General features: G+C 66.6%; 48 protein-coding genes (1 of these 48 only partly in view). 18 read left to right on the top strand and 30 right to left on the bottom strand.

Annotated elements, in window-relative coordinates:
* Positions 1-22: 22 nt before the first annotated feature.
* From guaB to AC5QAH_RS11380, 5 genes are all read right to left on the bottom strand, one after another.
* The gene (guaB, locus tag AC5QAH_RS11400) at positions 23-1480 is read right to left on the bottom strand and encodes an IMP dehydrogenase (RefSeq protein ID WP_026347169.1); all 1458 of its coding nucleotides are present in this window, start codon (positions 1478-1480) and stop codon (positions 23-25) included.
* 326 nt (positions 1481-1806) lie between these two features.
* Positions 1807-2682: a bifunctional methylenetetrahydrofolate dehydrogenase/methenyltetrahydrofolate cyclohydrolase FolD gene (gene folD, locus AC5QAH_RS11395; protein ID WP_010484605.1), complete on the bottom strand. Its 876-nt coding sequence runs from the start codon at positions 2680-2682 to the stop codon at positions 1807-1809.
* Positions 2683-2850: 168 nt separating this feature from the next.
* On the bottom strand, positions 2851-4683 hold the full coding sequence (locus AC5QAH_RS11390) for a monovalent cation:proton antiporter-2 (CPA2) family protein (RefSeq protein ID WP_197598036.1): 1833 nt from the start codon (positions 4681-4683) through the stop codon (positions 2851-2853).
* A 323-nt stretch (positions 4684-5006) separates the two neighbouring features.
* Positions 5007-6143, bottom strand: a complete 1137-nt coding sequence (moeB, locus tag AC5QAH_RS11385; RefSeq protein ID WP_241875107.1) for a molybdopterin-synthase adenylyltransferase MoeB — start codon at positions 6141-6143, stop codon at positions 5007-5009.
* 154 nt (positions 6144-6297) lie between these two features.
* Positions 6298-7209, bottom strand: coding sequence for a LysR family transcriptional regulator (locus AC5QAH_RS11380; RefSeq protein WP_312660241.1), 912 nt, complete (start codon positions 7207-7209; stop codon positions 6298-6300).
* Positions 7210-7328: 119 nt separating this feature from the next.
* Here AC5QAH_RS11380 and AC5QAH_RS11375 point away from each other — a divergent pair, with 119 nt between their 5' ends.
* The gene (locus tag AC5QAH_RS11375; RefSeq protein WP_313411870.1) at positions 7329-8363 is read left to right on the top strand and encodes an alcohol dehydrogenase catalytic domain-containing protein; all 1035 of its coding nucleotides are present in this window, start codon (positions 7329-7331) and stop codon (positions 8361-8363) included.
* Positions 8364-8424: 61 nt separating this feature from the next.
* On the opposite strand, the gene der is transcribed toward AC5QAH_RS11375, so the two are convergent.
* From der to ndk, 7 genes are all read right to left on the bottom strand, one after another.
* On the bottom strand, positions 8425-9822 hold the full coding sequence (der, locus tag AC5QAH_RS11370) for a ribosome biogenesis GTPase Der (protein WP_313411871.1): 1398 nt from the start codon (positions 9820-9822) through the stop codon (positions 8425-8427).
* A 17-nt stretch (positions 9823-9839) separates the two neighbouring features.
* Positions 9840-11048, bottom strand: coding sequence for an outer membrane protein assembly factor BamB (gene bamB, locus AC5QAH_RS11365; RefSeq protein WP_010484593.1), 1209 nt, complete (start codon positions 11046-11048; stop codon positions 9840-9842).
* Positions 11048-11686, bottom strand: coding sequence for a YfgM family protein (locus tag AC5QAH_RS11360; RefSeq protein WP_010484590.1), 639 nt, complete (start codon positions 11684-11686; stop codon positions 11048-11050). Before AC5QAH_RS11360 ends, bamB begins: the two co-directional genes overlap by 1 nt.
* 65 nt (positions 11687-11751) lie before the next feature.
* Positions 11752-12624: a RodZ domain-containing protein gene (locus AC5QAH_RS11355; protein ID WP_019338408.1), complete on the bottom strand. Its 873-nt coding sequence runs from the start codon at positions 12622-12624 to the stop codon at positions 11752-11754.
* Between the two features lie 18 nt (positions 12625-12642).
* Complete coding sequence (pilW, locus tag AC5QAH_RS11350; protein WP_019338407.1) at positions 12643-13428, bottom strand: type IV pilus biogenesis/stability protein PilW; 786 nt, start codon at positions 13426-13428, stop codon at positions 12643-12645.
* Positions 13415-14620: a dual-specificity RNA methyltransferase RlmN gene (gene rlmN / locus AC5QAH_RS11345; protein ID WP_005409296.1), complete on the bottom strand. Its 1206-nt coding sequence runs from the start codon at positions 14618-14620 to the stop codon at positions 13415-13417. Before rlmN ends, pilW begins: the two co-directional genes overlap by 14 nt.
* A 10-nt stretch (positions 14621-14630) precedes the next feature.
* The gene (gene ndk, locus AC5QAH_RS11340; protein WP_008265389.1) at positions 14631-15056 is read right to left on the bottom strand and encodes a nucleoside-diphosphate kinase; all 426 of its coding nucleotides are present in this window, start codon (positions 15054-15056) and stop codon (positions 14631-14633) included.
* Positions 15057-15404: 348 nt separating this feature from the next.
* On the opposite strand from ndk, the gene AC5QAH_RS11335 reads away from it, so the two are divergent.
* From AC5QAH_RS11335 to AC5QAH_RS11325, 3 genes are all read left to right on the top strand, one after another.
* On the top strand, positions 15405-16058 hold the full coding sequence (locus tag AC5QAH_RS11335; RefSeq protein ID WP_019338406.1) for a TetR/AcrR family transcriptional regulator: 654 nt from the start codon (positions 15405-15407) through the stop codon (positions 16056-16058).
* Positions 16059-16097: 39 nt separating this feature from the next.
* Positions 16098-18470 carry a 3-hydroxyacyl-CoA dehydrogenase/enoyl-CoA hydratase family protein gene (locus AC5QAH_RS11330; RefSeq protein WP_033834902.1) on the top strand — a complete coding sequence of 791 codons (2373 nt, stop codon included), beginning with the start codon at positions 16098-16100 and terminating at the stop codon, positions 18468-18470.
* 109 nt (positions 18471-18579) lie between these two features.
* Positions 18580-19788, top strand: a complete 1209-nt coding sequence (locus AC5QAH_RS11325; RefSeq protein ID WP_005409292.1) for an acetyl-CoA C-acyltransferase — start codon at positions 18580-18582, stop codon at positions 19786-19788.
* Positions 19789-20426: 638 nt separating this feature from the next.
* On the opposite strand, the gene galU is transcribed toward AC5QAH_RS11325, so the two are convergent.
* From galU to cmk, 8 genes are all read right to left on the bottom strand, one after another.
* Positions 20427-21305, bottom strand: coding sequence for a UTP--glucose-1-phosphate uridylyltransferase GalU (galU, locus tag AC5QAH_RS11320; RefSeq protein ID WP_197619242.1), 879 nt, complete (start codon positions 21303-21305; stop codon positions 20427-20429).
* Positions 21302-23212, bottom strand: coding sequence for a polysaccharide biosynthesis protein (locus tag AC5QAH_RS11315; RefSeq protein ID WP_495232344.1), 1911 nt, complete (start codon positions 23210-23212; stop codon positions 21302-21304). Before AC5QAH_RS11315 ends, galU begins: the two co-directional genes overlap by 4 nt.
* Positions 23213-23215: 3 nt before the next feature.
* Positions 23216-24205 (bottom strand): MraY family glycosyltransferase, encoded by a 990-nt coding sequence (locus AC5QAH_RS11310; RefSeq protein WP_099560712.1) that lies wholly within the window; start codon positions 24203-24205, stop codon positions 23216-23218.
* Positions 24206-24208: 3 nt separating this feature from the next.
* Positions 24209-25387, bottom strand: a complete 1179-nt coding sequence (gene lapB, locus AC5QAH_RS11305) for a lipopolysaccharide assembly protein LapB (protein WP_005416232.1) — start codon at positions 25385-25387, stop codon at positions 24209-24211.
* A gap of 6 nt (positions 25388-25393) precedes the next feature.
* Positions 25394-25678 (bottom strand): LapA family protein, encoded by a 285-nt coding sequence (locus tag AC5QAH_RS11300; protein WP_010484569.1) that lies wholly within the window; start codon positions 25676-25678, stop codon positions 25394-25396.
* A 77-nt stretch (positions 25679-25755) separates the two neighbouring features.
* Entirely contained in the window at positions 25756-26061 is a 306-nt protein-coding gene (locus tag AC5QAH_RS11295) for an integration host factor subunit beta (RefSeq protein WP_005409286.1), read from the bottom strand.
* An 87-nt stretch (positions 26062-26148) separates the two neighbouring features.
* Complete coding sequence (rpsA, locus tag AC5QAH_RS11290; RefSeq protein WP_005416230.1) at positions 26149-27834, bottom strand: 30S ribosomal protein S1; 1686 nt, start codon at positions 27832-27834, stop codon at positions 26149-26151.
* A 198-nt stretch (positions 27835-28032) separates the two neighbouring features.
* Entirely contained in the window at positions 28033-28710 is a 678-nt protein-coding gene (gene cmk, locus AC5QAH_RS11285) for a (d)CMP kinase (protein ID WP_010484566.1), read from the bottom strand.
* A gap of 197 nt (positions 28711-28907) precedes the next feature.
* Between cmk and ykgO the strand changes: the two genes are divergently transcribed.
* From ykgO to AC5QAH_RS11255, 6 genes are all read left to right on the top strand, one after another.
* Positions 28908-29033 carry a type B 50S ribosomal protein L36 gene (gene ykgO, locus AC5QAH_RS11280; RefSeq protein ID WP_005409283.1) on the top strand — a complete coding sequence of 42 codons (126 nt, stop codon included), beginning with the start codon at positions 28908-28910 and terminating at the stop codon, positions 29031-29033.
* Between the two features lie 175 nt (positions 29034-29208).
* Positions 29209-29508, top strand: a complete 300-nt coding sequence (locus AC5QAH_RS11275) for a hypothetical protein (RefSeq protein ID WP_227837998.1) — start codon at positions 29209-29211, stop codon at positions 29506-29508.
* Between the two features lie 39 nt (positions 29509-29547).
* Complete coding sequence (locus tag AC5QAH_RS11270; RefSeq protein ID WP_043397004.1) at positions 29548-30585, top strand: agmatine deiminase family protein; 1038 nt, start codon at positions 29548-29550, stop codon at positions 30583-30585.
* A gap of 165 nt (positions 30586-30750) precedes the next feature.
* Positions 30751-31638, top strand: coding sequence for a carbon-nitrogen hydrolase (locus tag AC5QAH_RS11265; protein WP_008267821.1), 888 nt, complete (start codon positions 30751-30753; stop codon positions 31636-31638).
* 13 nt (positions 31639-31651) lie between these two features.
* Positions 31652-32182: a GNAT family N-acetyltransferase gene (locus AC5QAH_RS11260; protein WP_005409279.1), complete on the top strand. Its 531-nt coding sequence runs from the start codon at positions 31652-31654 to the stop codon at positions 32180-32182.
* Positions 32183-32186: 4 nt separating this feature from the next.
* Positions 32187-33407 (top strand): TraB/GumN family protein, encoded by a 1221-nt coding sequence (locus tag AC5QAH_RS11255; protein WP_005409278.1) that lies wholly within the window; start codon positions 32187-32189, stop codon positions 33405-33407.
* A gap of 216 nt (positions 33408-33623) precedes the next feature.
* On the opposite strand, the gene AC5QAH_RS11250 is transcribed toward AC5QAH_RS11255, so the two are convergent.
* The 3 genes from AC5QAH_RS11250 to AC5QAH_RS11240 are packed head-to-tail and all read right to left on the bottom strand — an operon-like array spanning position 33624 to position 41370.
* Positions 33624-36704, bottom strand: a complete 3081-nt coding sequence (locus AC5QAH_RS11250) for an efflux RND transporter permease subunit (protein ID WP_191863718.1) — start codon at positions 36702-36704, stop codon at positions 33624-33626.
* Positions 36701-40222 carry an efflux RND transporter permease subunit gene (locus AC5QAH_RS11245; protein ID WP_010484554.1) on the bottom strand — a complete coding sequence of 1174 codons (3522 nt, stop codon included), beginning with the start codon at positions 40220-40222 and terminating at the stop codon, positions 36701-36703. Before AC5QAH_RS11245 ends, AC5QAH_RS11250 begins: the two co-directional genes overlap by 4 nt.
* Positions 40219-41370: an efflux RND transporter periplasmic adaptor subunit gene (locus AC5QAH_RS11240; protein ID WP_010484552.1), complete on the bottom strand. Its 1152-nt coding sequence runs from the start codon at positions 41368-41370 to the stop codon at positions 40219-40221. The genes AC5QAH_RS11245 and AC5QAH_RS11240 overlap by 4 nt, the downstream gene beginning before the upstream one ends.
* Before the next feature lie 206 nt (positions 41371-41576).
* Here AC5QAH_RS11240 and AC5QAH_RS11235 point away from each other — a divergent pair, with 206 nt between their 5' ends.
* Together AC5QAH_RS11235 and AC5QAH_RS11230 are read left to right on the top strand one after the other, a co-directional pair.
* A complete protein-coding gene (locus tag AC5QAH_RS11235) occupies positions 41577-41966 on the top strand; it encodes a c-type cytochrome (RefSeq protein WP_005413034.1) in 390 nt (129 codons plus the stop codon).
* 9 nt (positions 41967-41975) lie between these two features.
* A complete protein-coding gene (locus AC5QAH_RS11230; protein ID WP_019661289.1) occupies positions 41976-42437 on the top strand; it encodes a c-type cytochrome in 462 nt (153 codons plus the stop codon).
* A 152-nt stretch (positions 42438-42589) separates the two neighbouring features.
* Here the strand turns inward: AC5QAH_RS11230 and AC5QAH_RS11225 are convergent, their stop codons facing one another.
* Together AC5QAH_RS11225 and AC5QAH_RS11220 are read right to left on the bottom strand one after the other, a co-directional pair.
* Positions 42590-44473 carry an ATP-binding cassette domain-containing protein gene (locus tag AC5QAH_RS11225; protein ID WP_010484548.1) on the bottom strand — a complete coding sequence of 628 codons (1884 nt, stop codon included), beginning with the start codon at positions 44471-44473 and terminating at the stop codon, positions 42590-42592.
* 346 nt (positions 44474-44819) lie between these two features.
* Entirely contained in the window at positions 44820-45695 is an 876-nt protein-coding gene (locus AC5QAH_RS11220) for a LysR family transcriptional regulator (protein WP_049454745.1), read from the bottom strand.
* A 102-nt stretch (positions 45696-45797) separates the two neighbouring features.
* On the opposite strand from AC5QAH_RS11220, the gene AC5QAH_RS11215 reads away from it, so the two are divergent.
* A complete protein-coding gene (locus tag AC5QAH_RS11215) occupies positions 45798-46877 on the top strand; it encodes a YeiH family protein (protein WP_010484545.1) in 1080 nt (359 codons plus the stop codon).
* Positions 46878-46962: 85 nt separating this feature from the next.
* Positions 46963-48339 carry an ATP-dependent RNA helicase DbpA gene (dbpA, locus tag AC5QAH_RS11210; RefSeq protein WP_010484543.1) on the top strand — a complete coding sequence of 459 codons (1377 nt, stop codon included), beginning with the start codon at positions 46963-46965 and terminating at the stop codon, positions 48337-48339.
* A 78-nt stretch (positions 48340-48417) separates the two neighbouring features.
* On the opposite strand, the gene AC5QAH_RS11205 is transcribed toward dbpA, so the two are convergent.
* From AC5QAH_RS11205 to AC5QAH_RS11190, 4 genes are all read right to left on the bottom strand, one after another.
* The gene (locus tag AC5QAH_RS11205) at positions 48418-48954 is read right to left on the bottom strand and encodes an adenine phosphoribosyltransferase (protein WP_005413028.1); all 537 of its coding nucleotides are present in this window, start codon (positions 48952-48954) and stop codon (positions 48418-48420) included.
* Between the two features lie 698 nt (positions 48955-49652).
* Positions 49653-51218 carry a protein adenylyltransferase SelO gene (locus AC5QAH_RS11200; protein ID WP_495232343.1) on the bottom strand — a complete coding sequence of 522 codons (1566 nt, stop codon included), beginning with the start codon at positions 51216-51218 and terminating at the stop codon, positions 49653-49655.
* Positions 51219-51250: 32 nt separating this feature from the next.
* Positions 51251-51940 carry a glutathione S-transferase gene (locus tag AC5QAH_RS11195; RefSeq protein ID WP_049483112.1) on the bottom strand — a complete coding sequence of 230 codons (690 nt, stop codon included), beginning with the start codon at positions 51938-51940 and terminating at the stop codon, positions 51251-51253.
* Between the two features lie 185 nt (positions 51941-52125).
* Positions 52126-52335 carry a cold-shock protein gene (locus AC5QAH_RS11190; protein WP_004153307.1) on the bottom strand — a complete coding sequence of 70 codons (210 nt, stop codon included), beginning with the start codon at positions 52333-52335 and terminating at the stop codon, positions 52126-52128.
* Positions 52336-52637: 302 nt separating this feature from the next.
* Between AC5QAH_RS11190 and AC5QAH_RS11185 the strand changes: the two genes are divergently transcribed.
* Positions 52638-53126: a YaiI/YqxD family protein gene (locus AC5QAH_RS11185; protein WP_010484520.1), complete on the top strand. Its 489-nt coding sequence runs from the start codon at positions 52638-52640 to the stop codon at positions 53124-53126.
* A 6-nt stretch (positions 53127-53132) separates the two neighbouring features.
* Here the strand turns inward: AC5QAH_RS11185 and AC5QAH_RS11180 are convergent, their stop codons facing one another.
* Positions 53133-54011 carry a pseudouridine synthase gene (locus AC5QAH_RS11180; RefSeq protein WP_262103001.1) on the bottom strand — a complete coding sequence of 293 codons (879 nt, stop codon included), beginning with the start codon at positions 54009-54011 and terminating at the stop codon, positions 53133-53135.
* 123 nt (positions 54012-54134) lie between these two features.
* Between AC5QAH_RS11180 and AC5QAH_RS11175 the strand changes: the two genes are divergently transcribed.
* The 3 genes from AC5QAH_RS11175 to AC5QAH_RS11165 all read left to right on the top strand — a co-directional run.
* On the top strand, positions 54135-54683 hold the full coding sequence (locus AC5QAH_RS11175) for a YaeQ family protein (RefSeq protein ID WP_043403207.1): 549 nt from the start codon (positions 54135-54137) through the stop codon (positions 54681-54683).
* Positions 54680-55864: a BaiN/RdsA family NAD(P)/FAD-dependent oxidoreductase gene (locus AC5QAH_RS11170; protein ID WP_049411433.1), complete on the top strand. Its 1185-nt coding sequence runs from the start codon at positions 54680-54682 to the stop codon at positions 55862-55864. Before AC5QAH_RS11175 ends, AC5QAH_RS11170 begins: the two co-directional genes overlap by 4 nt.
* A gap of 91 nt (positions 55865-55955) precedes the next feature.
* Positions 55956-57155, top strand: the 5' portion of a protein-coding gene (locus AC5QAH_RS11165; RefSeq protein ID WP_495232342.1) for an EAL domain-containing response regulator. The gene runs 870 nt beyond the window's last position; 1200 of the gene's 2070 nt are visible here — the first part of the coding sequence; the start codon lies at positions 55956-55958; the stop codon falls past the right edge of the window.

The following is a 57155-nucleotide window of genomic DNA, read 5'->3' as shown; positions in this document are numbered from 1 at the left end:
GCAAGAGCAGTTCGCAAGCGCATCAGGCGCGGTAGTTCGGCGGCTCTTTGGTGATGGTCACGTCGTGGACGTGGCTCTCACGCTGGCCGGCGCCGCTGATCTTCACGAACTTGGGCTTGCTGCGCATGTCTTCGATGGTGGCGCAACCCACGTAGCCCATGGTGGCGCGCAGGCCGCCCATCAGCTGGTGGATGATGCCGCCCACCGGGCCGCGGTACGGCACGCGGCCTTCGATGCCTTCCGGCACCAGCTTGTCGGCGGTGGCGGCGTCCTGGAAGTAGCGGTCCTTCGACCCCTTCTCCATGGCAGCCAGCGAACCCATGCCGCGGTAGCTCTTGTACGAACGGCCCTGGTACAGCTCGGTCTCGCCCGGCGATTCCTCGGTACCGGCCAGCAGGCCGCCGACCATGATGGTCGAGGCACCGGCGGCCAGCGCCTTGCCGATGTCGCCCGAGTAGCGGATGCCACCGTCGGCGATCAGCGGGATGCGGTCCTGCAGCGCTTCGGCCACCAGGTCAATGGCGGTGACCTGCGGCACGCCGACACCGGCGACGACGCGGGTGGTGCAGATCGAGCCCGGGCCGATGCCGACCTTGACCGCGTCCGCGCCGCTGTCCAGCAGCGCCAGTGCGGCTTCGCCGGTGCAGATGTTGCCACCGATGACCTGCACGTGCGGGAAGTTCTTCTTGACCCAGCTGACGCGGTCCAGCACGCCCTGCGAGTGGCCGTGCGCGGTATCGACCACGATCACGTCCACGCCGGCGGCGACCAGCGCTTCCACGCGGCGATCGGTATCGCCACCCACGCCGACGGCAGCGCCGACCAGCAGGCGGGTCGACAGATCCTTGGCAGCGTTGGGGAAGTCGGTGTTCTTCTGGATGTCCTTGACGGTGATCAGGCCACGCAGTTCGAACGAATCATTGACCACCAGCACCTTTTCGATGCGGTTGCGGTGCAGCAGCTGCAGCACTTCATCAGACGCGGCGCCTTCCTTGACCGTGATCAGGCGATCCTTCTTGGTCATGATGTGGCGGACCGGATCATCCAGCTCGGTCTCGAAGCGCATATCGCGGTGGGTCACGATGCCAGCCAGCTGGCCGTCGCTACCCACCACCGGCACGCCGGAGATGTTGTGCGCCTGGGTCAGGGCCAGCACGTCGCGGATGGTGGTTTCCGGGCCGACGGTGATCGGGTCGCGGATGACGCCGGCCTCGAACTTCTTGACCTTGGCCACTTCCGCGGCCTGCTGTTCCAGGCTGAGATTCTTGTGGATGATGCCCATGCCGCCGAGCTGGGCCATGGCGATGGCCAGGCGGGCTTCGGTGACGGTATCCATGGCTGCAGACAGGATCGGAAGCTTGAGCTTCAGGTCTCGGGTCAACCGCGTTTCGAGGTTGACGTCCTTGGGCAGGATGGTCGAGTGGGCGGGGACGAGCGAGACGTCGTCGTAAGTGAGTGCTTCAGCCTGGATGCGCAGCATCGGCATACCCGAGATGTGGGGAAGCGCGACATTTTACCCTGTTTTCGCGCCGCGTGGCAGGGGGTAGATGCGACGCAGTGTCGCGCGGGCGGTGATTGGTTCAGGGGGGGGGGGTGGGTGCCAACCTTGGTTGGCACAACCCGTCCGGCACCGGTACCCCAGATGGGCCGATGGCCCCGATGGATGTGTGCCAACCAAGGTTGGCACCTACCAGGAGCGGGTCGCCGGGAATCGCGGGGCATCAATGCAACCCCGGTAGCGCCGGGCCATGCCCGGCGAGCGCAGCGGCGCCGCAAACATCCGCCGGGCATGGCCCGGCGCTACCCTCAGGAGGCTTCCGCCGCTTCCAGGGTGTTCTGCATCAACGTAGCCACGGTCATCGGGCCCACACCGCCCGGCACCGGGGTAATCCAGCTGGCCCGCTGCGCAGCGGCCTCAAACCCAACATCGCCCACCAGCCGGCCGTCGTCCAGCCGGTTGATACCCACATCGATCACCACCGCGCCGGGCTTCACCCATTCGCCCGGCACGATGCCCGGGCGGCCCACCGCCACCACCAGGATGTCGGCGTTGCGCACGGCCTGTTCCAGCACGTCTTTGGGGGTGAACTTGTGGCAGCTGGTCACGGTGCAGCCGGCAATCAGCAGCTCCAGGCCCATCGGCCGGCCGACATGGTTGCTGACGCCTACGATGGTGGCGTTGCGGCCACGCACCGGCTGGTCGGTGTGGCCCAGCAGCGTGGTGATGCCACGCGGGGTGCACGGGCGCAGGCCGAATTCGCGCAGGGCCAGGTGGCCGACGTTTTCCGGGTGGAAGCCGTCCACGTCCTTGCGCGGGTCGATGCGCTGGATCAGCCGGCGTGCATCCGGGATACCCGGCAGCGGCAGCTGGATCAGGATGCCGTTGATCTTCGGATCGGCGTTGAGCTGGTCGATCAGGTCGAGCAGCTCGGCCTCGGTGGTACCGGCCGGCAGATCGTAGTCATGCGCCTCGATGCCGACCTTTTCGGCGGCACGGCGCTTGTTGCGCACGTATACGGTCGAGGCCGGGTCGCCGCCCACCAGCACCACGGCCAGGCCCGGACGGCTGCCGCCGGCGGCCACGCGGGCGTCGACGCGCACCTTCAGGCTGTCGAGCAGGTCCTCGGCGATACGGCGGCCATCAAGGATGCGGGCAGGATGCTGGGGGGCGGAATCGGTCATCGGAGGCAGGCGTGGGGCGGCGGGGACGCTATTGTCCCCGATTCAGGCCCCCTCGCCCACCGCCAATCCGGGCGGCCGCTGCGCTCGCCGGGCATGGCCCAGCGCTACCCCACCCGTGCGCACCACGGTAGCGCCGGGCCACGCCCGGCGAGCGCGGTGCGCGGCACCTCATTCTTCCTCTTCCGGCACATCCTGCGGGTTCAGTGTCTTGCTCTCCCGCTTCGGCGCGGTGAACGGCGTCGGCGTCGGTACGCCCTGCGGGCTGTTGCCGTAGATCATCCGCGCGCCGGCATTCAGACCACCACCGGCAATTTCCAGCTCAAAACGCTCGGCATCGCGGCGACGGATCTGCTCGGCAATCTCCACCGCATCGTCTTCGTCCGCACCCAGCTCCACCAGCGCGGCCTGGCCGAACAGCACCGCCGACTCGAACGTCTCGCGGATCTGGAAATCGACACCGGCATGGATCAGCCGCAGCGAATGCTCGCGGTCGAACGAGCGCACCATCAGCTTGGCCTGCGGGAACTCGTGCGCCACCAGTTCCACGATGCGGTCGGCGGCCTCGGCCTTGTCCACGCACACCGCAATCGCACGTGCGGTGGCCGCGCCCGAAGCGTGCAGCACATCCAACCGCGTGCCGTCGCCGTAATAGATCTTGAAGCCGAACCGCGCGGCGCTCTGGATCATCTCCACATCGTTGTCGATGATGGTCACGTCCACGTCGCGCGCCAGCAGCGACTGGCTGGCAACCTGGCCGAAGCGGCCGAAGCCGATCAGCAGCACGCTGCCGGACAGGCCCTCGGCCTCGTCCACGCCGTCCATGTTTACCGTCGGCTTCGGCGCGATGCGCTTGTAGAGCAGCACCACCAGCGGCGTCAGCGCCATCGACAGCACCACCACGGCAGTGAAGTTGGCATTGATCTCCAGGTTGATCACGCCGGCCGATGCCGCGGCGGAGAACAGCACGAAAGCGAACTCGCCGCCCTGCGCCATCAGCACGCCACGGTCCAGCGCCTGCGCGTGGTCGCTGCCCATGATGCGCGCGACCACGTAGATGCACAGCGCCTTGGCCGCCATCAGCGCCAGCACCAGGCCGAGGATCAGCTGCCAGTTGCCCGCCACCACGCCCAGGTCCAGCGCCATGCCCACGCTGAGGAAGAACAGGCCGAGCAGGATGCCGCGGAACGGTTCGATGTCCGCTTCAATCTGGTGGCGGAAGGTCGATTCGCTCAGCAGCACGCCGGCCAGGAACGCGCCCATCGCCATCGACAGGCCGGACAGCTGCATCAGCAGCGCCGCGCCCAGCACCACCAACAGCGCGGCGGCGGTCATCACCTCGCGCGCCTTCGATTCGGCCAGCACGCGGAACAACGGGTTGAGCAGGAAGCGGCCGACCAGCACCAGGCCGACGATGGCACCCACGCCGATCGCCACCGACAGCCAGCGCGAACCCTCGCCATCGGCACTGCCCGCACTGGGGCCCATCCAGGCCACCAGCGCCAGCAACGGCACGATCAGCAGGTCTTCGAACAGCAGGATGGAGACGATCTTCTGCCCCGACGGCAGCGCGATGTCACCGCGCTCGGCCAGCAGCTGCATCACCACCGCGGTGGAGGTGAGCACGAAGCCGGTGGCGCCGATGAAGGCCACCTGCCACGGCAGGCCGAACAGCTTGGCGATGCTGGTCAGCACCAGCGCACAGGTGACGATCTGCAGCGTGCCCAGCCCGAAGATTTCCTTGCGCAGGCTCCACAGGTGCGAGGGCCGCATTTCCAGGCCGATCACGAACAGGAACATCACCACGCCGAGTTCGGCGGTATGCAGGATGGCCTGCGGGTCGGAGAACCAGCCCAGCCCGAACGGTCCGATCGCCAGGCCAGCGGCGAAGTAGCCCAGCACCGAGCCCAGACCGGCCCGGCGGAACAGGGGCACCATCACCACCGCCGCGCCCAACAGGGCGACGACCTTGACCAGCTCGCTGGTCGCTGCTTCTACCGCCATGCGGTGTTTTCCCCAAGATCCAGAATCGGGTTCAACAATAGAGCAATGCCGATGACGGCAATAGCACGCATGTTGCGCCGGATTGTCTTGGATGTGGAACGATGCAGGGAGTGATCCCTAGCATCATCCCGAAACCATGCACATGCTTGGGTGGGCGCCATTACCTGTAGAGCCGAGCCCACGCTCGGCTGCTCTTCGTGCCGAGGCCAGAAGCAGCCGAGCATGGGCTCGGCTGTACAGTAGATCCACGCCATGCGTGGATGGACGCCCAGCCGTCATGCCCCGGTAGATCCACGCCACGCGTGGATGCCGCCCGGTCGGATTCACCCGCCCCGGCAGAACGCGGCGTAATCGATATACCCCGGGAACGGCACGCCCGGCGCACACACCGGGCAATGCGGGTCCGGCCGGATGCCGGTCTCGCGGAAGCGCATGCCCAGCGCATCGAAGCGCAGCAGCCGCCCCACCAGCGGTTCGCCGATGCCCAGCAGCAGCTTCAGCACCTCGGTGGCCTGCAGCACCCCGGCCAGGCCGGGCAGCACACCCAGCACGCCAGCCTCCGAACAGTTCGGCGCGAACTCCGGCGGCGGCGGTTCCGGGAACAGGCAGCGATAGCACGGTGCCACGCCACGCTGGCGACCGGCATCAAACACGCTAACCTGGCCATCAAAGCGCTCAATGGCGGCATACACCAACGGCTTGGCATGCTTGATGCAGGCGTCGTTGAGCAGGTAGCGCAGCGGGAAGTTGTCCGAGCCGTCCAGCACCACGTCCACGCCGTCCAGCAGCGCATCCACGTTCTCGGAGGTGACCCGCTCGGGCACGGCCTCGACCTCGATCGACGGGTTCAGTGCCAGCAGGCGCTCGCGCGCGGAATCGACCTTGAGCTGGCCGACGCTGGCTTCGGTATGCACGATCTGCCGATGCAGGTTGCTGCGCTCCACGCGGTCGTGGTCGGCGAAGCGCAGGCGCCCTACCCCCGCGGCGGCCAGGTAGAAGCCGGCCGGGGCACCCAGCCCGCCCGCGCCCAGCACCAGCACGCGCGACTGCTGCAACCGGCGCTGGCCGGCCTCGCCTACCTGTGGCAACAGCAGGTGCCGCGAATAACGGTCGTAGAAGTCGCGGTCGGCAGCACTGGCCAGCGGCTGCACCAGCGGCAGCGACTGCTCGCGCCAGGCCACGGTGCCGCCCGTCACGGAAGCGACGTTTGTGTAGCCGGCCTCCAGCAGGAACTGCGCGGCATCGGCCGAGCGCTTGCCGCTCTGGCAGATCAGCAGGATCTCCTGGTCGTGCCGCGGCAGATGCGCGGCCGGGTCGGCATGCAGTTCGCGCTTGGCCACGCCGCGCGCGCCCTCGGCCATCCCACCGGCCCGTTCGTGCGCCTCACGCACATCGATCAGCACCGCGCCGTGGGCCAGGCGCTCGCGTGCCCGCGCGGGGGAAAGCTCTTGGATGCTCATGGCCGCATTATCACGCACGTTGCACCGGCTCGCCTTGACCAGGATCTGTAGAGCCGAGCCTATGCTCGGCTGGCGCGCGGCGATGTGCGAAAAGCAGCCGAGCATAGGCTCGGCTCTACAGGTCCACCACAAGCGTAGCCCGGCGCTACCCGGGCTACCCGCGCCCGCCGTGCTGTTCCTGAAGAAGACCGATCAGCGCTTTCAGCCCGGGCGGCACATGGCGGTGGCCCGGGTAGTACAGCGAAAGGCCGGGAAATTCAGGACACCAGTCCTCAAGCAACCGCAGCAGGCGGCCATCGGCCAACGGTTCCAGTGCCAGATGCTCGGGAACGAAGGCGATGCCGATCCCTTCAATGGCCGCGTCGACCATCAACGGCTGGTCCGTCAGCGTGATCGGCCCGGAGACGTTCACCCGCTCGGTAGTGCCCTGGTGCTCGAACTCCCACCGGTAGATCGCCCCACTTTCAAAGCGGAAACGGATGCAGTCGTGCTGATGCAGATCCAGCGGCCGCAGTGGACGGCCACGCGCCTGCAGATACGCCGGCGAGGCCACCGCCGCGAAGCGCATCGGGGCGGTCACCGCTATCGCGACCATGTCCTGGGGCACGGCTTCGGTCAGGCGGATACCCGCATCGAACCCCTCCGAAACGATATCGCCCAACCGGCCGTCACTGACGATGTCCAGGTGGACCTGCGGGTACTGGCGCAGGAACCGCGCAAGCACCGGCTTCAGCACGAGCCGTATGGCGCCCTCACTGGCGTTGATGCGGACCGTGCCACGCGGCGTGCCGGCTTCAGTGTCCACGGACTGCAGGGCCTCCTCGATCGAGGCCATGGCCGGCCGCAGTTTTTCCGCCAGGCGCTCCCCGGCATCGGTCAGCGAGACGCTGCGCGTGGTGCGATTGAACAGGCGCGCACCCAGCCGCTGCTCGAGCGCCTTGATCGCATGGCTGATCGCCGACGGCGTGATGTTCAGCTCTGCCGCCGCGCTGCGGAAGCTCCGATGCGCCGCCACCGCCAGGAACGCGGTGAAGGCGGTCAGATCCCCTCCGCTCGTTTGTTGAATTCGGCTCACCATATCGTGAAATATTGAAGCGATTGTCTTGATAGTCAACCGATTCTACGCTCCGAGTAGTCCGCGGGCACCCGCCCTCGGCGCTCACCCACCGGGACAGGATCAAGACGATGAAGACGATGAAAGCGGTTGTGATGACCGGGCCGAATGCGCCGTGGCAGGTCCAGGACGTGCCAATGCCCGTGATCGAACCGGGCCAGGTACTGGTCAAGGTCCACGCATCGGGCATGTGCTACACGGACGTGTGGGCAACCCAGGGCTATGGCGGCGACATCTACCCGCAGACACCGGGGCATGAAGTAGTCGGAGAAGTGGTGGAGGTGGGCGCCGGCGCGCACTCGCGCCGGGTGGGCGATCGCGTGGGCACAACGTGGGTCCAGTCGTCCTGTGGGCGTTGCCCCTACTGCCGCGAGAACCGCCCCTTGTCCGGACAGACGGCAATGAACTGCGATGCACCCCGCACCACCGGCTTCGCCGCGCAGGGCGGCCATGCCCAGTACATCGCGATCTCCGCCGAAGGCACGGTGCTGCTGCCTGACGGACTCTCCTACGTGGATGCGGCGCCGATGATGTGTGCCGGCTACACGACCTGGAGCGGGCTGCGCGATGCGGCGCCCCAGCCACGGGAGAAGATCGCGGTACTGGGCATCGGCGGACTGGGCCATGTCGCCCTGCAGCTGTCCAAGGCCTGCGGCTTCGAGACCATCGCCATCACCCATTCCGCAGACAAGCATGCGCTCGCCCAGCAGCTGGGCGCCGACAAGGTCGTGGCCAATGGCAAGGAGCTGAAGGCCATCGGCGGCGCCGACGTGCTGCTGGTGACCACCAATGAATTCAGCTCGGCCGAAGAAGCGATGACCGGCCTGCGTGTCGACGGGCGCGTTGTGCTGTGCGGCCTGGACTTCAGTCAGCCGTTCTCGATCTCGTCCGAAGGCGTGCCGTTCCACATGATGCGCCAGCGCGTGATCGGCGCCACCCATGGTGGCCAGCACTACCTCAGCGAAGTGCTGCAGCTTGCCGCCGCCGGCAAGGTGAAGCCGATGGTCGAGACCTTTGATCTGGATCAGGCGACCGAGGCGTACGACCGCCTGTCGTCAGGACGGATGAGGTTCCGTGGCGTGCTGTTGCCGTGGGGCCACGCCTGAGCAAGGCGGCCGCCCCTGCATCACAACGAAAAAGGCGGCCCTCAGGCCGCCTTTTTCTGCATCACTTGCCCTTGACGTGCTTCATCAAGCGCCGCTTGGCCTTGACCTGCCGCTCGGTGAGGACGTTCTTCTTGCCCTCGTACGGGTTGGTACCCTCGCGGAAGATGAAGCTCACCGGCGTGCCGATCAGCTTGAAACGCTTGCGGAAGAAGTTCTCCAGGTAGCGCTTGTAGGATTCCTGCAGCTCCTTCAGGCGGGTGCCGTGCACGATGAAGGTCGGCGGATTGGAGCCGGCCGGGTGCACGTAGCGCAGCTTGGAGACGTGGCCGCGGATGGTCGGCGGCGGGTTGGTCTCGTAAGCCACTTCCAGCGCCTTGTTCACTTCGCTGGTGGTGAAGGTCTTGTTCGCCGATTCGTACGCGCGGTGCACCGCACGGAACAGCTCACGCAGGCCCGAGCCATGCTTGGCCGAGATGCGCACGGACTCGGCCCACGGCACGAAGCCCAGCTTCAGCGACAGCATGGTTTCGGCCTGCTCGCGCTGATACTCGGTCAGGCCATCCCACTTGTTGATGGCGATCACCAGCGCGCGGCCGGCGTCGAGCACGGCACCGAGCACGGTGGCGTCCTGGTCGGTCACACCTTCGGTGGCGTCGAGCATCAGCACGGCCACCTGGCACTGCTCGATCGACTGCATGGTCTTGACCACCGAGAACTTCTCGACGACCTCGTCCACGCGCGAACGACGGCGCAGGCCGGCGGTATCGATCAGGCGGTATTCGCGGCCGTCACGCTCCAGGTCCACCGCGATCGAGTCACGGGTGGTGCCCGGCACGTCGGAGGCGATCATGCGCTCCTCGCCAAGAATGCGGTTGACCAGCGTCGACTTGCCCACGTTCGGGCGGCCGACGAAGGCGATGCGGATGCGGTTCGGATCGTTGTCCAGCTCTTCGCCGCTGCCTTCTTCCGGCAGGCGCTGGACCACTTCGTCCAGCAGGTCGTCCAGGCCCTGGCGGTGCGCAGCCGACACGGTCAGCATCTCGCCGAAACCGTAACGGGCGAACTCCGAACGCACGGTGTCCTCGTCGGTGCCGTCGATCTTGTTGATCAGAAGCAGCGTCGGGCGCGACAGCTTGCGCAGCCAGGCCAGGATCTCGTCGTCCATCGCCGAGGTACCCTCACGGGCATCGACCACGAACAGGATCAGGTCCGCTTCCGCAGCAGCAGCGCGAGCCTGGCGGGTGGTAGCCCCGGCCAGACCTTCTTCCTCTTCCGCGATACCGCCGGTATCCACGACGAGGAAATGGTTGTCCTCGTCGAGGCGGCAGACGCCGTAGTTGCGGTCGCGGGTGACGCCGGGCTGGTCATGGACCAGCGCGTCACGGGTGCGCGTAAGCGCATTGAAAATAGTCGACTTGCCGACATTCGGCCGTCCAACCAGGGCGACCAAAGGCAGCATCGCGATTACTCCAATTTTTAATTTGCCAACCGGAAGGCGGTCAGCTTGCCATCAACGTTCTGCACCAGCAGCACCCCGTCTACGACGACCGGCTGGGCCAGCAGGGCGTCGCCGCCACTTTTCGCCCGTGCCGCCATCGCACCATCGGAGGTCTGCAACCAGTGCACGTATCCCTTGTAGTCGCCGACCACGACGTAGTCGCCGTGCAGTGCCGGACCGGTCAGCGAGCGACGGGCCAGTGCGGTCTGCGACCACATCGCTGCGCCGCTGGCCTTGTCCAGGCCGAACACGCCGCCCTTGTTGTCGGTGACGAACACATTGCCAGACGAGACCGCCACACCACCGGCACCGCCATGGTCGCGCGCCCACAGCGGGCGACCGGTCGGGCCTTCGATGGCCATCGTCTGGTTCTTGAAGCTGCTCACGAACAGGGTGTTGCCATCCAGCACCGGCGCGCCGTCGACATCGGCCATGCGCTCCAGCTCGGTACGGCCTTCACCGTTGCCCACGTTCTGTTCCCACAGGGTGCGGCCATCCTGCTGGGCCAGGGCGGCAACCGCGCCCTCGTCCTTGCCGATGAACAGCACGCCCGGGCCGGTCACCACCGGCGCGTTGCCACGCACGGTCAGTGCCGGCAGCTCGCTCGGGTTGAACCACTTCTGGGTGCCGTTGCCGGCATCGAACGCGGTGATGCGGCCGTCATTGCTGCGCACGTAGACTGCGCCCTGAGCGATGGCCGGCGCGGCGATGACTTCACCCGGAACACGGGCGCGCCACTTCTCGCTGCCGTCGTTGATGTCCAGGGCGATGACCTGGCCATCCAGCGTGCCGATCACGACCAGGTTCTCACCGACACCCGGGCCACCGGACAGGCGCAGCTTGGCCTTCTTCTTTTCCTTCTTCGGCTCCCAGGTCCAGACCTTCTTGCCGGTCTGCAGGTCGATGGCGTGCACGCCACCGGTGAGCGCCGCAGCGAACACGTGGCCGTTGGCCACCGCCGGGCCCTGGCGCACGCCGATGCGGCGCTCGCCCTTGCCGAGGTTGACCGACCAGGCCTTGTTGACCTTCAGGGTCGGCTCGAACTTGACCAGCTCAGCCGGTTCCTGTGCCTTCTTCGCGGCCGCGTCCTTGCCGGCGAACCAGCCCTTCACGGTGCTGCAGCCGCTCAGGGCCATGCCCATCAGGAGCACGGTGGCGACGCGGGTGATCATGACCTTCTGACTCATCAAACCGACTCCGCAGGGGCGGCAACGGTGCCGCCGGCGTCCATAACCTTGGTTTCCAGCAGGCGCCGCTGCGGCGCTGCCACGTCCAGCGACTTCAGCGCTTTCTCGTACTGGCTCCGGGCGTCATCGCGCTTGCCCTGCGCCATCAGCGCGTCGCCATGGATTTCCAGGCTGCTGCTGTCAGTGGCGCTGCCCAGCAGCTTGATCGCCTCGTCACTCTTGCCGGTGGCCACCAGCAGGCGGGCCACACGCTGGTCGACCACGCGCTGCAGGTCACCTTCGACCTTCACGCCGCGCAGGGTGGCCAGGGCTTCTTCGTTCTTGCCGGCGTCGACCTGGGCCTTGGCCAGCTGCAGCGCCGCGAGGTCGCCGTAGATGCTGGACGGGCCGGCTTCGAGCGCCTTGACCGCCTTGGAGGCGTCGTCGAGCTTGTTCTGCTGCAGGCCAACGAGCGCCTTCTGGTACTCGACATTGGCCGAGGCCAGCTTGCCGCCCTGATCCTTCTGGTACCACTGCCAGCCGGCAATGGCACCGATGGCGATGACTACGCCACCGAGGATGCTGGCGCCATTCTTCCGCAGCCAGCTGCGGACGCGTTCACTTTGTTCGTGCTCGTCGAGCAGATCGTCGATCGCCATGCGTACTCTCGCCCCGCCCATCGGGAGGGACCATTGGGATTAATCGAAGGTGGTGAAACCGCGCCTCAGTGCGAAACCGGGACTACGGAGCCTTCAGAGGATACCTGAAAGCGTGCCACGTTGGCTCGCTGGTAGGGGGTCAGATCGACGATAGCGCCGTTCTGCTGAACCTGGACCGCCGAGGCGTTGCCCAGGGTCACCCGGGTCACCTGGCCCGGTGTGAAGCTGCGGCTTTCGCCGGACTTGATCAGCGCCTTCTCGACGGTAGCGCCGTCCGGGCCGCCGATATCGACCCAGCTGTCGCCGCTGAACTGCATGTCCAGCGTGTTGGCGGCAGCCGCTGGCGCCGGGGCTGAACGCGGCACCGGGGCCAGCGAGGCCACGTACGGGGTGGCGGCCGGCTTGCTGGCCGGGGCGCTCGCCACTTCAGCCGGCGCCGAGGGCTCGACACCCGCAGCGGACGGGGTTACCGGCACGGCGGCCGGGATGGCGTCCAGCGAGGCGGTATTCGGCGACGGGGTGGCACTGCCATCGAAATGGCCACGGGTGGCGAACCACACCGGCACCGCCAGCACCGCGGTGATGCCGACATACAGCACGCGACGGCCGAGATTCTCGGCAATGCGGCGCGCACGCGGGGTATGGGTATGGCTGACCAGGGTGGGCGGAACCACCGGGCCGACCTGGGCCTGCTCCAGCAGCTCTCCCACGTCCACATCCAGAAGCCGCGCGTAGCTGCGCAGCTGGCCGCGCACGAACACCGGCGCGCCAAGCTTCTGCCATTGTTCTTCTTCCAGCGACCTGACCACCTGGACCGGCATGCGCAGGCGCGAGCCGACATCTTCGAGGGTCAGTCCGGCCGCCTCGCGGGCCTGGCGCAGGCGGCTGCCGCAGCCGGCCGCAGTCTCGAGAGCGCTCACAGTCTGGTCATCAATCACAATGCATCAACCCTGGAGTTAGGAGCCCGCTTCCTGCGGAAATTCCTGTCGAATCCGCTGAATATAGCGATCAGATGCCGCCCGATCACCCAGCCGCGCTTCGATTTGAGACGCAAGTTGTAACACGGAACGCGTTGCGGGTGCAGCCGCAATCCTACGTTCGGCGAAGGCCCGGGCCTCCATGTAGCGGCCCTGGCGGAAGCTGAGCTGGGCCATCGCCTCCAGCGCGACCGGATTTCCCGGCAGCGTCGACAGCGCCGCGCGCAGGTCGCGCTCGGCACGTTCAAGCTGGCCAGCATCCAGGGCACAGCCCCCGGCATTGGCTTGGGCCTCGGCCGGTGTAGCGTAGCCCGGCGCCTGCAGCGCACGATCGAACCAGGCCAGCGACTCGGCCGGCCGGCCCTGCTGGCACAGCCACGCGCCGTAATTGTTGAGGACGTCCCCGCGCTGCGGCGCCCGTTCGGCAGCCCTGCGGAAGCTTTCGCCGGCCTGCTGGGTACGGCCACGGCGCTCGTCGATGCCGGCCATCAGCACCAGCGCATCAGGCGATTCGGGTGCCAGCTTCAGCGCCTCGCGCGCCTTGCGTTCGGCCGCATCGAGATTGCCGACCTGCATGTCGCGGGCGGCCAGTGCCAGCAGGTCCTGCAGGCGCACCTGACGCCGCACGTTGTCCGGATCGCGGACCGAGTAGACCGGCGCTTCGCTGGGGCCCAGCCTGGCCTTGGGTTGGGATTTGCAGCCACCGACCGCAACGGCCAACACGCCTGCGAGCAGAACCAGCCAGAGGCGGTCAGGCCGCGGCATCGCTCCCCTTCCCCGCTTGCAGCGTCTTGTTGAACTCCGCCTGGCGGCGGGTGCGGTCCATCACCTGGCCCTTGAGCTGGCCACAGGCGGCATCAATGTCGTCGCCACGGGTGCGGCGGACCATGGTCAGCACGTTGCTGTCGAGCAGGATCTTCTGGAAGGCGCGGATGTGCGCCTCTTCCGAACGCTCGTAGCGGGTACCCGGGAACGGGTTGAACGGAATCAGGTTGACCTTGCCCGAATCCTTGGCCTGCACCGCGTTGTCGAACTGGCGCATCAGGCGGGCCAGCTCGCGGGCATGTTCGGGCTTGTCGTTGATGCCCTTCATCAGGGTGTATTCGAAGGTGACCGATTCGCGGCGCTTGTTGGCGCGCAGGTAGCGTGCGCACGAGGCCATCAGCTCGGCGATCGGGTACTTCTTGTTGAGCGGCACCAGGGTTTCGCGCAGCGCATCGTTCGGCGCATGCAGCGACACCGCCAGCGACACGTCGCTTTCGGCAGACAGGCGGTCGATCTGCGGCACCAGGCCGGAGGTCGACAGGGTCACGCGCTTGTTGGCCAGGCCGTAGCCCAGGTCGTCGCGCATCACGCTCATGGCGCGCACGACGTTGTCGAAATTCATCAGCGGCTCGCCCATGCCCATCATCACCACGTTGGTGAGGCGGCGCATCTGGTGCGGCACGTTGCCCAGGTGGCGTGCGGCAACCCACACCTGGCCGATGATCTCGGCGGTGGTCAGGTTGCGGTTGAAGCCCTGGGTGGCGGTGGAGCAGAACGTGCAGTTCAGGCCGCAACCGACCTGCGAAGACACGCACAGCGTGCCGCGGGTCTTGTCCGGGATGTACACGGTCTCGATGGCGTTCTTGCCATCCACGCCCATCGCCAGCAGCCACTTGTGGGTGCCGTCGGCGGAGGGCTTGTCGAACACGATGTTCGGAACCAGCACCTCGGCATGGGCCTGCAGCTTGGCGCGCAGGACCTTGCCGAGGTCGGTCATTTCATCGAAGTCGGTGACGTAGCGATGGTGGATCCACTTCATCACCTGGTGGGCACGGAACTTCTTTTCGCCAAGAACCTCGACGAAAAACTTCTCCAGGCCCGCGCGATCGAGGTCGAGCAGGTTCTGCTTGCCAGCCGTGGGTGCCGACTTCGGCAGCGGCTGGATGGCGGGGGACTGTACGACCTCGTTCACGGCATTACTCTCAGCGCGAGACGACTTCGGTGGCGGCGAAGAAGTAGGCGATTTCAATCGCGGCATTCTCGACCGAGTCCGAGCCGTGGGCGGCGTTGGCATCGATGGATTCGGCGAAGTCGGCGCGGATGGTGCCCGCAGCGGCTTCCTTCGGGTTGGTGGCGCCCAGCAGGTCGCGGTGGGCCAGGACGGCGTTCTCGCCTTCCAGGGCCTGGATCATCACCGGGCCGGAGATCATGAACTCGACCAGCGCGTTGAAGAACGGACGCTCGCGGTGCACGGCGTAGAAGCCTTCGGCTTCACGGCGCGACAGCTGCTTGTACTTGGCGGCCACGACCTTCAGGCCGGCCTTCTCGAAGCGGGCGTAGATTTCGCCGATGACGTTCTTGGCAACGGCGTCCGGCTTGATGATCGAAAGGGTGCGCTCCAGCGCCATGGGATGTCTCCAATGGAATCGGGCCGCTGATGGCCCGAAGGGTAACATGAAAAAAACCCGCGTCGGGACGCGGGCTTAGCCTGATAAACGTAGGCGAATTGTAAAAGATAACGTGGCCGGGTGGTAGAGGGCCGTGTGGCCCTGTAGTAGAGCCGAGCCCATGCTCGGCTGGCCTTTGGGCCGAAGAGCAGCCGAGCGCGGACTCGGCTCTACGGGTTCAGCCCCCCCCCCATTCACCCACCTGAGTGAAATCTGACCAAGCCGGCCGATTTTGCTGCACTGCAAAATGCCATACGGTACCGTCTGGTTCTAGTATCAAACAATCGTTTGATTAAGGTCCGCCCATCGATGGCCAAGCCCGCCCACTTCTCGACCAAGGACCGGATCCTCGGCGCGGCCGAGGAGCTGTTCGCCCAGCACGGCTTCGCCGGCACCTCGCTGCGGCAGGTGACCAGCCAGGCCGACGTCAACATCGCCGCGGTCAACTACCACTTCGGTTCCAAGGAAAACCTGGTCAACGAGGTGTTCCGCCGCCGCATGGACGAGATGACCGGTGCCCGCCTGTCGCAGCTGGAGCGGGCCCGCAGCGAACACCCCGGTGAACTGCGCCCGGTGCTGGCCGCCTTCGTCGAACCGGCGCTGGCGCTGGCCCAGGACCGCCAGAACGGCGGCGCCTTCGTGCGCGTGATCGCCCGCGCCTATGCCGAGAAGAACGACAACCTGCGCAAGTTCCTGTCTGACCACTACGGCCACGTGCTGCGTGCGTTCGGCAAGGCCATCGGCGAGTGCGTGCCCGGCCTGAGCAAGGAAGAGCTGTACTGGCGCCTGGACTTCCTGGCCGGCTCGCTCACCTATGCCATGGCCGACTTCGGGCTGATCAAGCGTCCCGCCGGTGTCACCGAAGCGGCGCATCGTGCCCATGCCGCCCACGAACTGATCCATTTCGCCGAAGCCGGGTTCCGCGCCGCCGCACGCGCCAGCGCCCTGCCCGCTTCCCTTTGATTCCACCCAGTAACTGCTGACCAACAAAGGCCCTACACCATGTCCAATTCCCTGCTAGTCCGCCGCGCCGCCGTGCTGGGTGCCGGCGTCATGGGTGCCCAGATCGCCGCCCACCTCACCAATGCCGGCGTCGACACCGTGCTGTTCGACCTGCCTGCCAAGGAAGGTCCGGCCGACGGCATCGTGCTGAAGGCGATCGCCAACCTGGGCAAGCTGAGCCCGGCGCCGCTGGCCAGCAAGTCGCTGGCCGAAGCCATCACCCCGGCCAACTATGAGTCGGGCCTGGAGCAGCTGAAGGACTGCGACCTGATCATTGAGGCCATTGCCGAGCGCATGGACTGGAAGCAGGACCTGTACAAGAAGATCGCCCCGTTCGTGGCCGACCACGCGGTGCTGGCCTCCAACACCTCGGGCCTGGGCATCAACAAGCTGGCCGACGTGCTGCCCGAGCAGCTGCGTCACCGCTTCTGCGGCGTGCACTTCTTCAACCCGCCGCGCTACATGCACCTGGCCGAGCTGATCCCGGCCACCACCACCGACGCCGCCGTGCTGGAAGGCCTGGAAGCATTCCTGGTCACCACTCTGGGCAAGGGCGTGGTGTACGCCAAGGACACCCCGAACTTCATCGGCAACCGCATCGGCGTGTTCTCGATCCTGTCCACCATCCACCACACCCAGCAGTTCGGCCTGGGCTTCGATGAAGTGGACGGCCTGACCGGCCCGCTGGTCGGTCGCCCGAAGTCGGCCACCTACCGCACCTCCGACGTGGTCGGCCTGGACACCATGGCCCACGTCATCAAGACCATGGGCGACACCCTGCCGAATGACCCGTGGCATGAGTTCTTCAAGTCGCCGAAGTGGCTGGACGCGCTGATTTCCAAGGGCGCGCTGGGCCAGAAGACCGGCGCCGGCATCTTCCGCAAGGTCGGCAAGGACATCGTGGTGCTGGACCTGGAGAAGCAGGACTACCGCCCGGCCGATCGCGCTGCCGCGCCGGAAGTGGTCGAGATCCTGAAGATCAAGAACCCGGCCGAGAAGTTCGCCAAGCTGCGCGAAAGCCAGCACCCGCAGGCGCAGTTCCTGTGGGCGACCTTCCGCGACCTGTTCCACTACAGCGCCTACCACCTGGCCGACATCGCCGAGACCGCGCGCGACGTGGACCTGGCCATCCGCTGGGGCTACGGCTGGTCGCTGGGCCCGTTCGAAACCTGGCAGGCCGCCGGCTGGAAGCAGGTCGCACAGTGGATCGCCGATGACATCGTGGCCGGCAAGAGCATGAGCAACGCCCCGCTGCCGGACTGGGTGTTCGATGGCCGCGACGGCGTGCATGCCGCCGAAGGCAGCTACAGCCCGTCGCGCAATGCCAAGCTGCCGCGCTCGTCGCTGCCGGTGTACCAGCGCCAGCGCTTCCCCGATCCGCTGCTGGGCGAGAAGTTCGCGCCGGGCGAGACCGTGTTCGAGAACGACGGCCTGCGCATGTGGCACGACGGTGATGGCATTGCCGTGGTCAGCTTCAAGACCAAGATGAACACCGTGTCCGACCAGGTGCTGGACGGCCTGCAGGAATGCGTCAGCCGCGCCGAGAAGGACTTCCAGGGCCTGGTGATCTGGCAGCAGAAGGAACCCTTCTCCGCCGGTGCCGACCTGGCCGGTGCACTGGGCCTGCTGCAGGCCGGCAAGGTCGACCAGTTCGAAGAAATGGTTGCCAACTTCCAGCGCACCAGCCAGCGCATCAAGTACTCGCTGGTGCCGGTGGTTGCCGCCGTGCGTGGCCTGGCGCTGGGTGGTGGCTGCGAGTTCCAGATGCACAGCGCCAAGACCGTGGCCTTCCTGGAAAGCTACATCGGCCTGGTCGAGGCCGGCGTCGGCCTGCTGCCGGCCGGTGGTGGCCTGAAGGAACTGGCCGTGCGCGCCTCGCAGGCCGCAGGCCCGGGCGGTGACGTGTTCGCCGAACTGAAGAAGACCTTCGAGACCGTGGCGATGGCCAAGGTGTCCAACTCCGCGGTCAACGCCAAGGAACTGGGCCTGCTGCGCAGCACCGACAAGGTGGTGTTCAACAGCTACGAAGCGCTGCACATCGCCAAGGCCGAAGCTCGCGCCCTGGCCGAAGCGGGCTACCGTCCGCCGCTGCCGGCACGCCGCATCCAGGTGGCCGGTGACGTGGGTATCGCCACCTTCAAGATGATGCTGGTCAACATGCTGGAAGGCCGCTTCATCAGCCCGTACGACTACGAGATCGCCGAGCGCATCGCCACCGTGCTGTGCGGCGGCAAGGTCGACCGCGGCACCCTGGTGGACGAAGAGTGGCTGCTGACCCTGGAGCGCAAGCACTTCGTCGAACTGGCCCAGCAGGAAAAGACCCAGGCCCGCATCGCGCACATGCTGAAGACCGGCAAGCCGCTGCGTAACTGATCGCCATCCCTGCTTTTGGTGGGTGCCCACCTTGGTGGGCATTCCTCCGCCTCTGGTAGGTGCCCACCGTGGTGGGCACACCGGCAAAAAACTTCGAGAGATCACTGCAATGACCAAGCAAATCCAGGACGCCTACATCGTCGCCGCCACCCGTACTCCGGTCGGCAAGGCGCCCAAGGGCATGTTCCGCAACACCCGCCCCGACGACATGCTTGCGCACGTGCTGCGCAGCGTCGTCGCGCAGGCCCCGGGCGTGGACGTCAACCGCATCGATGACGCGATCATCGGCTGCGCGATGCCGGAAGCCGAGCAGGGCATGAACGTCGCCCGCATCGGCGTGCTGCTGGCCGGCCTGCCGAACACCATCGCCGCACAGACCGTGAACCGCTTCTGCTCCTCCGGCCTGCAAGCCGTGGCGCAGGCTGCCGACGCGATCCGCCTGGGCAACGCCGACCTGATGCTGGCCGGTGGCACCGAGTCGATGTCGATGGTGCCGATGATGGGCAACAAGATCGCCATGGCACCGAGCGTGTTCGACAACGACCACGTGGCCATCGCCTACGGCATGGGCATCACCGCCGAGAAGGTGGCCGAAGAGTGGAAGGTCTCGCGCGAAGACCAGGACGCCTTCGCCCTCGCCTCGCACCAGAAGGCCATGGCGGCGATCCAGAACGGCGAGTTCAAGGACGAGATCAGCCCGTACGAGATCGTCTCGCACCTGCCGGACCTGGCCGATGGCCAGCGCATCATCACCCGCAACAAGATCGCCGACACCGACGAAGGCCCGCGCCCGGACTCCTCCGCCGAAGGCCTGGCCAAGCTGCGCCCGGTGTTCCGCAACGGCCAGTTCGGCGGCACCGTCACCGCCGGCAACTCCTCGCAGATGAGCGATGGCGCCGGTGCCGTGCTGCTGGCCTCGGAGCAGGCGATCAAGGATTACGGCCTGACCCCGCTGGCCCGTTTCGTCAGTTTCTCGGTGGCCGGCGTGCGCCCGGAAGTGATGGGCATCGGCCCGATCGCCGCGATCCCGAAGGCACTGAAGCAGGCGGGCCTGACCCAGGACCAGCTGGACTGGATTGAACTGAACGAAGCGTTCGCCGCGCAGTCGCTGGCGGTGATCCGCGATTGCGGCCTGGACCCGAGCAAGGTCAACCCGCTGGGCGGCGCGATCGCCCTGGGCCACCCGCTGGGTGCAACCGGCGCGATCCGTACCGCAACCCTGCTGCACGGCCTGCGTCGTCGCCAGCAGAAGTACGGCATGGTGACGATGTGCATCGGCACCGGCATGGGCGCGGCGGGTATTTTCGAGGCGCTGTAAGGTTCAAAGCGTTGCCGGCTGATTGTTGGTTGGCTGTGGGGCGCGGGTGAGTGAGGCTGCCCGGGACACGCCGTAAACCCGTCCCTGGGGGCTTGGCAGCGGCTTGCTAGCGTGCGCAATCCTGCGCACGCAGCAAGGCCGGGGTTGGGCGTCCTGCCCAACCCGCCAGGCGCATGCGCCTGGCCCATGCCGCTGACAGTCCCGGTCAGCCTCACCCACCCGCGCCACCCAACATTCCGCGCGGCGGAGGGATGAGCAAAGGCAGGGTCAAAGGCCGGGGTCAGAGCCCTTTGCTGCGCAAAGGGATCTGACCCCAACAATCAAAAAAGGCAGCCATAGGCTGCCTTTTTTGATTGTGCTTCTGCCTTTGATTCCGCCCTTCCCGTCCGCGCCGCACGGAAACTGTCGAGAGGGGGCGGATGGCCCTCTCCAAAACCGTTGGCGCCATGGGCCCGAGGCATACCTCGGGCGGGTTGGGCAGGACGCCCAACCCCGGTCTTGCCGTGTGCGCAGGACAGCGCACACGAGCAAGGCGCCATCGAGCCCCCATGGACGGGTTCACGGCGTGTCCTGCAACGGCCCACCCGTCCCGCCCATCACGTATCAATCAAGGCGCTGCACGGAGCGCTTGATAAACCTTATTCCGCCAACATCGCCGTCAGTTTCTCCCGCGCCGGCCCGGCCAGCTTCGGGTTATCCAACGCGAAACGGATCGTCGCCTCCACCAGCCCCAGATGCGTGCCGCAGTCGAAGCGGGTGCCCTCGAAACGATAGGCATCAACCTCTTCGCTCTTCAGCAGCTGCGCGATCGCGTCGGTCAGCTGGATCTCGCCACCGGCACCGCTGCCGGTCTGCTCCAGCAGCTCGAAGATCTTCGGGCTCAGTACATAACGGCCGACCACCGCCAGGTCGCTCGGCGCGTCCTCCGGCTTCGGCTTCTCCACGATCTGCGAAATGCGACCCTTGCGGCCGTCGAACGCGTCAGTGGCCACGATGCCGTAGCTGGCCGTCTTGTCGTGCGGCACGTCTTCAACGGCGATCACGCTTGCACCACTGGCCTCGTTGAGATCGGCCATCTGCTTCAGTGCGCCGTCGCCGCGGTTCCAGATCAGGTCATCCGGCAGCAGCACCGCGAACGGCTCGTCGCCGATCACGGCCTTGGCGCACAGCACCGCATGGCCCAGGCCCAGGGCCTCGGCCTGGGTCACGAAGATCGCACGCACGCCGTTGGGCAGCACGTGGCGGATCATCTCCAGCTGTTCCTGTTTGCCGGCGCGCTCGAGCTTCTGCTCCAGCTCGTAGGCCTTGTCGAAGTAGTCGGCGACCGCGTGCTTGTAGCGGTTGGTAATGAACACCAGCGTGTCACAGCCCGCTTCGATCGCCTCATCGACCGCGTACTGGATCAGCGGACGATCAATGATCGGCAACATTTCCTTCGGAACCGTCTTGGTTGCCGGCAAAAAGCGCGTCCCGAGCCCTGCCACTGGAAAAACTGCCTTGCGAATTCGCTTGCTCATTGGTGCCTGTTGGCCTCACGTGCCGGAAAAGGTACGACTTTAGCGGATGAAATGTAAGCATCCTGTTCGATAGGAGAAAACTCCGGCATCGTCGCGAACAGGATCTCCTGGATGCTGGTGGTGTCGTAACCAGCCACGGCATCGCGCAGACGTGGAACATTGCCCAACACCAGATCACGCGAGAACGTGCGTACACCGGCCTCGAGAATCTTCGGGTGCGCGGTGGAACGGTAGTCCTCGTCCGAATAGAACAGCGTCTCGTGCAGCTTCTCGCCCGGACGCAGCCCGGTGTAGATGATCGGAATGTCCTTGTACGGCTGCTTGCCGGCCAGGCGGATCATCTGCTCGGCCAGCACGCGGATCGGCACCGGCTCGCCCATGTCGAGCGTATAGATCGCACCGTGCGACGCCGAAGCGGCCGCCTGCAGGATCAGCTGGCAGGCCTCCGGGATGGTCATGAAGTAGCGACTGACCTCCGGATCGGTGACGGTCACCGGCCCGCCACGCAGGATCTGTTCGCGGAACAACGGCACCACGCTGCCTGCAGAGGCCAGCACGTTGCCGAAGCGCACCGTGACGAAACGGGTATGCGTGGACTTCTGGTCCAGGCTCTGGCAGATCATCTCCGCATAGCGCTTGCTGGCGCCCAGCGCATTGACCGGGTCGACCGCCTTGTCGGTGGAGATGAACACGAAATGCTCCACGCCTGCCTCCAGGCAGGCGCGGGCCACGTTCTCGGTGGCCAGGATGTTGTTGCGCACCGCTTCGCGCAGCTGCCGCTCCAGCACCGGCACATGCTTGTAGGCGGCGGCATGGAAGGCGGTGTCGACGGGGTGCAGCGACAGGGCGTGGCGGATCACCGCCGGGTCACCGCAGTCGCCCAGCACCGCTTCGACCTCGACATCCGGGAAGCTGCGCCGCAGCTCGCCCTCGATGGTCAGCAGCAGTTCGCTGATCTCGAGCAGGATGATGCGGCCGGCGCCGTGACGCGCGCACTGGCGGCACAGCTCGGAGCCGATCGAACCACCGGCGCCGGTGACCATCACCGTACGCCCGCCCAACCAGCCACGGATCAGGTTCCAGTCCGGCATGATCGGCTTGCGGCCGAGCAGGTCCTCGATCGCCACTTCCTTCAACTGCCCCGGCAGCGACTGGCCCTGCAGGATATCGCTGAGCTTGGGCACGGTGCGGAACGGCACGCCGGTACTTTCGCAGATGGCGACGATGCGCTGCATGCCCGCAGCGTCCAGCGACGGAATGGCGATCACCAGCAGCTTGGCCGCGGTCTCGCGGACCACTGTCGGCGCATCGTCCAGGGTGCCGAGGATCGGCAGGCCCTGCAGCTTGGCACCGCGCAGGTGCGGCGCGTCGTCCAGCAGGCCGACCGGCTCGAAATTGCCCGAACGGCGCAGGTCGCGGACCAGGGTCTCGGCGGCCTGGCCGGCACCCAGGATCAGCACGCGACGCGCGGACGAGTCCGACTGCAGCGCCTGATAGTCCTTCCAGGCCCGGTACAGCAGGCGCGGCGCGCCCAGCAGCGCCGACAGCGCGAACGGATAGATCACCAGCACCGACATCGGCACGCCGTCGAAGCGCTTCCACATCAGCACCAGCACGATGGCGACCATGCCGATGAAGCTGGCCTTGAAGATGTTCAGCAGGTCGCTGACGCTGGCGAACCGCCACAGGCCGCGATAGAGGCCGACGCGCCAGAACACCATGCCCTGCAGCAGCAGCACCAGCGTGGTGTCGACGTTCCAGAGTGGGAGCTCGGGGGCGTTGGCCAGGATCGAGTACCGCCCCGCGTGGAGCAGCTGCCAGCACGCCCAGACCATGAACAGGTCATGGCAGACGATGGCCGAACGCGGCATCAGGCCGAGGATTCTGTCCCGCCAGGGTGAAGCCATAAGTCAGGTATTTCCTTTTGGGTGGCGCAATCCATTGCGCAGGAGGAGCCAGAGGACGCTCAGCGCGGTGAACCACGCGATCGCCACGGCAGCCTCCCACCTCGGCTGCAAATTGGAGCAGACATTAAGCACTGTAATACTGAACAGGCCCAAAGCAAAGTACATCCCTGTTACCTGGGCGTGACTGGCTCCTGCCTGCACCGCGCGCTGGTAAACGTGCTGGGTATGGGGTTCCATCCAGCGTTGTCCGGAAATGATGCGCGCCAGCAGTGTGAAGCCCGCGTCCACAAGGAAGGGCGATGCCGACACCAGCAGCAGCATCCAGTGGATGTCGGTCTTTACGCTGGCCAGTGCCAGCACTGCCGCCACCGCGTAGCCCAGCGCGCCACTTCCGACATCGCCCATGAAGATCCGGGCCCGCGGGAAGTTGAACGGCAGGAAGCCAAGGCAGGCCAGGCCCAACGCGACCGCCGCCAGCGAGTACGGCCAAGGCAGCAGCGGCGCCAGTCCCAGCGCGACCACGATGGCCTGGCTGGCGGCGATGCCGTTGATCCCATCCATGAAATTCCAGATGTTGATCAGCGAAGCGGTGAACAGCAGGACCAGTACGGCCAGCAGCCAGCTGCCGCCATGGACCTTGACCAGCGCGGCCAGCAGCGCGGCGGCGATGAAGTGCACCATCAGGCGGCGCATGGCCGGAAGCGGCCGGTGGTCGTCCCACCAGCCGATACCCGCCACCAGCGCCAGACCAAGGCTGGCGACCAGCAGGCTCGGACGCGCTTCGGGCCAGGCCCACATGGCAACACCGGCGGTCACCAGCAGGCTGATGACGATGGCGATGCCGCCGCCACGCGGGGTCGCCACGCTATGACTGCGGCGTTCGCCCGGCTGGTCAAACAGTTGCCGGCGCAGCGCGTAGCCCCGCGCTGCCCAGGTCAGTGCCGCACTCAGCAGGGCCAGACCCAGCAGCGCGCCCATCACGAGCCACGGCATGGATCAGAGCACCGCGTAGTTCAGCAGCGGCTTGACCGTACCCCACTCCTTGCAGCTCGGGCACTGCCAGTGGTGGGTGCGCGCACCGAAACCACAACGGGTGCAGCGATAGGCCGGATTGCGCACCAGCAACTGGTCGGTGATGTGCTTGAGGTCATGCAGGGTCGCCGTGGAATCGGCACCTTCAGCCAGGGTCAGGTCGATCAGCGCGGACTCGCCACGCACCGACGGGCGATCCTTGAGCTGGCGGCCCAGGTAGGCACGGGCCGGGGCCACGCCCTCCTGCTCTTCCATCAGGCGGGTCAGCGCCAGCACCGGGGCAATGCCACGGTAATGCTCGGTCATCTCCGACAGGAAGGCGCGCGCGCCGGCCAGATCGCCCACCTTGCGGTAGTTCTGCATCAGCGCCGGCAGCAGCTCCGGCAGGTACTCCGGATCGTTGCGCGCCGCGCGCTCGAAGGCGCGCACGGCCGCTTCCGGATTGCCGGCATCGGTTTCCAGGCGGCCTTCAATGATGCCGGCACGGACCGACATCGCATCGGCCTGGTAGGCCCGGGCAATCGCTGCCCTCGCCTCTTCCAGCTTGCCGGCACCGCGGAAGCGCTCGGCCAGTTCGCACTCGAACTGCCCGATCAGCTTGCCCATCGGCTCGCCGGTGACGTCCTCGAAACGGGTGGCGTTGTCGATCGCCTTTTCCCAGTCGCGCTCGGCCTGGTAGATGCCGATCAGGTGCTTGAGTGCCTGCGGGGCACGCTGGTCCAGCTGGGCCAGTTCGGTGAACACGGTTTCGGCGCGGTCCAGCAGGCCGGACTTCATGTAATCCTCGCCCAGCGCCAGCAGCGCCTGCACGCGTTGCGCATCGCTGAGGTCGTGGCGGTTGACCAGGCCCTGATGCAAGCGGATGGCGCGGTCGACTTCGCCGCGGCGACGGAACAGATGGCCCAGCGCGACCTGGGTCTCGAAGGTTTCCTTGTCCAGCTCGGCGATGTGCAGGAACAGCTCGATGGCCTTGTCCGGCTGCTCGTTGAGCAGGTAGTTCAGGCCACGGAAATAGGTGCTCGACAGGCGGCTGACCTGGCTGTCACCGTGGCGTTGACCACCACGCCGTCCGATCACCCACCCGGCCAGTGCGGCCAGCGGAACGAACAGGAAGAACCAGAACCACTCGGTGACGAAATCCATCTTCGATCAGCGTCCATCAAAAGATTGGGGGGAAGCAACCGGTGCCGGCGTGGCGACAGCGGACTTGTTGGCGCGGCGCAACTGGCTGTAGAGCGGAATGACCACGCTCACCAGCACCAGGCCAGCGCCGACGATGACACCCACCAGCAGCGCGGCGATCAGGGCCACGCCCACCGAGGTGTGCAGTTGGGTAAACAGCAGGTTGATCGACATCGCGGTCATGTTGACCGCACCGATGATCAATCCAAGGATCAGTACCGCCAGCAGGACCAGCAGACGAAAAACCTTCATGCGACAGCTCCAGTGGCAGGAGTCCGTAGCTTATCCGACTCGCGGCTGGATTCGCACGCGGTGGCGCGACGGGAGGCTCAGGCCGGATCGGCGTCCAGCGGCAGCACACTGCTGACCCGCTCGCGCAGTTCCTTGCCCGGCTTGAAATGGGGGACGTGCTTGCCCGGCAGGGCAACCGATTCGCCGGTCTTCGGGTTGCGACCCAGGCGCGGCGGACGATAGTGCAGCGAGAAGCTGCCAAAACCACGGATTTCGATGCGATCCCCGGCGGACAGCGATCCGCCCATCATTTCCAGCAACGACTTCACCGCCAGATCGACATCATCGGCCTTCAGGTGCGCCTGGCGGCGCGCAAGGATTTCGATCAGTTCGGATTTGGTCATTACCGGCTCACATCAGGGGTATCCCAGCCTGAAACGGCCCGGGCAATGCCCGGGCCGTCCAGGAAACAACGAACAGCGTAAGGCCGATTACTCGGACTTGTTGCCGTTCAGCTGTGCACGCAGCAGCGCGCCCAGCTGGGTGGTGCCGCTGGAAGCCGAAGAGGACTGGTATTCCTCCAGCACTTCGCGCATTTCAGCGTCGTCCTTGGCCTTGATCGACAGCTGCAGGGTACGGCCCTTGCGGTCCATGCCCACGAACTTGGCTTCGACCTTGTCGCCGACCTTCAGGTGCTGGGTGGCGTCGTCAACGCGCTCGTTGGCGATGTCGCGGGCCGAGACGTAACCTTCGATGCCGTCAGCCAGCTCGATGATCGCGCCCTTGGCGTCGACTTCCTTCACCACGCCTTCGACCTTGGAGCCCTTCGGATTGGCAGCCATGTACTGGCCGAACGGATCCTGCTCCAGCTGCTTCACGCCCAGGGAGATGCGCTCGCGCTCCGGATCGACAGCCAGGACGACGGCGTCCAGGGTATCGCCCTTCTTGAAGTTGCGAACGACGTCTTCGCCGGTGGTGTTCCAGCTGATGTCGGACAGGTGGACCAGGCCGTCGATGCCGCCGTCCAGGCCGATGAAGATGCCGAAGTCGGTGATCGACTTGATCTGGCCCGACACCTTGTCACCCTTCTTGTGGGTGGCAGCGAAGGTTTCCCACGGATTGGCGGCAACCTGCTTCATGCCCAGCGAGATACGGCGACGCTCTTCATCGACGTCCAGCACCATCACTTCGACTTCATCACCAACCTGGACAACCTTGGACGGGTTGACGTTCTTGTTGGTCCAATCCATCTCGGAGACGTGCACCAGGCCTTCGACGCCCGGCTCGATCTCAACGAACGCACCGTAATCGGTGACGTTGGAGACCTTGCCGAAGACGCGGCTGTTGGCCGGGTAACGACGGCCGATGTTGTCCCACGGATCCTCGCCCAGCTGCTTCAGGCCCAGCGAAACGCGGTTGCGCTCGCGGTCGAACTTCAGCACGCGGACGTCCAGCTCGTCGCCGACGTTCACGACTTCCGACGGGTGACGCACGCGCTTCCACGCCATGTCGGTGATGTGCAGCAGGCCGTCGATACCGCCCAGGTCCACGAACGCGCCGTAATCGGTCAGGTTCTTGACGACACCCTTCAGGATCGCGCCTTCCTGCAGCTTGTCCATCAGCTGCTCGCGCTCTTCCGAGTGCTCGCTTTCGACGACAGCGCGGCGCGAGACCACGACGTTGTTACGCTTGCGGTCCAGCTTGATGAGCTTGAACTCGAGCTCCTTGCCTTCCAGGTAGGCCGGATCGCGCACCGGGCGCACATCGACCAGGGAACCCGGCAGGAAGGCGCGGACATCCTTGATGTCCACGGTGAAACCACCCTTGACCTTGCCGCTGATGCGGCCGGTGATGGTTTCGTTCTTTTCCAACGCTTCTTCCAGCTCGTCCCACACCATCGCGCGCTTGGCCTTCTCGCGCGACAGGACGGTTTCGCCGAAGCCGTTCTCGATCGAGTCGAGGGCGACCTTGACGATGTCGCCTTCGGCGACGTCGATTTCGCCAGCGTCGTTACGGAACTGTTCGATCGGCACGATGCCTTCGGACTTCAGGCCAGCGTTGATCACCACGACATCGCCGCGGACTTCAACAACGGTACCGCTGACGATGGCGCCCGGCTTCAGCTTGGCCAGGTTGGCCTGGCTGGCTTCAAACAGTTCGGCAAATGATTCGGTCATTAGATTTACTCTGTTGGACACATGGGTCGGTGGCGTCCCCTTCAGGGGAATGGCGACCGCCCGCCTGTTGGTCGACCCCGGAAACGCAGGTCGTGTGTAGTAGGAAAACCGCCACGCATCATTGCGCGACGGAGCTGGTACAGCACTGTTATGCGCGACCACCGCCGATGCTGCTGGCAGTGCTCCCGCGCGAACGGATCAGGCAGCCGGAACCGGAAGCAGATCCATCACTCTGGCAACGACATCTGCGATGCCGATGCCTGTGGTGTCGATGAGGACAGCATCGTCTGCCGGCTTCAGGGGCGCCACGGTACGCTGAGCATCACGGGCGTCGCGGGCCATGATCTCGCGCAGGAGGTCATCAAAGTTAACAGAAACCCCCTTGTCTTTCAACTGCTTATGCCGGCGCTCGGCGCGCTCCTCGGCACTGGCGGTCAGGAAGACCTTATAGGGGGCGTCCTTGAAGATCACCGTACCCATGTCGCGGCCATCGGCAACCAGGCCGGGCAGCTCCCTGAATGCGCGCTGGCGCTCCTTCAGGGCCGCGCGGACCTCCGGAATGGCGGCAATGGCCGAGGCCAGGGCGCCAGTGGTCTCCAGGCGCAGCTCGTCGGTGGCATCGGTGCCGTTGACCATGACCCGCATCGACTCGCCCTGTTCAACAAACTGAACATGGGTGTCGAAGGTGCAGCGCACCAGTGCCGAGGCATCGGACGTATCAATGTCGGCCCAGCTCGCGGCCACGCCCACTGCCCGGTACAGCGCGCCCGAATCCAGGTAATGCCAGCCCATCCGGCGCGCGATGATGCGGCTGATGGTACCCTTGCCGGCCCCGGAAGGGCCGTCGATGGTCAGGACGGGAGCGAGTGGATTCATGGGGTTCCCAGAGCGTGTGAAGGGGTCATTCTAGCCCCTGCCAGACACCCCCAGCGGGATCTTTTGTGCAACCACTTGAAACCACGAGGAAAAGCCCGGTAGAATGGCGGGCTTGAACGAGCGTCAACTGCCGATTGTCTTTCGCATATCGCGGCCACGCTCCACCCGAACAACTACTGTTTACGCCGAGGTATGCCATGAAAGTCCTGTCCTCCCTGAAGTCGGCGAAGGCCCGTCACCGTGACTGCAAGGTCGTGCGTCGTCGTGGCAAGATCTTCGTCATCTGCAAGTCGAACCCGCGTTTCAAGGCGCGTCAGCGCTAAGCCTCACAGCCTTCCGGCTGCGGCTGGCCCTACGCGGGGCCGACCCGATGCAAGAAACCGCCTTCGGGCGGTTTTTTGTTTATGCGGCTTTTTCCTGCCGTTTTTGCTGTAATCGCCTTTCTTGACCACTGGGGAGTAGATCGAGATGAAGCGTTACCTGTCCGCCTTGGCCGTGATGGCCACCCTGGCCGCCGCCACACCGGCACTGGCCGATACCCTGCTTGTCGACCGCGCCCGCGAGAAGCCGGCCGGTGCTCTGCCCGTGCGCGGCCAGAGCATGCAGCAGGTGCAGGCGCAGTTCGGCGCGCCCAGCGAGCAGCTGCAGCCACGTGGCGGACAGAAGCGGCAGTGGCCGACCATCAACCGCTGGGTGTACCCGCAGTTCACCGTCTACTTCGAGAAGCAGAAGGTGATCGACGTGGTGGCCAACCAGGCGGACCCGAACGAAATCGGCCCGAAACCGCCGATCCGTTGATCCCTTTACCCGCCGTGGGCGGGCCTGTGTAGCGAGACCATGAACCAGACCCTTCGTTTTCCTGCCGAGTGGGAAGCCCAGAGCGGCGTCCTGATTGCCTGGCCCACTGCCGACACCGACTGGGCCGACCGCCTGGGCCAGGTGGAAGAGACCTACATCGCCCTGGTCGCGGCCATCACCCGCTTCCAGCCGGTGCTGATCTGCGTGGCCGACGACGATGTGGAGACCTATGCCGAGATGCGGCTGCGCTCCAACCGCATCGACATGGACAAGGTCCACTTCACCACGGCGGCCTACGACGATACCTGGCTGCGCGACTCCGGCCCGATCACCCTGCGCCGCGCCGACGGCGGCTTCCAGCTGCTGGATTTCCGCTTCACCGGCTGGGGCGGCAAGTTCGACGCCACCCTGGATGACCAGCTGGTGGGCGTGCTCGACCAGGCCGGTGTGTTCAACGACGCGCCGGTGCGCAGCATCCCGTTCGCGCTGGAAGGCGGCGGCATCGAGACCGACGGCGAAGGCACCCTGCTGACCACCTGGAAGTGCCTGCACGAGCGCCACCCGGACCGCGACCGCGCCAGCCTGAGCGCCGACCTGGCCGACTGGCTGCAGCAGGACCGCGTGCTGTGGCTGGACCACGGCTACCTGGAAGGCGACGATACCGACGCGCACATCGACACCCTCGCCCGCTTCGCCTCGGCTGACAGCATCGTCTACCAGGCCTGCGACGACGCGAGCGACTCGCACTACGCCGAGCTGCAGGCGATGGGCAACGAACTGGCCGCGCTGCGCACCAAGGACGGCCAGCCGTATCGCCTGTTCCCGCTGCCGTGGGCACAGCCAGTGATCGACGAAGGCCGCCGCCTGGCTGCGTCGTACGCCAATTACCTGATCGTCAATGGTGCGGTGCTGATGCCGGCCTACGGTGATCCGGCCGACGACCTGGCCCGCGACGTGCTGGCGCAGGCGCACCCGGGCCGCGAGATCGTGCAGGTGCCCTGCCGCTCGCTGATCTGGCAGAACGGCAGCCTGCACTGCATCACCATGCAGCTGCCGGCAGGGCTGTTGAAGGCGTAAGCCGAACCGGTAGCGCCGGGCCATGCCCGGCGAACGCTGCCGCATCTGGAAAATCCGCCGGGCATGGCCCGGCGCTACCGATTGCGTGCACCCATTCAGCGCGCGACACGCCGTCGCCGCCCATCCGCGCTAACATGCTGGTTTTCCCCCGCAGGAACGCCCCGCATGAACTCGCGCAGCCCCCTTACCGTCGCCCTGATCCAGGAGCGCAACCACGGTGATGCCGCCGCCAACCTGGCGGTGATCGAAGCACGCGTGGCCGAGGCGGCTGCGCAGGGTGCCAAGCTGGTGCTGCTGCAGGAACTGCATAACGGTCCGTACTTCTGCCAGCACGAGTCGGTGGACGAGTTCGACCTGGCCGAGCCGATTCCGGGCCCGAGCACCGAGCGCCTGGGCGCGCTGGCGAAGAAGCATGGCGTGGTGCTGGTGGGCTCGCTGTTCGAGCGCCGCGCTGCCGGCCTGTACCACAACACCGCCGTCGTCTTCGAGAAGGACGGCACGTTGCTGGGCAAGTACCGCAAGATGCATATCCCGGACGACCCGGGCTTCTACGAGAAGTTCTACTTCACTCCGGGCGACATCGGCTTCACGCCGATCGACACCTCGGTGGGCCGCCTTGGCGTGCTGGTGTGCTGGGACCAGTGGTACCCGGAAGCGGCACGCCTGATGGCGCTGGCCGGTGCCGAACTGCTGCTCTACCCGACCGCGATCGGCTGGGACCCGGACGACGTGCAGGACGAGAAGACCCGCCAGCGCGACGCCTGGGTGCTGAGCCACCGCGGCCACGCCGTGGCCAACGGCCTGCCGGTGCTGAGCTGCAACCGCGTCGGCCACGAGGCTTCGCCGCTGGGCGCGTCGGGCATCCAGTTCTGGGGCAACAGCCACGTGCTTGGCCCGCAGGGTGAGTTCCTGGCCGAAGCCGGCACCGAAGCCACCGTGCTGCTGTGCGATGTCGACCTGCAGCGCAGCGAGCACGTGCGCCGCATCTGGCCGTTCCTGCGCGACCGTCGCATCGACGCGTACGGTGACCTGCTCAAGCGCTACATCGACTGAGCCGGAGCCGCGCATGGCCGTCCTCATCCGTGATGCCGGCCCGGCCGACATCGCCGCGATCACCGCGATCTACGCGGTGGAAGTGACCGACTTCGTCAACACTTACGAGTACGACATCCCGGACGCGTCCGAGATGCTGCGCCGCATGCGCGACATCATCGACCGCGGCTTCCCCTACCTGGTCGCCGAGATCGACGGCCAGGTGGCCGGCTATGCCTACGCCAACACCTACCGTACCCGCGTTGCCTACCAGTGGACCGTGGAGAACTCGGTCTACGTCGATGCCGCGTTCCAGGGCAAGGGCGTTGGCACCGGCCTGCTGCAGGCGTTGATCGATGCCTGCGTGGCGCGTGGCTACCGGCAGATGGTGGCGGTGATCGGCGAACCGACCAATACCGCTTCAATCAAGCTGCACGAACGCTTCGGCTTCGAGCTGGTCGGCGTGTTCCGTGGCCTCGGCCGCAAGCACGGCCGCTGGCTGGATACCGTGCAGATGCAGCGCGCGCTCGGCGATGGCGCCGACACCGCACCTTCCAATGAATGAACCCATGACCGAAACCCTTCCCGAAACCGGCGACGACCTGTTCGCCGGCCAGCCGGTACGCGTCGTCGAACGCGACGGCGTGCGCTACACCCTGCTGGGCACTGCCCACGTTTCGCGCGCCAGCGTTGAGGCGGTGGAGAAAGCCATCGACAGCGGCCGCTTCGATGCCGTTGCCGTTGAACTGGACCCGCAGCGCCTGCAGGCACTGAGTGATCCGGACACGCTGGCCAAGCTCGACCTGGTCGAGGTGATCCGCAAGGGCCGCGTCGCCCTGTTCGCGGCCAACCTGGCGCTGTCCGCCTACCAGCGCCGCTTGGCCGAACAGCTGGACATCGAGCCGGGCGCCGAACTGAAGCGCGCGGTGGAACTGGCCCGCGAACGCGACCTGCCGGTGCACCTGATCGACCGCGAGGTCGGCCTGACCTTCCGCCGCGCCTCGCAGCGGCTGGGTTTCTTCGGCAAGCTGAAGCTGGTCGCCGGCCTCGGCGCCGGCCTGTTCTCGTCCGAGGAAGTGGGCGAGAACGAGATCGAGAAGCTCAAGCAGGGCGACATGCTGGAATCGAGCTTCGGTGAGTTCGCCAGCGAGAGCCCAGCGCTGTACGAGACCATCATCGGCGAGCGCGACCGCTACATGGCCACGCGCCTGCGCGAGGAGCACAACCCGCAGCAGCGTGAAGTGCTGGCGGTTGTCGGTGCGGGTCACCTTGCAGGCCTGGCGCGCTACCTGGAAACCGACACCGAAGCACCGGCGCCGCTGCGTGCCGAGCTGGAAGCGGTACCGAAGAAGCGCAACATCCCTTGGTTCACGCTGGGCATCCTGGCGATCGTGGCGACCGGCATCGGCGTGGGCTTCTATCGCGGCGGCCTCGGCGTGGGTACCGAGCTGCTGGCGACCTGGGCGATGTATACCGGCGGCCTGGCGGGCCTGGGCTGCCTGCTGGCCGGTGGCCACCCGCTGAGCATCCTCACTGCAATCGCGGTGGCCCCGTTCAAGCCGTTCCGCCTGAGCATCCCGACCGGCGCATTCTCGGCCTTGGTGGAAGCGCGCCTGCGCAAGCCGGCGTATGAGGACTTCCTCAAGCTGCGCGACGATGCGCAGAGCCTGAAGGGCTGGTATCGCAATCGCGTCACCCGCGTGGTGCTGACCTTCATGCTGACCAACATCGGCAGCATGCTCGGCCTGTGGCTGACCACGTTCAAGGTGTGGGGCAAGGTGGCGGGGTAAACCCCTCAACCGGCCACAGAATCTGTAGCGCACGAGCCCACGCTCGGCCGACGCGGCGACGCGGCGACGCGGCGAACAGCAGCCGAGCATGGGCTCGGCTCTACAGAGACAAACAGACGCGGCGAGCAGAAAAAAAGGGGGAGGCCGCCCCACTACGACCGGCCTCCCCCACACCACAACACGTTGGCGCGCATTACGGTCGAGCAAGCTCGACCACTACACCGGGGTACCCGCCACGACCTCCAGGCCGCGCGCGCGGCGGATCAGCCGCGTCACGGCATTGCGCAGGTCATCGAGCACCGCGTAGATGGTCGGCAGGAACAGCAGGCTGACCACGGTCGAGAACGCCAGGCCCCCGGCAATCGCGCGCGCCATCGGCGCGTACTCCGGGCCGTTGCCGAACATCTGCGTATTGGTCAGCGAGATCGGCACCATCGCCAGGATCGCCGTGCCCATGGTCATCATGATCGGGCGCAGGCGCTCGCGGGAGCCTTCAACCAGTGCCTGCGTTCGGCCCATGCCGCCGCGCCGCAGGTTGTTGATGTGTTCGATCATCACGATGCCGTTGTTCACCACCACCCCCATCAGCACAAGGATGCCGATGAAGGACATGATCCCGAACGAGGTGCCGGTGATCCAGAACAGCCAGAACACGCCGAAGATCGAGAACAGCACGCCGCTCATGATCGCCGCCGGGAACAGCAGCGACTCGAACACCGCTGCCATCACCACGTAGATCATCACCAGCGCGATCAGCAGATTGAACACCATCTGCTGCATGGCTTCGTCATCGTTGCCGTAGTCGCCGCCGTCGAAGGTGAAGCCATAGCCGGCCGGGAAGTTCATCGGCTTGAGCACCGACTCCATCGCCTTGCGGCCATCCGGCGCGGTGACCTTCTCGGCCAGGTTGGCCTTGATGGTCAGCGTGGTCTGGCGGTTGGTGCGGCCGATCTGGGTGGCCGACGAGCCGACGTCGACGGTGACCAGGCTCAGCAGTGGCACGCTGCGGCCATCGCCGGTGCGCACGCTGAAACCGGCCAGGTCTTCCGGGCTGCTCTGCTCGGCGCCAGCGAAGCGCACCCACACCGGCACTTCATTGTCGCCGCGGCGGAACTCGCGCATCGGCGCACCGCGCAGGGCCAGGCCGACGAAGCTAGCCACCTGTTCGGCATTGAAGCCGAATGCGGCGGCGCGCTCGCGGTCGACGCGCACCTTCAGCTCGCCGCCCTTCTCACCATTGTCGATGCGCACATCGCGCAGCTCGGCACGCTGGGCCAGCAGCGGTACCACTTCCTGGCCGATCTCCTGCAGCATCGAACTGGAGTCGCCGACCAGCTGCACCTGCACGCCCTGGTTGCCGCCGCCACCCCCATCGCCGCCCTGGTTGCCGACGAAGTAGTCGGTGCGGGCTGACTTCGGCAGGCCCTTGCGCAGTTCTTCCTGCAGCGCCTTGATGTCCTTGGCGTACTTCTCGTCCAGGGTGACCACGGTGGAGCTGCCTTCCTGCTCGCTGTACCAGGAATAGACCTGCTTGACGTGCAGGCGTTCACGGTTGGCATCGATCCAGTTCTCCACCCGCGCCACTTCCTCGGACATCTGCCGATAGGTGTAGGCGCCCTTCCACATGTAGCCGATGAAGATGTCCTTGCCGCCGTCACCACCGAACATGTCGATCTTGGTCAGCTTCATCGGCACCAGGCTGACCAGCACCACCAGCAGAATGCCGAGCAGGCTCCAGCCACGATGATGCAGCGACCAGTCCAGCAGCCTGGCGTAGCGGCGCTGCAGGCGCGCGATCATGCCGGTCTGCGAGTGCACCTGCTTGGGCGTGGCCATGCGCGCGGACAGCATCGGGATCAGGCTGACCGCGACCAGCCACGAGGCCAGCAGCGAGACCGAGATGGTGATCGCGATCTGCGCCATGAAGATGCTGATGTTGTTGGTCTCGCCGAACAGGTTCGGCACGAACACGATGCAGTGGCACAGCGTGCCGGCGCTGAGCGCGATGGCCACGTTGCGGGTGCCGATGATCGAGGCCAGCCGCGGCTGCCCGGGCAGGCGCTCGCGCTCCTGGTAGATGCTCTCCACCACCACCACGGCGTTGTCGACCAGCATGCCGACGGCCAGCAGCAGGCCCATCATGGTCAGGATGTTCAGCGTCACCCCGACGAAGTACATGAAGCCCAGGGTGATGGTGAAGCAGATCGGGATGGCCAGGGTGACCATCAGCGTGGACGGCCAATGGCGCAGGAAGAAGAACAGCACCGTCACCGACAGGATCAGGCCGACCGCACCGGCCTCGGCCAGTTCCAGCAGCGAGGAGGTCACCGCCTTGCCCTGGTTGTCGATCACCTTGATCTGCACGTCGCGCATCGACGGCTCCGTGCGGATCGATTCGACCTCGGCCAGCGCCGCGCGCGAGACTTCCACCAGGTTGGCACTGCGTTCCTTGAAGATGTCCAGGCCGACCGCCGGGTTGCCGTCTAGGCGACGCCCGTAGTTCATCCGCGCCGGTTTCAGGCGCACGTCGGCGATGTCGCCCAGGCGCAGGCCCTTGGCGTTGATCACCAGGTCGCGCATTTCCTGCAGGTCGGTGATCTCGCCCACCGGCTGCACGCGCACGCGCTGGCCGTTGTCATCGATCTGCCCGGCGGAGATCGAGAAGTTCAGCGTGCGCAGGCGCTCGCTCAGCTCATTGATGCTCAGACCGTGCGCGTTGAGGCGGTTCGGATCGATGGCGATCTCCACCTCGTTCGGCGGCGCGCCGGTGATGTCGACGCGGGCCACGCCGGGGATGCGCTCGATGCGCCGCTTGAACTCGCGGTCGAGCATGTCATAGGCAGTGGTCAGGTCGGTGGTGCTGGCCAGCCGCACCTTCAGCACCGGCTGGTCACTGCTGGACCACTTGAACACGTTGTAGCGCTGCAGGTCATCGGGCAGGTCGCTGCGGATCGCATCGATGCGTTCGCGTGCATCGGAGGCGGCGATGGCGATGTCGCGGTCCCAGTCGCTGAACTCGATGAAGATCAGCGCCGCCTCGGAGGTGGCCGACGAGCGCATGCGCTTGATGCCGGTCATCGTCGCCAGCGATTCCTCCACCGGGCGGATGATGGTCCGCTCCACTTCCTCCGGGGTTGAACCGGTGTACGGGATCTGCACGAACAGGAACGGCGCGGAGATGTCCGGCAGCGCTTCCAGCGGCAGCCGGAACGAGGCGATCAGGCCGATCACCACCAGTGACACAAAACACATGATGGTGGTGACCGGACGGCGGATGGAGAACTCGGCAACACTCATGCCGGCTCCTCCACACCCGCCGCGCTGCCTGCTGCACCCGGCTCGATCTCACCGGCGTGCTTGCGGCCACGCTCGCGGTAGTAGGCATCACCGCGGCGATCCATCAGGTCGTACACCACCGGGATCACCAGCAGGGTGAGCAGGGTCGACACCAGCAGGCCACCGATTACGGTGATCGCCATCGGCGCACGCACTTCAGCACCCTCGCCCATCGCCACCGCCAGCGGCAGGAAGCCGAACAGCGTGCACAGGGTGGTCATGATGATCGGCCGCAGGCGCGAACGTGCACCTTCCACCAGAGCCTCATGCTTGGCCACGCCGGCCTCGCGCAGCTGGTTGACCTTGTCGATCAGGATGATCGCGTTCTTGGTGACCAGGCCCACCAGCAGGATCAGGCCGATGAACACCACCACCGAGATGGGCTTGCCGGTCAGCATCAGTGCCAGGATCGCGCCGACCAGCGCCAGCGGGATGGTGAACAGGATCACGAACGGATGCAGCAGCGACTCGAACTGCGACGCCATCACCAGGTAGACCAGGAAGATCGCCAGGCCGAAGGCGAAGATCAGCGACTTCGCCGCCTGCGCCAGCTCCTCACCCTGGCCGCCGATGTGCAGGCCGACACCCGCGCCCAGCGGTTGCTCGGCGACCATCTGCTGCACTTCACGCATGGCCGCACCCAGATCGATGTCGCGCAGGTTGGCCGAGACCACGGCCACGCGGGTCTGGTCGGCGCGATGGATCTCGCTGGGGCCAGTGGTGGCAACCACGTCGGCAACCGCGTCCAGCGTCACCGGACGGGTACTGCCGGGATTGACGATCAGGCGGCGGATGCTTTCCACGCTGGCACGATCACCTTCCTGTGCACGCACCAGCACGTCGATCTTGCGGTCACGGAAGCTGTAGCGGGTGGCCACGTCACCGCGCACCTTCTTGACCACCACATCGGCGATCTGGCGGGTGGTCAGGCCCAGCGCACCCGCGCGTTCCTGGTCGAAGCGGATCTGGATTTCCGGGAAGCCCTCCTCCACCGTCGACTTCACGTCGGCGTAGTGCGCGTTGCCGCGCAGCATCGCCGCCAGGCGCTGGCCGGCCACTTCGAGCGTCGCCATGTCCTGCCCGCGCAGCTCGATTTCCAGCGGCGTGGAGAAACTGAACAACGCCGGCCGCGCGAAGTCGACCTGGGCACCCGGATGCTGGCCCATGGTGTCACGCAGGCGCTCGGTGATCTCCGCCTCGGTGCGCGCGTTGCCGCCGCCTTCCATCACCACGGTCAGCTTGCCGATGTTCTCGCCGCTTTCGGTCGGGCTGGCATCCAGGCGGGTGCCGCTGCCACTGACACCATACAGCGAGGCCACGCCTTCACCCTTGCCATGCGCCAGCTGCAGCTCGCGCACCAGCGCATCGGTCTGCTTCAGCGGCGTGCCGGCCGGCAGCTTCACCGTCATTTCGAAGCGGTCCTGTGCCAGCTGCGGAATCAGGTCGGCACCGAGCATCGGCACCAGCGCCATGGTCGCCACGAAGATGATCGTGGCCACGCCCAGCACCTTGCCCGGATGCGCCAGCGCGCTCGGCAGCAGTCGCAGGTAGCCGCGCTCGGCACCGGCATAGGGCTTCATCGCCAGATCGCTGGCCTTGCGCATCACCGGGCCAACCACCGCCACCACGCCACGCCACGCCCGCACGACCAGCCAGGCCAGTGCATAGAAGCTCCAGCGCGCGGTCGCCACGGCACCACGGCGACCCAGCGCCACCGGCTTCTGCCAACGGTTCTGCGGCTGCCACGGCTCGTTCGGTGCCTCTTCCGGGAACGCCAGCGGCGGCCGTCCCTTCAGCGAGCTCAGCATCGGGATCAGCGTCATCGACACCAGCAGCGAGATCGCAATGGCGATCGCCACGGTCAGTGCCTGGTCGCGGAACAGCTGGCCGGCGATGCCGTCGACGAACACCAGCGGCAGGAACACCGCGATGGTGGTCAGGGTCGAGGCGACCACCGCCATGCTCACTTCGCGGGTACCGACGATGGCCGCCTGCAGGATACCCAGGCCACGCTCACGCGCCTTGGCGATGCTCTCCAGCACCACGATCGAGTCGTCCACCACCAGGCCGGTGGCCAGTGCCAGACCGCCCAGCGACATCACGTTCAGGCTCAGGCCGAGCTGGCCCATGAAGAAGAACGTGGCGATGATCGAGACCGGCAGCGACAGGCTGATCACGAACGTGCTCCAGCCATCACGCAGGAACAGGAAGATGATCAGGATGGCCAGCAGCCCGCCGATCACCGCATCCTTCTTGACGTCGGCGATGGCGTGCTCGATGAAGCGCGACTGGTCCTCGATGGTGGTCATCTCGACGTCGGACGGGAACGTGCCCTTGATCTGCTCCAGGCGCTTGCGCAGCGCTTCGGCGGTGGACACGGTGTTGGCATCGCCTTCCTTGTAGATGGCCAGTTCAACCGATTCCTTGCCACCCAGGCGGATCACCGCTTCGCGTTCCTTGTAGCCCTGGCGCACGGTGGCCACATCCTTCAGGCGCACCGGCACACCGTTGGCGACCACGCTGGAACCACCGCCGGAGGACGCGCTCTGCGCCGCCGACGCCGCCGCGATCGCGGCCGCCGAACCGGTCGATGCGGCGATGTTGAACATCTGCTGCAGTGCCGAGTCGGCCGCGCTGCCATTGGCGGCCTGGGTGGTCACCAGCAGGTTGCGGATTTCCTCCAGGTCGGCGAACTGGTTGACGGTGCGCACCAGGAAGCGCTGCGAACCCTCCTCCAGGCGACCGCCGGAGATGTTGATGTTCTCGTCCTTCAGGCGCTTGATGACGGTGTCGATCGGCAGGTTCAGCTGCGCCAGCTTCTGCTGGTCGATGTCGACCTGGATCTCGTCTTCCAGGCCACCGCCGACCTTGACCGCTGCGACGCCGGTGACCGGCTCCAGCTTCTTCTTCAGGTCTTCATCGGCATAGCGGCGCAGGCCGGTCAGCTCGCGGATCGCATCGGCATCGCTGGCCGGTGCCACCTTGTTCGACAGCACCAGGCGCATGATCGGCTCGGTGGACGGATTGAAGCGCAGCAGCACCGGGGCCTTGGCCTCCAGTGGCAGGTTCAGCGCTTCCATCTTGTCGCGCACCTCCAGGCTGGCCTGGTCCATGTTGGTGCCCCAGGCAAACTCCAGCACCACGTCGCTCTGGCCGGTGCGCGAGACCGACTTCAGCTTGCGCAGGTTCTTGACCACGCCCACCGCTTCTTCGACCGGCTGGGTGATCAGGGTTTCGATTTCGGTCGGCGCCGCACCGGTGTACTCGGTGCGCACGGTCAGCGTCGGGTAGCTCAGGTCGGGCAGCAGGTTGACCTTGAGGTTGCCCAGCGCAATCAGGCCGAACAGCAGCAGGGTGACCGTGCACATGGCGATGGTCACGCGGCGGCGGGTGGCGAATTCCACCAGGCCGCCGCGCATGCCGGCGGCGGCGCCGTCGCTCGCCGGCGAGGCACCGTGGTCGTGGCCCGGGGCGGTCATTGCTTGCTCCCGGCCTTGTCTGCCGGCTTGGCGGCCGCTGCGACCGTCTTCGCCTTTGCCTTCGGATCAGCGATCACCTGCACTGCGGTGCCGTCGCGCAGCGCGACCTTGCCGGCGGTGACCACCTGATCACCGGCCGCCAGGCCATCACGGATCTCCACCCACGGGCCCTCGGCGTAACCCAGCTTGACCGGAACGCGTGCGACCTTGCCTTCGCGCACCCGGAACACCGCCGGCTCACCGTCGTCGAGCAGCGCCAGGCGCGGCACCACCAGCGCATCGGCACGCTGGTCGTAATCGATGCGGATGCGGCCGAACATGCCGGGCTGCAGCGCGTGCGCGGCGCCGTCGAAGGCACTGACCACGCGAAACGTGCCGCTGCCCGAATCCACCACCGGCGCGATGCGATCGACGGTGCCGGTGAAGCTCTGCCCCGGCAGTGCATCGGCAGCCAGTGTCACCGGCTGGCCGGCGCGCAGCGTAGCCAGCTCGCGCTCGGGCACATTGAGCGTGGCTTCCAGCCGCGAGTTGTCGACGATGCGGAAGATCGGCGTGTTGATCTGCACGAAGTTGCCGGTCTTGATCGAGCGCGAGGCGATCACGCCGGAGATCGGCGCCACCACCGTGGTGTAGGACAGTTCCAGCGTGGCCAGGCGGTACTGCGCACGGACGTTTTCCAGGTCGTAGCGCAGCTGGTCAACGCTGGCCGCACTGACCAGCTGCTGGACGACCAGCTTCTGTGCACGCTGATAGTCGTTTTCCAGCTTGCGCATCTGCGCTTCGCTCTGCGCCACGGCCAGGCGTGCGCGGTCCGGGTCCAGGCGCACCAGCGGCTGGCCAGCGGTCACCCGCTGGCCTTCCTCGACCAGCACCGCCAGCGCCACGCCGGAGGTCTTGGCGACCACCTGCGATTCGGCGCGTGGTTCCAACGCGGCGGTACCGGTGTAGCTGGCCGCGACGGCACGGTGGCTGGCCACGGCCACTTCGACCGGGACCGCGTCGACCTTCTTCTCCTCCTTGGTCTCGGCGGCCTTGGCTTCGGAATTGGGCCCTGCGGCGCAACCGCCCAGCAGCAGGGAGGTGGAGATCAGCAGTGCGGCAGCGCAGATTCCGCTGCGACGGCCGGACAGGAAGGTTGGGTGCGACATCGTCAGGTCCCTGGAGGATGCGTGGACAGGTGTGGTAGCAAAGTAATGCACCACTTCACGGCAACACCATATCCCAAAGGTCATGGTGCCTTCGTGCCACTGGTCGGCCCGCCCCCCATTTCAGCTAGATGAAACCTGGGGCTATACTCGGGTCGTTCCGTACCCCACGCCGGAACGACCAGACCCGAATCCCCGGAAACGACACCATGCGCCCGCAGCCGCTCGCCGCTTGTCTCGCTCTGGCCGTCCTCCTGCCCCTTGGGGCCGCCGCACAGCCCGCTCCTGCTCCTGCCACACCGGCCCCGGCCCCGGCTCCCGCCGCTGCCCCGGCGCCCGCCGCCCCCACCGGCAACTTCGACAATGGCCGTGTCCTGGCCTACACCTGTCAGGGCTGCCACGGGATCACCGGCTACAAGAACGCCTACCCCAGTTACCGGGTGCCGAAGATCGGCGGCCAGACCCAGCAGTACCTGGCCCAGGCCCTGACCGAATACCGCCAGGGCAAGCGCCGGCATCCGACGATGCAGGCGCAGTCGATGAGTTTCAGCGAACAGGAGATCGCCGATCTCTCTGTTTACCTGTCCACCGTCAAGTAAGGCCCGCCCATGTCGAAAGCCGCGCATCCGATGCGTCACGCCATCGCCCTGTCCGTTGCCCTGCTGCTGGCGGCCTGTTCGCAGTCGCAGGTGGAAAACAGCGAGAAATCCGCCGCCGACCCGGGCCATGCCAGCGGCGAACACGGCTCTTCTTCTTCGGCCGGCCTGCCCGCAGGCCGCGAGGCCGCCGGTGAAGCCCGCGCCAAGGTGAAGGGCAAGGCCACCAACCAGAGCTGCATCGACTGCCACGGGGCTGACGGCAATGCGCCGATCGACCCGACCTATCCGAAGCTGGGTGGGCAGTACGGCGACTATCTGGCGCACGCCCTGCAGGCCTACCGTGCCGGTGACCGCCAGCACATGTTGATGACGCCGCAGGCGAAGGACCTGAGCGATCAGGACATCGCCGATCTGGCGGCGTACTTCGGCAGCCGGCCCAGCCAGCTGCGGGACCTGCACGGGGTTAAATGACCGCCGGCCCCCGGTCTGTGCGGACCGATGATTGGTGGGTGCGGACCGTTGGTCCGCACAGATCCGGATATCCACGCATGGCGTGGATCTACTGAGCCGAGCGTGGGCTCGGCTCTACATCAATCGGCGCAACCGCTGGCGCCGGTCAACGCTCAGCCTTCCAGCTCTTCCCAGCGTGCGTACGCGGCATCCAGCTCGGCCTGCACCTTGGCCAGCTGCTGGGTGTGCGCGGTCACTTCGGCGCTGCTGCGGGTGTAGAACGACGGATCGTTCATCGCCGAGGTCAGCCCTTCGACATCGCCTTCCAGCTTCTCGATGGTCTTCGGCAGCTGCTCCAGTTCGCGCGCTTCCTTGTAGGCCAGCTTGCGCTTCGGTGCGGCCGGAGCTGCGGCCGTCGGGGTGGCCGGTGCAGCAACCGCCGGCTTGGCTGCCGGAGCCGCGGCAGGCGCTGCGATGCTGGCCGCATAACGCTGCCAGTCGCTGTAACCGCCCACGTATTCGCCGATCACGCCATCGCCTTCCATCACCAGCGTGGAGGTGACCACGTTGTCGATGAAGTCACGGTCATGGCTGACCAGCAGCAGGGTGCCGGTGTAATCGCCCAGCAGCTCTTCCAGCAGCTCCAGCGTTTCCACGTCCAGGTCGTTGGTCGGTTCGTCCATCACCAGCAGGTTGGACGGCTGCGCGAACAGCTTGGCCAGCAGCAGGCGGTTGCGCTCGCCACCGGACAGGCGGGTGATCGGTGCGCGCGCACGTTCCGGGGTGAACATGAAGTCCTGCAGGTAGGCATGCACGTGCTTGCGCTTGCCGTTGAACTCGAGGAAATCGCGGCCTTCGGCCACGTTCTCGATCGCGCTCCAGTCTTCGCGCAGCACCGCGCGGTACTGGTCGAAATAGGCGATCTGCAGGTTGGTGCCGGCGTTGACTTCGCCCTTGGCCGGCTGCAGTTCACCCAGCAGCAGCTTCAGCAGCGTGGTCTTGCCGCTGCCGTTGGGGCCGATCAGGCCGATGCGGTCGCCACGCAGAATGGTCGTGGTGAAATCGCGGACCATGGTGCGCTCGCCGAAGGCGAACGAAATGTCCTTGACGTCGATGACCTTCTTGCCGGAGCTGACGCCCTGCGCGGCTTCCATCTTGACGTTGCCACTGAGATCGCGGCGCTGCGAACGCTCGGTGCGCATCGCCTTCAGGCGGCGCACGCGGCCTTCGTCGCGGGTACGACGGGCCTTGATGCCCTGGCGGATCCACACTTCTTCCTGCGCCAGCAGCTTGTCGAAGCGTGCGTTTTCCTGCGCCTGCGCGTTGAGGCGTTCCTCGCGACGGCGCTCGTAGTTGGCCCAGTCGCCCGGCCAGCTGGTGACCTGACCGCGGTCGATCTCGACGATGCGGGTGGCCAGCGCACGCAGGAAGCGGCGGTCATGGGTGACGAACACCACGCTGCCACTCCAGCCCTTCAGGAACGCTTCGAGCCAGTCGATGGCTTCGATGTCGAGGTGGTTGGTCGGTTCGTCCAGCAGCAACACATCCGGACTGGAGACCAGTGCACGGGCGAGCAGCACGCGGCGCTTCATGCCGCCGGACAGGCGGCCGAACTCGGCCTCGCCGTCCAGGTCGAGCTTGGTCAGGGTTTCGCTGACGCGCTGGTCCAGGCCCCAGCCGTTGGCGGCGTCGATCTTGGCCTGCACGTTGCCGAGGGCTTCGCCATCGAATACTTCTGCATGGCTGAGGTGGTGGAATTCGGCCAGCCACTGGCCCAGTTCGCCGAGGCCATCGGCGACGACGTCGAACACCGAGCCGGCGGCGCCGTGTGGCACTTCCTGCTCCAGGCGGGTGACGCGCACGCCCTGCTGCACGCGGACTTCGCCGTCATCGGGCTTGTGGTCGCCGGACAGCAGCTTGAGCAGGGTGGATTTGCCGGCGCCGTTGCGGCCGATCAGGGCGATGCGTTCGCCCGGCTCGATCGACAGTTCGGCCTTTTCCAGCAACAACGGGCCGCCGACGCTGAAGTCGACGTTCTGCAGAGTAATCAGAGGCATCCGGATATTGTACGGGTTGGGGGCGTCGGCCGGGTTGCACCCGGCACCCGCAGAGGCAACCGCCGCAGCCAAAGCAACGTCAAAAGCTGGTTTCCTGTGGGATGGCGGGATGGGTCCGGTCGCGGGGGACGCCGTAAACCCGTCCCTGGGGGCTTGGCCGCGGCATCCATGCCGCGGACACCCCCGCAACCGGACCCATCCCGCCTTCGACAGATTTCTGCGATCTGTCGGAACGGCATTCTGCTCTGGTGGGTGGCGACCTTGGTGGACACGGTCGATCCACGCCATGCGTGGATGAGCGCTACAAGAAGTGTCGATGGATGGACTCGACTGGGGGTCTGATGGATTACTCCACCTGCCCCAGCAACGCCTGCAACCCCGGCAGCCACTGCTTGCCCGGGTGGCGCACCAGCCACAGCGTGCGCTGCAGGGGAGGCAGCGGGGTGTCCAGCACGCGCAGGTGGCCCAGCGCCAGCGGCTCTTCCAGCGCGTGGCGCGAGAGGCAGGCCAGGCCGAGGCCGGCGATCGCGGCCTGCTTGATCGCTTCGGTATTGCCCAGCTGCAGGGTCTGGGCGAAACCTCGCAGATGCGGCAGCAGGGCCTGCTCCACCGCTTCGCGGGTACCGGAACCCGGTTCGCGCAGCAGCCAGCGGGCGCGGCGCAGTTCGTCCAGCGTCCAGCGCGGCGGAGCGTCGTCGGCGGCGACGATCACCAGCGGATCCTGCTGCCAGGCGGTCACCTGCAGGCCGCGCTCGTGACACGGGCCTTCGATCAGGCCGGCGTCGACGTCCAGGCGCTGCACGGCGGCGACAACGCCGGCACTGTTGTCGATGCGCAGATCGACCTCGGCCTGTGGCGCCTGGCGCAGCAGTTCGGCGATGCGTGGCGGCAGCAGGTAATTGCCGATGGTGGTACTGGCCGCCAGCACCAGCCGCAGCGGCGCGCCCTGCGACGGGTCGCCGCCGGCGGCCAGCTGCCGCTCCAGATCGGCGGCGTTGACCAGCAAGGTACGCGCCGGCTCCAGCAGTGCGCGGCCGTGCCCGTTCAGCGCCAGGCGGCGGCCGATGCGGTCGAACAGCGGGGTGCCGAAGTGGGCTTCCAACTCCTGCAGGGCGGCACTGCTGGCGGATTGCGAAAGCGCGATGGCCTGGCCGGCGGCGGTAGTGCTGCCGTGATCGGCGATGGCGACGAAGACCTGCAGCTGGCGCAAGGTCAGGCGCATGGCACTTACCTTCTTGATGGGTAGGTTTCACCTATATTATTTGTTTTACAGGTAATCGTCTCAGGCGCACGCTTGCCCCATCTCTCCAGCGCTGCCCGTGCCATGAACGCCCCCGCCCTCTCCCCCTGGTCCCTGCCCGCCCTGCGCCAACGCTGGCAGCCGCGCCTGCCCGGCCTGCTGCTGGTCGGCCTGATCGCAGCGGCGTCGCTGTACCTGGCCGAGCTGCCGTGGCTGCAGGCACACGGCCTGAGTGCGCTGACCGTGGCCATCGTCGCCGGCATCGTGATCGGCAACACCCTCTATCCGCGGCTGGCTCCGAGCAGCGCGGCCGGTGTCGGCTTTTCCAAGCACTGGCTGCTGCGCGCCGGCATCGTGCTGTACGGCCTGCGCTTGACCTTCCAGGACATCGGCCACGTCGGCGTCAGCGGCGTGCTGATGGACGTGCTGGTGGTCGCCAGCACCTTCGGCCTGGCCTGCTGGCTGGGTGTGCGCGTGTTCAAGATGGAGCGCGAGGCAGCGATGCTGATCGGTGCTGGCAGCGCGATCTGCGGCGCGGCAGCGGTGATGGCCGCCGAACCGGTGGTGCGCGGCCGCGCTGCGCAGGTCACGGTCGCGGTCTCTACGGTGGTGGTGTTCGGCACGCTGGCGATGTTCCTGTACCCGGCGCTGTATGCCCTGGTGCAGTCGCACGGCTGGCTGGCGATGGATGCGCGGCAGTACGGCCTTTTCACCGGTGCGACGGTGCATGAAGTGGCACAGGTGGTGGCGGCAGGCCGTGCGGTCAATGAAGCGGCGGCTGATACGGCGGTGATCACCAAGATGGTGCGGGTGATGCTGCTGGCGCCGTTCCTGGTTGCGCTGTCGCTGTGGCTGGCGCGTGGCGGCAAGGCCAGCGCCGACGGCAGCAAGGCGCGCATCGTGGTGCCGTGGTTCGCCTTCGGTTTCGTGGCGGTGGCCGGTTTCAACTCGCTGCATCTGCTGCCGGCGGGCCTGCAGGCCGGGCTGGTGCAGCTGGATACCGTGCTGCTGGCGATGGCGATGGCCGCGCTGGGCCTGACCACCCACGTCTCGGCGCTGCGCCAGGCAGGCCTGAAGCCGCTGCTGCTGGCGCTGATCCTGTTCGCCTGGCTGCTGTTCGGGGGGCTGGCGATTCATCAGGGCGTGTTGGCGGTGCTGGGCTGATCAAGAGCGTGCCGACCAAGGTCGGCGCCCACATGGATGAAGGCCCTGTGGCAGGGAGCGGCCGCGCGGACGGGTACAATGCGCCATGACTGACTTCTCGACCCTGCCGCTGAGCCCGGCCCTGCAGCCCGGCCTGGATGCCCTCGGCTACACCACCCTCACCCCCGTGCAGGCGCAGAGCCTGCCGGCCATTCTGGATGGCCGCGATGTGATCGCACAGGCGCCGACCGGCAGCGGCAAGACCGCCGCCTTCGGCCTGGGCCTGCTGCAGGCCATCGACCCCAGCCTGATCCGCGTGCAGGCGCTGGTGCTGTGCCCGACCCGCGAACTGGCCGACCAGGTCGGCAAGCAGATCCGCAAGCTGGCCACCGGCATCCCCAACCTGAAGCTGTTGCTGCTGGTGGGCGGCGTGCCGCTGGGCCCTCAGCTGGCGTCGCTGGAAGGCCATGACCCGCATGTGGTGGTCGGCACACCCGGCCGCGTGCAGGAGCTGGCACGCAAGCGCGCGCTGAACCTGGGAGCGGTGCGCACGCTGGTGCTGGACGAAGCCGACCGCATGCTCGATATGGGCTTCGAGGAGCCGATCCGCGAGATCGCCGGCCGCACCCACAAGGACCGCCAGAGCCTGCTGTTCTCCGCCACCTTCCCCGACAGCATCCGCGCCATGGCGCGTGACCTGCTGCGCGACGCGGTGGAAGTGACCGTGGAAGGCGCCGATCAGGCGCCGGCCATCCGCCACCTGTTCTGCGAGGTGGAACCGGCGCACCGCCAGAAGGCGCTGGCGGGCCTGCTGCTGAAGTACACGCCGGAATCAGCGGTGGTGTTCTGCAACACCCGCAAGGACGTGGACGAGGTTGCGAATTCCCTGCAGCAGTTCGGCTTCTCCGCGCTCGCCCTGCATGGCGACATGGAGCAGCGCGACCGCGAGGAAGTGCTGTTGCTGCTGGCCAACCGCAGCTGCAACGTGCTGGTGGCCAGCGACGTGGCCGCACGTGGCCTGGACGTGGAAGAGCTGGCGGCGGTGATCAACTACGAGCTGCCGACCGACGTGGAGAGCTACCAGCATCGCGTGGGCCGTACCGGCCGTGCCGGTGCCAGCGGCCTGGCGATCAGCCTGGTGGCCGGCCGTGAGAAGACCCGCGCCGAAGCCATCGAAGCGCAGATGGGGCAGCCGTTGGACTGGCAGAAGACGCCGCTGGCGACCTCGCGCCCGGCCGAGCTGCCGCAGGCCGCGATGCGCACGCTGCGCATTGATGGTGGCAAGACCGACAAGCTGCGCCCGGGCGACATCCTTGGCGCGCTGACCGGTGATGCCGGCCTGTCAGCCAAGTTCATCGGGAAGATCGCGATCTTCCCGACCCGCTCCTACGTGGCGATCGCCCGAGAGCAGGCCAACAAGGCCGTGGCCAGGCTGGAAGCCGGCAAGATCAAGGGCCGTCGCTTCCGCGTGCGGATGATGTGATTGGCAAGGTAGTCGCCGGGCGTGGCCCGGCACTACCTGCATGCCGTGTGTAGCGCCGGGCCACGCCCGGCGACAGACTCAGAACACCAGTTCGGTGTGCAGCGGCAAATCCGATTCCCAGCGCGCACGACCGCCGAGGCCATCGAGCTCGACCAGCACGCCGGCACCGACCACGTCCACACCCAGGCGGCGCACCAGCGACAACGCGGCGACCAGCGTGCCGCCCGTGGCCAGCACGTCGTCGATGATCGCCACGCGGGCACCGGCCGGCAGCGCATCGGCGTGCACTTCGATGCAGTCGCTGCGGTATTCCAGCGTGTATTCCTCGCGCAGCACCTGGCCCGGCAGCTTGCCCGGCTTGCGCACCGGCACGAAGCCCACGCCCAGTTCCAGCGCCATGGCGGCACCGAGGATGAAACCACGCGATTCGATACCGATCACCGCGTCCAGCTTCTGGTCGCGCCAACGGTCGGCCATCGCGGTGATGGCACCGCGGAAGTCCTCGCCATGGGCGAGCAGCGGCATGATGTCCTTGAAGAGGATGCCGGGCTTGGGGAAGTCGGCGATGTCGCGCAGGCGGGAGGCCCACTGCGGAGCGACGAGGGCGTCGGTCATGTCACGTTGGTTGTCTGATGGCGGCATAGGGTACCTGTTCCGGGCGCCGGCTGCCTGTTGGGGGTGTCGGCCGGGCTGCGCCCGGCACCTGCAGAGGCTTCAAGCAACGGCAACGGCAACAGCAGAAGCGGGTTTCCTGTGGGATGGCGGGGTGGGTCCGGTTGCGGGGGCCGCTGCAAGTACGTCCATGTAAGCTCGGTCGCCGCTTGCTCGTGTGCGCTGTCCTGCGCACACGGCAAGACCGGGGTTGGGCGTCCTGCCCAACCCGCCCGAGGCATGCCTCGGGCCCATGCGGCTCACGCCCCCGCAACCGGACCCACCCCGCCTTCGACAGTTTCCTGCGATCTGTCGTAGATCCACGCCATGCGTGGATGAATCTTCATCGAAATCGAATATTTCGAGAATTGAACGAAGAGCATCCACGCATGGCGTGGATCCACCGTGTCGACCAAGGTCGACACCTACCCACAGCAGCGGGAATCTGTCGGAGGTGGGGCGGTGTGGGGCTGCAGGACCGTTGGCGCCATGGATGGCGCCATCGAGCCCCCAAGGATGGGTTTACGGCGTGTCCTGCAGCCCCACACCGCCCCGCCAGACCATCGACAATCCAGAGCCGCTTTGGCTCTGGCTTTGGCTCTGGCTTTGGATTCGGCCCTTGCCTCTGCAGGTGCAGGGCGCAGCCCTGCCGAAACCCACCCTCAGGAACTGCAGGACAGCATCGAGCAGCCGGCGCGATTGTCGGCCCACGCCGGGCGCTTGCTGGCGAAGTGTTCCAGACCGGCACGCTCGGTGTATGGATTGCGCAGTACGTCCTGCAACGCATGAACACCGCCGAGGTCGCCCTGCTCCGCGCGATCGATGGCTTCCTGGGCCAGCCAGTTGCGCAGCACGTACAGCGGGTTGGCCGCTGTCATCTTCGCCAGGCGTTCGCTGGCCGACAGCGGATCGGCCTGCAACCGCACCGCATAGTCCTGCAGCCACTGCTGCAACGGCGCCTGCACCGCCTGCTGGCGCGCCTCGTCGTAGTACACCGCATCCAGCAGCGCCGCATCCGGTGCCGCCGGATCGATACGCATCAGCGCACGCCAGGCCAGGGTCATGTCCATGGCACCGTCCTGCATCAACTGCTGCCAGCGCAGGTAGAGCTGCAGGTCTTCATCATCCGCCGCAGCCAGGCCGAGTTTGGCTGCGGCATCGCGGCGCGTGCAGGCCACGAAGGTGGACTGGTATGCAGCCAATCCAGCCTGCAACGGTTCGACATCGGCAAACAACGGTGACAATGCCTGTGCCAATCGGCTCAGGTTCCAGTACGCCACCTGCGGCTGGGTGCCGAAACGATAGCGCCGGCCTTGGGCATCGGTGGTGTTCGGCGTCCAGTCCGGATCGAAATCCTCGACCCAGCCATAGGGACCGTAGTCGAGCGTAAGACCAAGAACGGACAGGTTGTCGGTGTTCATCACGCCATGCACGAAGCCGACGCGCATCCAGTGCGCGATCATCTCGGCGGTGCGCACCGCGATCTGCGCGAACCAGTCGCCATACAGCGCCTCACCCTGCCCTTGCAGTTCGGGGAAGTCGCGGGCGATGCAGGCATCAACCAGATGCTGCAGCAGTGCGGTTTCCCCGCGCGATGCCGGAAGCTCGAAGGAACCAAAGCGCAGGAACGACGGCGACACGCGGCATACGATGGCGCCGGGCTCTGCACGCGGATGGCCGTCGTAGAACATGTCGCGCACCACGTCGTCGCCGGTACCAACCAGCGACAGCGCACGCGTGGTCGGCACGCCAAGGTGGTGCATCGCTTCACTGCACAGGAACTCGCGGATCGACGAGCGCAGTACCGCGCGACCATCGGCGCCGCGCGAGTACGGCGTCGGCCCCGCCCCCTTCAGCTGCAGCTCCCAATGACGGCCATCGGGCGCGACCAGTTCACCCAGCGAGATCGCGCGACCGTCGCCGAGCTGGCCGGCCCAGTGACCAAACTGATGGCCGCCATAGTTGGCCGCCCAAGGCTGCATGCCGGCGTACAGCGCGTTTCCGCCAAACACCTGCGCGAAGCTTTCGCTTTCGACTTCAGCGGTATCGAAACCAAGCATCGCGGCAACATCCGGCGACCAGGCCAGCAACGTGGGCGCCGTCACCGGGGTCGGCATCACCGGCGACCAGGCCGCACCCAGCACTTCGCGCCGGCGCGGGCCGGATTCGGGATCGCCCGGCAGGGTCTGCAGCAGGCGGTTGTCGAAACGGGGGCTGTCGGTATCCATGGTGCTGAAGATGGGGGCGACGGCCGCCCTCCTCAATTGCCGCTGAGCGCCTGCAGGTGGCCGCCGTGGGCCTCGGCACGCTGGTAGGCGGGTCGCTCACCGATACGCTTGAGGAAGCCACGCAGTGCCGGCTTGTCGTCGAGACCACCGCCGCGCGCGGCCGCAGCCTGGATCGGGAAGCTCATCTGGATGTCGGCCGCGCTGAAGCGTTCACCGGCAAACCACGGGCTTTCGGCCAGGCGGCGCTCCATCCAGTCCAGGTGCAGGCGCCGCTGTGGGCCGATGAAGCCACGTTCGGCCTTGTCGGCGATACTGCGCGCGATCGGACGGGCGAAGAACGGCATCGGCGCGTTGCGGATGCGGCCCATCACCAGGGTCAGCAGCAGCGGCGGCATCGCCGAGCCTTCGGCGTAGTGCAGCCAATAACGGTAGGCGATGCGCTCGGCGCCATCGGCCGGCATCGGTGACGGCGACAGCTGGCGTTGGGTGTCATAGCGATCCGCGAGGTAGTCGAGGATGGCACCGGACTCGGCCAGTACCAGCTCGCCATCCTGCAGTACCGGCGACTTGCCCAGCGGATGCACGTTGCGCAGCTTCGGCGGCGCCAGCAGCGTCTTCGGATCGCGCGGATAGCGGCGCAGTTCGTAGTCCAGCCCCAGCTCCTCCAGCATCCACAGCACACGCAGGGAACGGGAGTTTTCCAGGTGATGGACGATGCGCATGGGGATGATCCTTGGGGAGGCCCCCATCGTACCGCGATGGCTGCATGCCCCATGTAGCGTCGAGCCATGCTCGACTGCTTTCCAAAGACAGTCGAGCATGGCTCGACGCTACAGAACAGCAGGCAACAAAAAACGCCGGAAGCTTTCGCTTCCGGCGTTCTGGCTACCAAACGGTAGCAGACGGATTAGACCGCCTGCACCTGGTCAGCCTGCATACCCTTCTGGCCCTGGACGGCGATGAAGGTAACCTTCTGGCCTTCCTGCAGGGTCTTGAAGCCGGTGCCCTGGATGGCACGGAAGTGCACGAACAGGTCCGGGCCGCTTTCCGGGGTGATGAAGCCGAAGCCCTTGGCGTCGTTGAACCACTTGACGGTGCCGGTCTGACGATCAGACATTTGACTAACTCCTGAAACACATGTTGAAAAAAATCGCAGCCACCGGGTATCGGGGCCGAGACTGAGTTGCAGGCGTTGGTAAAGCGGATCGATGAGCGGATCGTGAGATCAACTGCACCAGGCCACGATTCACGGTGACCCTAGCAAACACAGTGGGTCGAACGATACGCGTGTTTTCTGCAAAAAGCGATAGCCCGGACGTTCATGGGCAAACCCTGCCCGCTAGGCGTGACAAGGCTTGGCAGCCGATCAAGCCTAACTCCGAGTCCCCATTCAGGTTTTTCCTACCCTACACTGGGTAAATGACTGAAGCTGAAACCCAAGCTGAACCCGCCCTGCCCCGCATCTGGGTGGACGCGGATGCCTGCCCCACCGTCATTCGCGACATCCTGTTCCGTGCCGCTGAACGCGTTGGGATCGAGCTGACCCTGGTCGCCAATCAGTGGATCCGCACCCCGCCATCGCGCTGGCTGCGCTCGATCCAGGTGCCGCAGGGCCTGGACGTGGCCGACAGCGCCATCGTCGAGCGGGTCGCCGCCGGAGACCTGGTGGTCACCCAGGACATTCCGTTGGCCGCCCTGGTGCTGGAGAAGAAGGCCGTGGCGCTGAACCCGCGCGGCCAGCTGTACACCCCGAACAACATGGCCGAGCGGCTGTCGATGCGCAATTTCATGGAAGAGCTGCGCGGCGCCGGGGTGCAGACCGGCGGCCCGCCGCCGCTGGGCCCGCGCGACCGGCAGCTGTTCGCTGCCGAGCTGGACCGCTGGTTGGCCCGACGCCCGGTTCGCTGAACGGCCCTACCCGCCCTGGCCGGGCAGGCACAGGCGGCGCCGGCTGCTGAACCGCCGGGGCTCCCCGCTCAATGGGTCATCGAAGGCCAGCCCCTGCGCCAGCAGCTGCAGGGGCGACTCGACCGTTTCATCCGGGCGCGGCCTCAGCAGCGGATACAGGTCATCGCCCTCGATCGGCGCGCCCAGCGCCGCCATGTGCACGCGCAGCTGGTGCTTGCGGCCGGTTTCCGGCAGCAGCCGGTAGCGCCAGACCGGCCCTTCGGCCTCGATCAGCTCGATCCGGCTGCGCGCATTGGGCTCGCCCGGCACTTCGGCCATGCGGAAGAACCGTTCGCCCGGCACCAGGCGGCTGTCCCGCTGCAACGGAAACGCCAGCCCGGGCAGCGCCGGTGCCAGCGCCTCATAGGTCTTCTCGATGCGCCGTTCGCGGAACAGCCGTTGATAGGCATCACGCGTGGCTGCCTGGGTCGAGAACAGCACCAGGCCGGCGGTCAGCCGGTCCAAGCGGTGCAACGGCGCCAGTTCGGTGTTGCCGGTGCGTGCGACCAGGCGCGCCAGCAGGGTTTCGCGCACATAGCCACCGGCCGGCGTCACCGGCAGGAAGTGCGGCTTGTCCGCCACCAGCAGGTGCGCATCCAGATGCAGGATGGTCTCGGCGAAGGGAATCACCGGCTCGTCGGCCACCTCGCGGAAGTACTGGATTTCCAGCCCCACCTGCCAGGGCATGTCCGGCGCCAGTGCCCTGCCCTGCGCATCCTGCACACGGCCTCGTGCGAAGCGGTCCTGCCACTGCGCACGGTCGATGCGTGGGAAACGTGCACACAGGCCATCGAGCAGGCTGCGCCAGTGGCCGGGCGGCAGCTGCAGGCGGCTGGGCAGGGTCATCGGTGGCACTCCTGCGGCAGGAAAGAGTGAAAGGGTGCCACGTTGACGCGCCACAGACAGCCCGGCCACGGACACCCCTGGAGCAAACCTCTATCATTGTCGTCTTTAGTCCACGGACCCCCCATGGCTCTCACCGCCACCATCCGCAAGGCCGAACTGCAGATCAGCGACATGGATCGCGGCTACTACGTGACCCACAACCTGACCCTGGCCCAGCACCCGTCCGAGACCGACGATCGCCTGATGGTGCGCCTGCTCGCCTTCGCGCTGAACGCCGGCGACCGCCTGGAATTCGGCCGCGGCCTGAGTACCGATGACGAGCCGGACCTGTGGGAGCACGACTACACCGGCGACATCCTGCAATGGATCGACCTGGGCCATCCAGACGAATCGCGCATCCGCAAGGCCAGCAACCGCAGCCGCCAGGTGCAGGTGGTGAACTACGGCGGCAACGCTTCGGACATCTGGTGGAGCAAGCAGAGCAAGGGCCTGGCGCGCTTCGACAACCTTTCGGTGGTCGACCTCGATGGTGCCTTCGTCGAACTGTGGGGCCAGCAGATCCAGCGCGCCATGCGCTGGAGCGTGCTGATCCAGGACGGCGAAGTGCAGCTGCTCAACGACCAGATCCAGCTCGACGTGATCCCGAACTGGCGAAAGCGCGCCAAGGCATGAGCACCCTCCGTTGCGATGTGGTGGTCATCGGCGCCGGCGCGGCCGGGCTGATGACCGCAATCACGGCTGGCCAGCGCGGCCGCCAGGTGCAGGTGATCGACCATGCCAACAAGGTCGGCAAGAAGATCCTGATGTCCGGCGGTGGCCGTTGCAACTTCACCAACACCGGCACCACCCCGGCCAACTTCCTGTCGGCCAACCCGCACTTCTGCAAGTCGGCGCTGGCGCGCTACACGCCCTGGCACTTCATCGAGCTGGTGCACAAGCACGGCATCGCGTATCACGAAAAAGAGCTGGGCCAGCTGTTCTGCGATGTCTCGTCCAAGCAGATCGTGAAGATGCTGGTGGACGAATGCCAGGCGGCCGGCGTGCAGGTGCGCACCGAGTGCAGCGTGCAGCGCATCGAGCACGGCAGCGATGGCTTCCGCGTGCATACCACCCATGGCCTGTTCCATTGCGCCTCGCTGGTGGTTGCCACCGGCGGCCTGTCCATTCCCAGCATGGGTGCCACCGGCTTTGGTTATGAAGTGGCCCGACAGTTCGGCCACCAGGTGCTGCCGACCCGCGCAGGGCTGGTACCGCTGACGCTCAGCGGCAAGCACCAGGAACGGCTGGCCGATCTGAGTGGTGTCGCCCTGCCGATCGAGGCGCGCTGCAACGGAAAGAGCTTCCAGAACTTCATGCTGCTGACCCATCGCGGCGTGAGTGGCCCGGCGATCCTGCAGATCTCCTCGTTCTGGCAACCCGGCGATGCGCTGGAGCTGGACCTGCTGCCCGGCCAGGATGCCGGCGAGTGGTTGCGCCAGATGAAGCGCGAACGACCCGCCGCCGAACTGCGCACGGTGCTGGGCGAAGTACTGCCGAAGCGGCTGGCACAGCGGCTGTGCGAACACTGGCTGCCCGACCGGCCCGTGCGCCAGTTGGACGAGCCGGTGCTGCGCCAGGCCGCGCAGCTGCTGGGCGCGTTCCCGCTGGTGGCCAGTGGCACCGAGGGCTACCGTACCGCTGAGGTCACGCTCGGCGGCGTGGACACCGCCGAGGTCTCGTCTTCGACGATGGAATCCAAGCGCGTACCCGGCCTGCATTTCGTCGGCGAGGTGCTGGATGTGACCGGCTGGCTGGGCGGCTACAACTTCCAGTGGGCCTGGGCCAGCGGCCACGCGGCCGGTGGCGTGGTGTGAACCACATCGCCGTTCGATGCGTGCAAGGGGTGCGCGCATGGACGGTTCGGCGCGCATCGTGTATCTAGATTTGCAGATTGGGGAGCAGTGCATGCAGAACGCGAACGACATCACCATCCGCCTGCTGATCGTCGATGACAGCGGCGAGAACGCCGAGGCCATCGTCAGCACCCTGCGCAACAGCGGCATCGCGGTGCGTCCGTGGCGCCCGCAGGATGCTGCCGAGCTGTCCCAGGTGCTGGCCAGCCAGGCCATCGACCTGGTGCTGGCTTCGCCCTCGCAGGGGATCCCGCTGCCACTGGTGGCCCAGCATATTGCTGCCAGCGGCAAGGACATTCCGCTGGTGCTGCTGGCCGAACGCATCGACGAGGACGAGCTGGTACAAGCCAGCAGCCACGGCATCCGTGCCCTCGCCCTGCGCCAGCGTTCCGAGCACCTGCTCGCCGTGGTCCGTGATCAGTGGGTGGACCTGCAGGCGCGTCGTGGCCTGCGCCGCATCGAGGCGCAGATGCGCGAGACCGAGCGCCGCTGCGATGCCCTGATCGCTTCCTCGCGCGACCCCATCGCCTACGTGCATGAAGGCATGCACATCCGCGCCAACGACGCCTATCTGGAGATGTTCGGCTACGAGCATTTCGACGATATCGAAGGCATCTCGCTGCTGGACATGGTCGCCGCCCAGCATGTGGAAGGCTTCAAGCAGCTGCTGAAGGGCCTCAGCCGTGGCGAGGCGCCGCCGCCGCAGTACCAGCTTGACGCGCGCCACGAGGATGGCAGCGCGTTCCCGGCAACGATGGAATTCACCCCCGCCACCTACGAGGGCGAATCCTGCCTGCAGGTGGTACTCCGCCGCCGCATGGAATTCGACCCGGAACTGGCGCGCGAGGTCGAGGACCTGCGCCAGCGCGACCATGTCACCGGCCTGCTCAACCGACCGACCTTCATGCTGCAGCTGGAAAGCGCGGTGGCCCAGGCCGGGCGCAGCGAAGGCCAGTTCGGCCTGCTGCTGATCGAGCCGGACCACTACGCGCGCCTGCTGCCGGATATCGGCCTGGCCTCGGCCGACATCCTGATCGGCGCCCTCGCCGCCCTGCTGGCCGAGGTGGTTGGCGAGGACGCGCAGCTGGCCCGCTTCGGCGAACACAATTTCGCCGTGCTGCAGGCCGGGCCCTACGCGCAGACCGTGGCACTGGCCGAGCGCATCCGCGAAGCCTACGCCGCACACGTCTTCAGCATCGGCGCGCGTTCGGCCACGGTAACGGTCAGCATCGGTGGCGTGCAGGTGGGCGAG

The organism is Stenotrophomonas sp. YJH_SMC_43 (genome assembly GCF_059372535.1).
Note: the sequence above shows the minus strand (reverse complement) of the source record. Positions and strands in the feature narration are given on the sequence as shown.

Excerpts from the sequence above, each read along its gene's own strand:
- guaB (WP_026347169.1), bottom strand. The coding sequence starts at position 1,480 with ATGCTGCGCATCCAGGCTGAAGCACTCACTTACGACGACGTCTCGCTC.
- folD (WP_010484605.1), bottom strand. The coding sequence starts at position 2,682 with ATGACCGATTCCGCCCCCCAGCATCCTGCCCGCATCCTTGATGGCCGC.
- AC5QAH_RS11390 (WP_197598036.1), bottom strand. The coding sequence starts at position 4,683 with ATGGCGGTAGAAGCAGCGACCAGCGAGCTGGTCAAGGTCGTCGCCCTG.
- moeB (WP_241875107.1), bottom strand. The coding sequence starts at position 6,143 with ATGAGCATCCAAGAGCTTTCCCCCGCGCGGGCACGCGAGCGCCTGGCC.
- AC5QAH_RS11375 (WP_313411870.1), top strand. The coding sequence starts at position 7,329 with ATGAAGACGATGAAAGCGGTTGTGATGACCGGGCCGAATGCGCCGTGG.
- der (WP_313411871.1), bottom strand. The coding sequence starts at position 9,822 with ATGCTGCCTTTGGTCGCCCTGGTTGGACGGCCGAATGTCGGCAAGTCG.
- bamB (WP_010484593.1), bottom strand. The coding sequence starts at position 11,048 with ATGAGTCAGAAGGTCATGATCACCCGCGTCGCCACCGTGCTCCTGATG.
- AC5QAH_RS11360 (WP_010484590.1), bottom strand. The coding sequence starts at position 11,686 with ATGGCGATCGACGATCTGCTCGACGAGCACGAACAAAGTGAACGCGTC.
- pilW (WP_019338407.1), bottom strand. The coding sequence starts at position 13,428 with ATGCCGCGGCCTGACCGCCTCTGGCTGGTTCTGCTCGCAGGCGTGTTG.
- ndk (WP_008265389.1), bottom strand. The coding sequence starts at position 15,056 with ATGGCGCTGGAGCGCACCCTTTCGATCATCAAGCCGGACGCCGTTGCC.
- AC5QAH_RS11335 (WP_019338406.1), top strand. The coding sequence starts at position 15,405 with ATGGCCAAGCCCGCCCACTTCTCGACCAAGGACCGGATCCTCGGCGCG.
- AC5QAH_RS11330 (WP_033834902.1), top strand. The coding sequence starts at position 16,098 with ATGTCCAATTCCCTGCTAGTCCGCCGCGCCGCCGTGCTGGGTGCCGGC.
- AC5QAH_RS11325 (WP_005409292.1), top strand. The coding sequence starts at position 18,580 with ATGACCAAGCAAATCCAGGACGCCTACATCGTCGCCGCCACCCGTACT.
- galU (WP_197619242.1), bottom strand. The coding sequence starts at position 21,305 with ATGAGCAAGCGAATTCGCAAGGCAGTTTTTCCAGTGGCAGGGCTCGGG.
- AC5QAH_RS11315 (WP_495232344.1), bottom strand. The coding sequence starts at position 23,212 with ATGGCTTCACCCTGGCGGGACAGAATCCTCGGCCTGATGCCGCGTTCG.
- AC5QAH_RS11310 (WP_099560712.1), bottom strand. The coding sequence starts at position 24,205 with ATGCCGTGGCTCGTGATGGGCGCGCTGCTGGGTCTGGCCCTGCTGAGT.
- lapB (WP_005416232.1), bottom strand. The coding sequence starts at position 25,387 with ATGGATTTCGTCACCGAGTGGTTCTGGTTCTTCCTGTTCGTTCCGCTG.
- AC5QAH_RS11300 (WP_010484569.1), bottom strand. The coding sequence starts at position 25,678 with ATGAAGGTTTTTCGTCTGCTGGTCCTGCTGGCGGTACTGATCCTTGGA.
- AC5QAH_RS11295 (WP_005409286.1), bottom strand. The coding sequence starts at position 26,061 with ATGACCAAATCCGAACTGATCGAAATCCTTGCGCGCCGCCAGGCGCAC.
- rpsA (WP_005416230.1), bottom strand. The coding sequence starts at position 27,834 with ATGACCGAATCATTTGCCGAACTGTTTGAAGCCAGCCAGGCCAACCTG.
- cmk (WP_010484566.1), bottom strand. The coding sequence starts at position 28,710 with ATGAATCCACTCGCTCCCGTCCTGACCATCGACGGCCCTTCCGGGGCC.
- ykgO (WP_005409283.1), top strand. The coding sequence starts at position 28,908 with ATGAAAGTCCTGTCCTCCCTGAAGTCGGCGAAGGCCCGTCACCGTGAC.
- AC5QAH_RS11275 (WP_227837998.1), top strand. The coding sequence starts at position 29,209 with ATGGCCACCCTGGCCGCCGCCACACCGGCACTGGCCGATACCCTGCTT.
- AC5QAH_RS11270 (WP_043397004.1), top strand. The coding sequence starts at position 29,548 with ATGAACCAGACCCTTCGTTTTCCTGCCGAGTGGGAAGCCCAGAGCGGC.
- AC5QAH_RS11265 (WP_008267821.1), top strand. The coding sequence starts at position 30,751 with ATGAACTCGCGCAGCCCCCTTACCGTCGCCCTGATCCAGGAGCGCAAC.
- AC5QAH_RS11260 (WP_005409279.1), top strand. The coding sequence starts at position 31,652 with ATGGCCGTCCTCATCCGTGATGCCGGCCCGGCCGACATCGCCGCGATC.
- AC5QAH_RS11255 (WP_005409278.1), top strand. The coding sequence starts at position 32,187 with ATGACCGAAACCCTTCCCGAAACCGGCGACGACCTGTTCGCCGGCCAG.
- AC5QAH_RS11250 (WP_191863718.1), bottom strand. The coding sequence starts at position 36,704 with ATGAGTGTTGCCGAGTTCTCCATCCGCCGTCCGGTCACCACCATCATG.
- AC5QAH_RS11245 (WP_010484554.1), bottom strand. The coding sequence starts at position 40,222 with ATGACCGCCCCGGGCCACGACCACGGTGCCTCGCCGGCGAGCGACGGC.
- AC5QAH_RS11240 (WP_010484552.1), bottom strand. The coding sequence starts at position 41,370 with ATGTCGCACCCAACCTTCCTGTCCGGCCGTCGCAGCGGAATCTGCGCT.
- AC5QAH_RS11235 (WP_005413034.1), top strand. The coding sequence starts at position 41,577 with ATGCGCCCGCAGCCGCTCGCCGCTTGTCTCGCTCTGGCCGTCCTCCTG.
- AC5QAH_RS11230 (WP_019661289.1), top strand. The coding sequence starts at position 41,976 with ATGTCGAAAGCCGCGCATCCGATGCGTCACGCCATCGCCCTGTCCGTT.
- AC5QAH_RS11225 (WP_010484548.1), bottom strand. The coding sequence starts at position 44,473 with ATGCCTCTGATTACTCTGCAGAACGTCGACTTCAGCGTCGGCGGCCCG.
- AC5QAH_RS11220 (WP_049454745.1), bottom strand. The coding sequence starts at position 45,695 with ATGCGCCTGACCTTGCGCCAGCTGCAGGTCTTCGTCGCCATCGCCGAT.
- AC5QAH_RS11215 (WP_010484545.1), top strand. The coding sequence starts at position 45,798 with ATGAACGCCCCCGCCCTCTCCCCCTGGTCCCTGCCCGCCCTGCGCCAA.
- dbpA (WP_010484543.1), top strand. The coding sequence starts at position 46,963 with ATGACTGACTTCTCGACCCTGCCGCTGAGCCCGGCCCTGCAGCCCGGC.
- AC5QAH_RS11205 (WP_005413028.1), bottom strand. The coding sequence starts at position 48,954 with ATGACCGACGCCCTCGTCGCTCCGCAGTGGGCCTCCCGCCTGCGCGAC.
- AC5QAH_RS11200 (WP_495232343.1), bottom strand. The coding sequence starts at position 51,218 with ATGGATACCGACAGCCCCCGTTTCGACAACCGCCTGCTGCAGACCCTG.
- AC5QAH_RS11195 (WP_049483112.1), bottom strand. The coding sequence starts at position 51,940 with ATGCGCATCGTCCATCACCTGGAAAACTCCCGTTCCCTGCGTGTGCTG.
- AC5QAH_RS11190 (WP_004153307.1), bottom strand. The coding sequence starts at position 52,335 with ATGTCTGATCGTCAGACCGGCACCGTCAAGTGGTTCAACGACGCCAAG.
- AC5QAH_RS11185 (WP_010484520.1), top strand. The coding sequence starts at position 52,638 with ATGACTGAAGCTGAAACCCAAGCTGAACCCGCCCTGCCCCGCATCTGG.
- AC5QAH_RS11180 (WP_262103001.1), bottom strand. The coding sequence starts at position 54,011 with ATGACCCTGCCCAGCCGCCTGCAGCTGCCGCCCGGCCACTGGCGCAGC.
- AC5QAH_RS11175 (WP_043403207.1), top strand. The coding sequence starts at position 54,135 with ATGGCTCTCACCGCCACCATCCGCAAGGCCGAACTGCAGATCAGCGAC.
- AC5QAH_RS11170 (WP_049411433.1), top strand. The coding sequence starts at position 54,680 with ATGAGCACCCTCCGTTGCGATGTGGTGGTCATCGGCGCCGGCGCGGCC.